The organism is Nitratidesulfovibrio liaohensis, assembly GCF_011682075.1.
GTDB classification, from domain to species: domain Bacteria; phylum Desulfobacterota; class Desulfovibrionia; order Desulfovibrionales; family Desulfovibrionaceae; genus Cupidesulfovibrio; species Cupidesulfovibrio liaohensis.
In genome coordinates this window covers 1-55,820 of sequence record NZ_VSMK01000111.1, presented here as the reverse complement: position 1 = coordinate 55,820, position 55,820 = coordinate 1, and the positions used below count along the sequence as shown (strand labels likewise).

The window sequence follows — 55,820 nt, the reverse complement described above, 5'->3', positions numbered from 1 at the left end:
CCCGCCAATAAGACTCCTTTTTCGACCTTCGCCTGCGATTCGACGGCATACCCGCACCTCCTTGATTGGAGGATGAGCATGCAGGATTTCAAACGAGGGCGGTAGAAGGAGGTGATGTGACGCTTACGTTGGGGGTGTGCCTGCCGAAGTGCCCGGAACTCAGACTGGCGGATATGACCGGGCGTGGCATTCTGTTCGCATCCATGGTGGGCGTGGCGGTATTTGCGGCGTGGCTGGCCCTTGATGTGCCGTGGGGCCGTGTGGGAACGCCCGTTGCCTTTCCGCATCGGGCCTGGGGAGATGCGGCACGTCCCCTGCTGCTCGCCATCCGGTTCATTGGGGCAGCGGTACTGGTTCCCCTGGCAGAGGAACTGTTCTGGCGTTCTTTCCTGATGCGCCATCTTCAGGGCGGGGATTTTCGCCGGGTGCCGTTGTCCCGTTTCCACCCCTTGTCGTTCCTTGCCGTGGCCATACTCTTCGGTCTGGAACATCACCTTGTGGTGGCGGGAATGCTGGCCGGGGCAGCGTACAACATGGTGGCCTTGCGGACAGGAAGCCTCGGGTGCTGCGTTCTGGCGCATGCCGTGACCAATGGGCTGCTCGGCTTGTGGGTGTTGTATGCGGGTGCATGGGAGTTGTGGTAGCTGCACCTTGCGTTGCCAATCGCTCCGTGTGCCAATCGCTTCGTGTGCCAGTCGTTCCGTGTGCTGTTCGCTTCGTATGCCAGTCGCTTCGTGTGACTGGCGATGGGCATGGTGACGTTTGATTCCAGGCGCCCCCGCCTTTTCGTGAAATGAAAAGCGGAGCCCCCATCAGGGGACTCCGCTTTTGTTTGTCGGAGGGGGGAACTAGGCAGTGCGCCTTGCACGCCGCGATAGCAGGGCCAAGCCACCGAGCCCGATGCCCATCAGCAGCGCCGAAGTGGGTTCGGGCGTCGGAAGAGCACGGATGGTCAGCAGCGTTTCGTGGATGGTGGTGGCGCCTTCGGATGTCACCCAACCCACGGCATCCGCGGCAAGGCCAAGGGCGGTGCGGTATGCGACGGGAATGGGGGAGAAGGACTTGGTGAAGTCCATCACGTAATCGATGCCGTAAAAGTGGAAGGCTTCCTGGGTGACTTCGGGATTCAGCAGCACGAAGACGTCATTGGGGGTGCTGCTGTTGTTGGGGGTTTCATAGAAGGCGAAGTCGAGGGACGTGGAGAATACCGGCAGCGCGCTGCCGCCCACGGGCGTAAGCTTCAAGATAGCGCGGACGATGCCGCTCGCCAGATCCAGGTTGCTTGCCGGGATTGCGTTATTGTTGTGCGTGAGAACAAGGCCGACCTTGGCGGCGCCGTTGGTGTCTATTACGCCACTGGTCGCGGCAAGGACGATGGAACTCAGTGGGTTGACGTTCTCTCTTACGTACCGTCTGCCGTTGTAGTAGTAGTCGCCCCAGCTGAGCTTGGAATAGCCTGTGACGCTTTTCGCAGGATCGACAAGGACACCGCCGTCATAGTTGTAGGTCAGGGTCTTTGCGCTGCTGCCGGTTATGCCGTTGGTGCTGTCACCGTATACGTTGCTGTCGTTCAGCGTGTTGGCCCACTCAACGAATACCCCATCGACGGTATAGTTCCACTGGGTGACGATGCTGGCCGATGCTGATGTCTGGAGCAACAGGGGGATAAGCAGTGTCAGGAAGAATGTGGCAAGGCGTTTCATGGCATGAACTCCTGCTGGATATACCGAGCCGTCGTTTGAACAGGAGCCCTCCGTTCGAGGGCTCCTGATTGTGCAAAGGTTGAGGCGATCGACTGTCAGGAATTCCGACAGGTCGTCCGCGGGCGGGTTAGGCTCGGGCGTGCCGCCGGAGGCCGAAGAGGCCCAGGAGGCCGAGCCCCATCAGGATGATGGAGGAGGGCTCCGGAGTGGGCAGCGCCGTGATGCTGACGAACGTGTCGTGCGTGGTGAGTGCGTTTTCGGTGGTGATCCAGCCCACGGACCCGGCAGGCAGGCCGAGCAGGGCAAGGTATGCATCGGGTATCAGGCCGAACGAGCCGCCGAAGCTGAACACGTAGTCGACGCCGTAGTAGTGGAACGTCTCTTCGGTTACTTCCGGGTTCAGCAGGACGAACACGTCGCTTTCGGTGGGCGTGCCGTTCGGGGTTTCAAAGAACAGGAAGTCCAGCGTGGTGGAAAAGACGGGCAGCGGGGGGAAGCCCGAAGGGGTAAGCTGCAGAATGGCCCGAACCATGCCGGATTCAAGCTGGATCGAACCGCCGAGGATCACGTTGTTGTCATGGTACAACTGCATGCCGAGCGAGGCCGGACCGTCGGTGATGAGCGTACCGCTGCTTGCGATGATCCCGATGGAACTCAGTGAGGCGCCCGGTACCTGCGAGTAGACGGGACCCGGACCGCTCCAGATGTAGTCGCCCCAGGAAAGCTTCGAGTATCCTTCAGCATACGTGCCCGGAGGGACGGGGACGCCCGCATCCAGGTCATATGTCAGATACTTGTAGTCGGCCACATTGGTGGTGATGCCCTGCACCGGCGAACTGTAATCGCCGCTGGTGCCCACGGTGGTTGACCAGTTGATGAAAGCACCATCGACCGTGTAGTCCCACGACGCGATGGGGGACGCCCAGGCACTGGACATCATCAGTGTAGAGATGATGATAGTGCTGCAAATCGTTGATACTATGCGCTTCATCTCATTTGCTCCTTGTCTCGAAAATTGAGGACGGCCGCCAAGGTCGATGGCCTGAAATAAGCAAGCGTTGTGCCAATTGGTGTTTAGTTTTTTTGTTATAGCATTTTGCGATAATTTTTGGCCTTGATTCCAGTGTCCGGTTGGAAGGCGGAATGTTAACCTATCCGACAAGCAACGCGGAACGGTGCGCGAGAGGGGGCCGGGATGAGCGTTTCGTGCGGCATGAGGCCGCCGACGGTGTGTTGTCTTTTCCGACATGCGGGGGGGACGGAGGCGGGGTGGCGAAGGCGTGCCTTCGGCCCGGAACCGCAGCACGGTTCCGGGCTTGGGCGGCAGGATCAGGCCAGGTTGTCGGGAATCAGGATTTCCGACAGTGCCAGTCGATAGGTGCCATGCCGAATGGCGGACCCGATGCCCGTCCGGAACAGCATGACCGGCAGTTTGTCCGATGGATGCGGCAATGCCTCGGCAAGCAGGTTCCACGCCTTTTCCAGCAGGGATACATGGAAAGGCGAAAGTGTTTCCGCGTCTCCCAGGCGAATGCGCAGGTGCAGCAGCGGCAGGGCTGCAAGAGGCTGCAATGCGTAGCCCATGTGCTCCAGGGCGCACCATGCGCGTTGCCAGGCCATGCCCGCGCGGACAATGTCCGCCTCGGCCTCTCCGTTGGCCAGCAGCAGCGCCACGCCACCACTTCGCAGAACGCTGAGCGCGCCGTGCAGCGGCATGAGCCTGCCGAGCCCGATCAGGTTCGCCGCATGCATGGCGTGCCATGGCCGTAGGCCGCGCAGGTACATCTCGCCCAGTGGACCCGCCTCCAGGTTGCCCAGGGGCAGCCCGTCGCCGTATGGCCCCTTCTGTGGTTCGAAGCGGATGAAGCGCATCAGGTGCTCGTGCAGGTCGGGCCGCTCCACGCGTACCCTGTCGGCAAGGTAGACGGCCTTGGCCAGAGTCTTGCGCTGCGCCATGGCGGTCGCCCAGACCAGTGCCGCATCCTGCTGTTCGCCGACGATGTGATCAACCCGGTCGCGCACGGCGGGCGGTATGGGGCTGGCCGAATACATGCGCCGGTTGGTGTGCCGCCGCCAGAGGGCCGCCGCCATGATCTCGTGGCTTTGCACTCCAATGGGGGTGCAATGAAGCGACGCCACGCGGTCGTGCTCCTGTTCGTCCGGGAACAGCGAAAGGTCGGCGTCCAGCCCGACACTGCCGGCGGCGAAGACGGCATTCTGCACGGCCGCCCCGCAGGCAAGCAGGGTGGCGACCTGCCGGTAATTGAAGAATGAGTCGTCCGCCTGTCTTGCCGCGTGGATGTGTATGCCGGTCTCGTGCATAGCGATGCGCCATGGCTGCACGTTGTCGCCCGATGGCGCCCGGGTGGCTGCCTGCGCGATGTATTCCAGCGTTGCGGGGGGGATGTCCTGGCGCAGGCCCACCATTTCCGGATCGGGGGGGCGCAGGGCGCCGGTGCGCGGCGTGCCGAGAAAGAACCGTCGGGCGATGGCAAGCTTCAGCCGTTGCAGGGGCGACCGCAGGCCCTGGCGCAGCTTCCCGGTCGTGAATCGCCCCGTGAGTGGGTCGAACTGACGAAAGTACGGCGTCGGCCTGATCCCTTTTTTGCCCAACAGCAGGCGGACCGCCTCCGTGGCGGCCATGCCCGCGCACATGTGGCAGGCGATGTCCAGCGAAGGACCCCGGCGATCGTGCAGGCTGACGAACCGCCTGTCCATGTAGCCAAGGTGAGCCGGGCGGGGCGCCAACCCCATGCCGAAGCGCAGGTAGGCCTCCATTTTTTCGGTGTGTTCCGTGATGTCGAAGTAGTCGTCAAAGTTCATGCCGCCCGGTGTGAATACGAGCAGTGCGCAAGAGAACCCGAGCGGCGCGGCGGTAATGACGGGAATGCCCAGCGCAAGGGCGCGGTTGAACAGCTGGCGGCGCACGTCAAGCGCAAAAAAGTCTATGCCATCCACCACCAGGTCGACATCCTTGAGGAAGTCGTCGAGCGAGGAGGCGGTGACGCCTCCGGGAAAGGCGCGGATGTCCATGAACGGATTCACGCTGAGCGCGCGCTCGGTCATGACGTCGAGCTTGTTTCTCCCGAAGCTGGCGATGCTCGCTCCGTACTGTCTATTGATGTTGACGGGCGAGTACGCGTCGAAGTCGGCCAGGTTGAAATTGCCGATTCCGGTGCGGGCAAGCGTCATCAGGTGCACGCCGCCCACGCCGCCCAGCCCCGCAATGGCCACGCGGGAGCCGAGCAGCTTGCGCTGTCCGGCGTAGTCCACCAGGCCCAGGTTTCTGCAGAAGGCCACATCGGTGTACGCGTCCCGGTTTTCGAGCTTGAGCATGTCCAACGGGACACCGCTGGGCGTTTCGGGGTGGGCGGGGTGTGTCGAGAAGTGGTTGAACAGAGCCCGGTGGTAGATCGTTTCAATGAAGTCGCGTTGCTCTTCGGCCAATTGGTCCAGAAGTTCCGGGCGCTGGCGCAACAGATGATAGGCGGTGTACGGATCAAGGGGCTGGTCCCGCTTGACGGGGTTGTCCTTGGTGTCCGTCTCGCCGCTGTTCATGCGGACGAAGAATGTGAAAAGGTTGGTGTCGAAGTCGTCGGTGTTGTCATACTTTTCCTTGAGTTCATCCACGGTCTCGGAAAGATTTATGCGCAATGCCACCGCAGGGGCATTCACGGAGCCGTAATGGCGAACTTCTCCAAAAGGCTTGAACAGGAATATCTGTGTATAGAAATTTACATGCTTGGGGTTTACGGTAATGACGATGTCATCGACATGGGACATGATGGAATACTGGAACATGGCCTTTGCAAGATAGACCATGAGGTTTGTCCATCTGCGCGTGTATTGCGTCGCAAGAGCACCTACTTCGACAATGCTTCTTCCTTTGTCTCGAAGCTTGTCGACTTCAGGCTTGTACAAGGAGTCCAGAGGGAGCCCGAACATGTCCGAATCTGGTATGTGCGATAGCGTGCATAGCACGTCGTGGTAACTCTTGAAGACGAAGACGGACGTTTGCGGCAGCATGCTCCAGATGGTGTAGTGCATGAGAGAAGGGTGCGGCCTGGTGTAACCAGAGCGCAGGTACTCTTCATACACAAGCCGAAACGCCCGCGTATATTCGTCGGGCGTTTCCGCGATTTTTATGGCTGGCCTGTCCAGGGAGTCCAGTTTGCACTGGAGCAGGGAAGACCGCTTGATGCGAATGGTGCGTCTTTTGTCGGCGATTGCGAGCATGGTGGCCTCTGTGTGGCTGATCTGCGCGGTTGAGCCTTTGGTGAGGCTCAAGCCAGTTTCATGCCAGCGGAGTGCCGGTGCGAGGTTTTTCGACAGAAGTGTGTCGCGCCTGCGTGGCTGTGTTTTTATAATATGCTGTTGTTGTTTGATTTTTGTTTGGCATGAATGTGGCATGGAGTCTGGTGGCAACGCGGTGCGCCAAGGTTCTGTTCGCGGAGTGTAATGATGTACAGTATGATTGGTATGCGAACCACTTAAAGGCGGGAATCCCGCAAGTGAGGGCGCTGTTGTGATGAGTGTTGAAGTAGATATGCAAGCAGGGTCGCGCCTCGCAAATGTTTCTGAATGTCTGAAGTGTTCTCCTGGACAAATTGCTTCCGGAATACTGAACACATTCTTCGAAAGTGGTTATGTTAGCTATATGAATAATGATATTGAAAAAAGGAGGGTTCATCGCAAGTTTGCAAAAATTGATGCCATAGCGCATGTTTCAGAAGGCGAAAATCAGTACAGATGTACTCCGACTGTCATAAGGAATATATCTTTATGTGGTGTCAGGGCTGAGATACATCATGCGTGTGTAGAATACGAAAGGGCCATGAGAGAGGCAGGCATTTTCGAATTGATGTTTACATTTCCTTCGGATGAAGAGGTTGTGACGTTCAATTGCCAGATACGTTACATGGCTGTTGGTGACAGGCTTGTCGTGGGTGGAGCGTTTGTAACGCCTGATATCATTTCACTTCGTGCGTTGGTGAGGTTCCTTTTGTCACAGCAAACAGAAAGTGGACACGACGCCGTGGTGTGTCGAGAGAATTTACAGGTGTCGGATTTTCCGACAAGCGGAACGGCATGAACATTCTACATCGAGCCGGTTCCATATTGTAACCATTGCACGGGGGGAGGGAGGTAGCAGGGGCAGCCCCTCCAGATTCGCAAGATGCATGAGCTGCAGGCGTGTGCGGCATTGCCCAGTGCCCGGTAGCGCGTGGCATGTGGGTGACCGGATGCGTTGCGTGGCGTGCATGGGATGCCCTGCACCCGGTAGGTGGGCTCCGGTGCGTTCGTTATTGATCGGAATGGTCATGGATGTGTTTGTCTTCACCGTGTTGGTTTCACGCGGAATCAACAGGTGCGGGCAGACACTTTTTTTGTCCAAACTATCACGACCAGTGTCCAGTTTATCATGCGGGTCTTGGTTATCAATACGTATTGCCCGAAGGGTTCGCGTGTATTTTTTTATAATATTGTAAAATACATAATGTTTTTTTGCTCAGATTCGGCGCGGCCCGCTGGCATGGTATTGGCTCTTATGGGGGGCACATCCGTTTTTCGAGAAATCGGAGGCCCCCGTGTGGAACAATCTTCGCTGGCTCGTTTGCTTGGTCATGATCCTGCTGCCCATCTCTGGCTGCGGAACCGACAAGGCAGGGGACTTCCTGTCCGAAGGGCGCAAGCTGATGGGGCAAGGCAACCCGGCTGGCGCCGTGGTGCTTTTCAAAAATGCGCTGGAAAAGAACCCCGGTGATTACACGCTGCATCTTGAACTGGGCCGCGCCTACTATGCCCTTGGCAAGATTGATCTGGCCGAGAACGAGCTTCAGAAGTGCTACCGGCAGCAGCCAAATGACCCGACGCTGAACCTTGCCTTGGGTGAAGTGTACGTTGCGCGCAACCTGCCGGAGCAGGCGCTTGTTCATGTCCAGAAGTTCGAGGAGCATGCGGGTGCCACCGCTGCCTCGCGCGAGCTGGCCGGACTTGCGTATGGCCAGGCCAGGCGCCCGGACGAAGCGCGCAAGGCCCTGGAACAGTCCTTCGGCCTTGATCCCAAACGCATATCTGCTCGTTTGGCGCTGGGGCGCCTTTTCCTGTATCGGGGCGATCTGCGCGCGGCTTCATCCGTGCTGCAAGAGGCCCTTTCCGTCGCCCCCGATGATACGGCGGCCCTCGCGCTTCAGGGCGACATCCTGTTGCGGCAGGGAGAGGCGGACAAGGCGCTTTCCGCGTTTCGCAAGATCACCCAGTTGACCCCCCGTGATGAAAACGCCCGGTACATGATGGGCGTGCTCCAACTGCAGCTTGGCAACGAGGCCGAGGCCGCGCAGACGGCCGCCGCCATGCGCGCGGACTTCAAGGACAGCGCCCTGGTGTTCCTGTTGGAGGGCGCCCTGGCCGCCACCAGGAAGAACTACGCCGAAGCGGCGACCCTTCTGCAGCGCAGCGTCGCGCTGCGCCCCAGCGTCGAGGGCTACTACAAGCTGGGGATGGCGCTTTATGCCAAGGGCGACCTGGAAATGGCCCTGAGCCAGTTCAATACGGTGCTGGCGTCCACCCCGGACCATGACGCGGCCCGGCGGATGGTGTGCACCATCCTGCTGGCCCAGCGCCGCCTGGATGAGGCGATGCAGGAGGCCCGGAAGCTTCTCGACAGGAATCCGGGAGACGCCAATGCGCATTTCCTGATGGCCGGGGTGCTCCTGGCCGGAAAGGACAAGAGAGGCGCCGAGAAGGAGTTGGAGGCCGGTCTGGCCCAGGAGCCGGCGCATGTCGGCGCCCTGTTGCAGCTCAGCACGCTGAAGCAGTCCGAAGGAAGGATGGACGAGGCCCTGGCCGACCTGCGCACCGCCGTGGTCGCGGCCCCGGACAACGTCATCGCCCGCAATGCGCTGTATGCCTTTCATTTGGGGCGCGGAGAGATGGACAAGGCGGAGAAGGCCGTCCTCGAAGGGATGAACAACACCCCGCAGGACGCCGTGCTGTATACGATGCTGGTTCCTCTCTATGCCAATGCGGGCAAGGAGGCCAAGGCGCTTGACGCGGTGGCGAAAGCCCACCGGGCCGATCCGGCATTTGCCGATGCATATCTTGCCGGGCTGCGCGTCCATGCCGGGGCAGGCAGGGTGGAGCAGGCGCTGGCCGAGAGTGAGGCGTATCTTGCCGTTTCACCCGACTCCCCGGGCTTCCTTGTGGCGTCCGGGGCGCTGCTTGATCTGCTGGGCAGAACGGCCGAGGCGGATGCGCGGTTCGACAAGGCGCTCGCGAGCAAGGACTTCCAGGTTGTGCTCGTGGTGGCCAATCGGGCCGCCGCGACAGGGCGCACGGACAAGGCGAAGCAGATACTGGAGGCGGCGCTGCAGGCCGACAACCAGGAAGCCCTGCGCGAGGCTCTCGCCGTGCTGCTGGTGCGCGAGAACAAGCCGGATGCCGCGCTCGCCCTTTACAGCAGCATCGAGGCGCAACGACCGCGCGAGGCCCTGATTGGCCGCTATCGCCTGCTTACCCACATGCGGCGCAACCAGGAGGCCGCCGAGACGGCGCGCACGCTTGGCCTGCGGGATGGCGGATCGTCGTTGCCGACCATGCTCGAAGCCTATGCGCTTGAACGCATGCAGCAGCGCGAACAGGGAATCCAGCTCCTTGATGCGGCGTATCGCCAGAAGGGAAGCGCGGACCTGCTGCTGGCGATGGGGGGGATGCTTGAGCGGGGCGGGGACCTTGCACGGGCGGAGGCCTGCTACAAGGAAGCCCTGAAGGCCCAGCCCGACGATGTGCCTGCCCTGCTGGCCATGGGCACGCTGCAGATGCGCCGCAAGGCGTACTCCCAGTCCATTCCCGTCTACGAAAAGGCATTGCGCCTGGCTCCGGCCAATGTCGTGGCCATGAACAACCTGGCCATGGCCTATTTGCACCAGAACGGGCGGGCGCAGATGGCCTTGCGGTTGGCCCTCCAGGCGTACACGCATTCTCCCGAGAATCCCGATGTGCTTGATACCCTTGGCGCCTGCATGATGGCCAACGGCAGGGCCGACGAGGCCTCGCGGGCATACGGTCGCGCGGTGGCTGCGGCACCTGACAATCCCACGTTGCGCTACCACCATGCGGAGGCGCACTTCAAGGCCGGGCGCAAGGACAAGGCCGCGGAAGAACTGCGCGTGGCTCTTCAGACCCCCGACTTCCCCGAGGCGGCCCAAGCCAGGGAACTGCTGCGCAAGGCTGGCAACTAGCGAGGTTGGGAATGAGCCGCCTGTCCATCATCCATCTGTTGCGTGATTCCGCCTGGGTGGCGCTGGCGCTGCTTTTTGCCGTGCTGTCGTCGTCACCGCACGGTGTGGCGGCGCCGCCGTTGCGCGACCTGCTGGCGTTGGCTGTCGTCCTGCTGCTGTGCGCGGCCACGGTGGAAGCGCTGGAGGCCAGAGGGGACGAAGTCTCCCCGGGTGTGGGCGGAACCGTCCTTGCCGTGTTTGCGGCAGCGGTGGTGCTGGTGCCGCTGCATTTCGGCACCGGCCTATTGCTGCAACGCGAAAGCCTGGCTCTGTGGGCGCTCCTCTGGTTTGCCCTGCTGCGGGGGGGGTGCGTTCTTGCATCCTCTTACTGGCACGTATTTCCCGCGCTGGTGCGGGGTGTTCTCGTGCTTGGCAATGCCGAGGGCATCCGCAGGGTGACGGCTCTGGTGGCCGATGCCGACGGGCGGTACCGGGTGAAAGCAGTCGTCCAGTGCCCTGATCCGGGGGCGGAGGCGGCGGAGCGCGATGCGGACTGGCTGGCGGATCTCGCCCACCGGGAAGGCGTGCGGATCATCGTGGTCAGCCTGTCGGAACGGCGTGGCACGTTCCCCCTCGATGCCGTGCTGAGGTGCCGGTTGCGCGGGGTGCGGGTGCTTGATGCGCCCACCTTCTACGAGCTTGTCACGCGCAAGCTGAACATCGAGGGCATCACCCCCGGCTGGTTCATTTTCGCGCCGGGCTTCGGTGGGGCGCGTTGGGAAGAATGCGCCAGGCGGCTTGCGGATATCGTGCTGGCGCTCCTGGCGCTTTTCCTGGTGGCCCCGTTTCTGCCCGTCGTGGCGCTTGCCATATCCCTCGATTCACTCGGGCCCATACTGTTCCGGCAGGTTCGGGTGGGGCGGGGAGGCAAGCCGTTTGCGCTCTACAAGTTCAGAACCATGCGCGATGGCGCGGAAAGGGACACCGGGCCGGTATGGGCCCGTGTCAATGACAGCCGGGTGACCCGCCTTGGCGGTTTTCTGCGCCGCTGCCGCATCGATGAACTTCCGCAGCTTTTCAACGTGCTGCGCGGGGACATGGGGTTCATCGGGCCCCGCCCGGAACGCCCCGAATTCGTTTCCGAACTGGTGCGCGAAGTGCCTTTCTATGATCAGCGCCACGCCGTGAAGCCCGGGCTTACCGGCTGGGCGCAAGTGTGCTTCCCCTATGGGGCCAGCAAGTCTGATGCGCTCGAAAAGCTGCGCTATGACCTCTATTACATCAAGAACCGTACGCTGATGCTGGATATGGAGATTCTTGCGAGAACATTCTCCGTTGTACTTTTAGGAGCAGGAGCACGATAGTGAAATATTTTGCTGGAGTCGTAGCTGTTGTTGCTGTGCTTGTGTGCGCGTCTGTCGGTTACTCGTTCGAGTATGTAGTCGGATACGGAGACGTGATCAACGTCAATGTGTGGGGTGAAAAGGAACTGTCTGTCAAGGTGACGGTCAGGCCGGACGGCAAGGTGACGCTGCCGGGTGTTGGCGATGTGGATGCCGCCGGGCAAACCCCGGAGCAATTGCAGACGAAGATAGCCGGGAAATACGGCGAAATCGTGCGCAATCCGGTTGTTACCGTGAGTGTGGATACGTCGCAGAACAACAGCGTGATCGTGCATGGGCCTGGCGTGAAGCCGGGCATGGTTCCCCTTGTGGGGCGGACTACGCTTTTGCAAGTGCTCACCCGCGTGGCTCCCGAAGCCACGGCGGATCTTGATGGCGCAACACTGTCGCGTGGAGAGGACGTGCTGAGGACCGGTTTTCGCGATCTCTACGAACGGGGTGTTGCCTCGGACGATGTGGAGCTCAAGCCGGGCGACAGGGTGTTCATTCCTTTCCGTGCGAAATGGGCGGTGTACGTCGTTGGTGCCGTGAACACCCCGAAGACCGTAGCCCACCACGACGGCATGACGCTGCTTGAGGCGCTGCTGGCCGCCGAAGGGTTTACGCGGTTTGCCGACCGGAATCGGACGGAAATCGTGCGCGAGCATGACGGGCGTCCGGAAGTCATCGTCGTGCGCGCGGGCGACCTGGTCGACAAGGGTGACCTTAGCCAGAACGTGCAGCTGCAGGCGGGCGATTACGTGATCGCCAAAAAGGGGATGTTCTAGATGGCGCAGGGGGGACATCGGCCGGTGAAGTCAGGCGGGCAGTCGTCTGAGGGGCCGGATATGAAGCGTTACCTCGTGCTGCTGGACGAGAGCGTCGTGTCGTTCTGCGTGGTGGCGGTGCTCGTGGCGGTGCTCGGGGTCGCGGTAAGCTACGTGCTCCCCAAGCGGTATCAGGCTCAGTCGTCCGTCTCCATCGAGGAGAACGTGGTCAACGAGCTGGTAAAGGGCATTGCCATTACGCCCTCGTTGGAGGCAAAGCTGCGGATTCTCAAGGTCTCCATACTCAGCCGCAAGATGTTGCTGAGGGTGATCAAGGACCTGGACATGGATTTGGGGCTGCAAGGTGAGGGGCTTGAGCGTTTGATAGAAACAACGCGATCAAATGTTGAAATAACGCATGAAGAAAGAAAAGGTCTATTCTACATTCGATACGCGAATTCGTCTCCGGAAAAAGCGCGCGACTTCGTCAATGCATTGACGAGGAGATACATCGAAGAAAGTACGTCATCGAAGCGAGAGGAGTCGTACGAAGCGACAAGGTTCCTCTCAGACCAGATATCCGTATTCCAGAAGCGCATCGACTCTGCACAGCAGGCGATTGATGCGTACAAGTCTGAGAAGGGTATGATCCTCAGTCTGAATGAGAACATACTCCGCGAGGAAATCAAGGAAACGGAACATCGGCTGGAGGAGACGCGCATTCGCAAGAACGAACGTCTTGCCCAGCTCAATATTCTCGAAAAAGGAAGCGGTGGGGGGCGGCTTGCGGAGAAGGAAGCATCCTACAAGACGTTGCTGCGCACCTACACCGACCAGCATCCGGACGTCGTCAGGGCCCGGGAGGAGCTTGAAGCCCTGCGCTCTGGCGGGAGCGGGACGGAACGCCGCAAGAGCAGCATGGAGTATCAGCGCCTCAAGGTGGAGCTGGAGTCGCTGAACGAGATAGAGCAGGTCCAGCAGGCGCTCATAGAGAAGGACAAGCGGCTGTTGCAAGAACTTCCCGCCGTGCAGACAGAGCTTCAGGCTCTGCAGCAGGCGCGCAAGAACGAGACGTTGATCTACGAGCAGCTCGTGTCGCGCTACGGGCAGTCGGAGGTCTCGAAGCAGATGGAATTGCAGGACAAGGCAGTGAGCTTTCGTATCATCGACCCCGCAATCCTTCCCCTGCGGCCCAGCAGCCCCAACAGACCGCTGATCATGCTGGGTTCGATGGTGGTGGGCATAATCGTGGCCGCTGGGGGGATCATCCTGTCCGATCAGTTTTTCCGCCGGGTTCGCTCGTTGGAGGACCTGACATCCAGGGGATTTCTGGTGCTTGGCGCGCTGCCGCGCATAGCCACCGCCGCGGACGCGCGCGTCGCGAGACGCAGGCGGACCGCCATCGCCCTGGCCCTGCTGGCGATGCTGTGCATCGCGGGGCTTGCCGGGGTGGAGTACAGTGGTTTCGAAGGGTTGGATATGTTGTTTGCCAGGGTTCGCAACATTCTTTCCACGTGGTTGTGAGGATATGGCCATGAGCAGGATCGAGGAGGCGCTCGCACGAGCGAACAGGGAGCGGAAGGCCGATGGTGCACCTGCGGAGGCGGGGGGGGCTTTCGGCTCTTCTCTCGCCGTGTCCGTGCCGCCAGGGGATACTCCCCGGCCCGCATCGGTCACACGCTCGGTGACGCTTGATCCCAAGCTCATCGCGGCATCGGGTTTCGATAACCCCGTGAGCGAGGAATACCGCAAGGTCAAGGAGAAGCTCGTCTCCCTGGCCCGCCAGAAGGGAATGAACCTGTTCATGGTCACCAGTTCGGTGATGGGCGAGGGGAAGACGCTGGTTTCGGCGAACCTGGCCTTAAGCCTCGCGCAGGAATACGACAACACGGTTCTGTACATCGACGCCGATCTGCGCGCCCCGTGCGGGCACGAACTGTTCGGCGTCGATGCCTCGCCGGGGCTGTCGGACTGCCTGATGGACGGGGTTCCCCTGCACGAGGCCCTTGTGCCCACCGGGGTGGGGCGTTTGTCGTTTCTTCCCGCGGGGCGGCAGCTTGCCAACCCCGGGGAACTGTTTGCCTCCTCGATGATGCGCGACATGCTGTTGGAAATGAAGCGCCGCTACGCAGACCGGTACATCATCGTGGACACCGCGCCGGTGCTGCCGTTTGCCGAAACCCGGGTGCTCAGCCGCATGGTGGATGGCGTGCTGTTGGTGGCGCGGGAAAATCTGGCGACGATCAGCGGGCTGGGCAAGACGCAGGAGGCCATAGAGGGCGCCAACGTGTTGGGCGTCATCTACAACGACGCAAGCCACCCCGCGTGGCCGAGCTTTCCCGGTTACGGCAACAGGTATGGCAGCAATCGCTACGGGTATGGCAACCACCGCTCCGGACGGAACGGGGTCGAGTGATGGTGATATAGGTGTACGCCGAATTCTTCCGCTTCAGGGTCAAGCCGTTCGACCTGCTGCCCAACCCCGACTTTCTCTATCCGAGCCGGGCGTATCGCAAGGCGTCCGCCTACCTGGAATACGGGGTGCGTGAACGGGCCGGCTTCATCCTGATCACGGGCGAGGTGGGCGCGGGCAAAACCACGCTTATCCGGGATCTGCTGAAGCGCAATCTCGGCGACGTGCTCATCTCGAAGGTGTTCAACACCAGCGTGGATGCCGAGCAGCTGGTGGCAATGATCAACGACGATTTCGGACTGGAGACGGAGGGCAAGGACAAGGTCACGATGCTGCGCGAGCTGAACGAGTTCCTCATCGACCAATATGCGGAACGCCGCCGCCCGGTGCTCATCATCGACGAGGCCCAGAACCTTGCCCCGGAGGTGCTCGAAGAAATCCGCATGCTTTCCAATCTTGAAACGGACAACGCCAAGTTGCTCCAGATCATCCTGGTGGGTCAGCCGGAACTGCGGGAGCGCATCCGGTCGCCGCAACTGCTTCAACTGCGGCAGCGCATACTGGTGCAATGCCATCTGGAACCGCTGACGGTTCAGGAAACTGCGGAATACATCGCATGCAGAATGGAACGTGCCGGAAACAGGGACGCATTGCAGTTCGAGGAAGGAGTGCTGGATGAAATACACCGGGAAACGAGAGGGATTCCTCGCCTGGTGAACGTCCTGTGCGGCTATGCGTTGCTGGATGCCTACGCTGCAGACAGGAGAAGCGTTTCCCTGACGCAGATGCAGGATCTTTTGCGGTCGATGGATTTCGAACGGCAATTCTGGCCCGAGTCCCCCGCCGTGGAGCCCGCTGGCGAGGATGTGCGGGCACAGCCGCTCCCGGATGCATCGAAGAAGGCCGATGCCCGTTCGTCCGGTACGGCACAGGGGTTGGCCTCGCTGCTGCTCGGGTTGTCACGCCGGGTAGGCGAACTTGAGGAAATGCAGTCGCGTATGGGCGAGAACGCCTATCTCGACATGCTGGAACGGCAGAAGGCGATGGAGCGGACCCTGTCGCAACTTTCGGAAAGGGTGGACCGGCTGGGTTTCGCGCAGGCGCAGTGGCTGGTGCAGGTGCGGCAGGAACAGCCGCAGGGGACGGACACGGATATCCGCCCCCGGCATGGCTGGCTGTGGCGGTGGTTTGCCGGCGACTAGGCAGAACGTCGCGCCAACGGTGCGGAGACACGGGGAGTGACAGATGGCTTCCGGGAAACCCGTTTCTGAACGTAGCTTCATAAGATTTGTCGCGGTGTTGGGCGCCGTGGGGCTCTTGGCCGTCTCCGCAGGCGGCGCCCTTGCGGACCAGACCGTGGAGGCAACGTTCGGCCTTGGCGGCGAATACAACGACAACGTCAGGGAAACCCGCAACGGTAAAGGAGATTTCGTTTCGCACGTCAAGCCTGGCCTCCGATACCAGTACGAGGCCGAGCGGGTGACGGCGAAGGTCGATTACAAGGGCGACTACTCCTACTACATGCAGGGCGAGGCGCCGGACAACTACAGCCACACGCTGGATGCACGGGTGCTGCTGGAACTGGCCGAGGACAGGTTCTTTCTGGACATCGCCGAGAATCTGCGTCCGGTCTACCGGCAGGCGGCCCGTGGCGACCTGGTCGAGGGCGATACCACGCGAGACCAGACGGACCAGAACACGTTCACGGTCTCACCGTATTTTTCCTTCAAGCCGGGCGAACGCACCAGCCTGAAGACCGGCTACCGCTTTTCGGACATCCGCTACGCCGAGGAAGAAGAACCCGGCAGCGGCTCGCGCAAGTTGGTTCCGGGGTGGAGCAGCGGGGAAGCATCCCTGAACAGGAACGTGCGGCAACAGCACGAACTGTTTGGAGACCTGGAACATGAAGCGAGCGAAACTATCACGATGCTCACCGGCTATGACCTGATGCGCCAGGAAGCGGAGGAACAGCAGGACTTCTACCGGCACCGCCCCTATGTGGGCGTCCGCTACGAGTATGCGGAAAAGAGCATGGTGCGCGTCAAGGCGGGGCCCATGCTCACGGAAACGGACGCCGGGGACCAGTCCGTACGGTTGTATTATTCCGCCGACCTGTCGCATGCCCTGGACCGGAAAACACTGACCCTTTCCAGCGAGCGCGACTATACCAACGACCCCGAAACAGGCCAGAGCATTCTGCGCGACCTGAACACGGCGGGCATATCCTTTCAGTTCGACCGCTCCACGCTGAGCGCCACGCTGGGATACGCCGAATATGAAAGCTCGTTGCAGGGGGGTGGCAACAAGTTCTGGAGGCCGGGCATCAACTACACTTACGAACTCACGGATCGCCTGAAAGCCAGCGCAGGCATCAACGCGGAACTGGATGCAGGATCAACGTCCAGCATAACCTCAGACCGCTACTACGCAAGTGCGGGGCTCAACTATGAGCTCACGGAGTCTTCGTGGCTTGCACTGACATACAGATACAAGTCCGTGGACTCCAGTGATGACGCATCGTCGTTTACCGTGAACAGAATCATGATCGAATGGGGAATGACATTTTGATATCGTAAGACGCCAGGAAAGCTGATGCGGCACGGTGCCGCAGGGGAGGGAGCCATGCGGAACGCCCTTACCGTCGATGTGGAAGACTATTTCCACGTGAGCGCCTTTGAAAAGGCCGTCGATCCCGGTCAGTGGGATTCGTTGCCCCAACGTGCGTTGCGCAATACCAACCACGTTCTCGACCTGCTGGACAAGTGGGGGTTGCGCGCGACCTTCTTCACGCTGGGCTGGGTGGCCAAGCGTCACCCCGAACTGGTGCGGCGCATGGCCTCGGCGGGGCACGAGGTGGCCTGCCACGGATACTCGCACCGCCGCATCACGACCATGAACCCCAAGACGTTCCGCGATGACATACATCGTTCGCGCCTGCTGTTGCAGGACCTTTCAGGGCAGCCCGTGAACGGTTACCGCGCGCCCAGCTACACCATCACCCAGGACACCATCTGGGCTCTCGATGTGCTTATCGAAGAGGGATTCACCTACGATTCCAGCATATTTCCGATCAATCACGATATCTACGGCATGCCCGGAAGCCAACGCTTTCCGCATGCCATCACGCGGGACAGCGGCATCATAGAGGAGTTCCCGCCCACGACCTACCAGGTGGAAATGCTGGGCCGCCGCGTGAACCTGCCGGTGGCCGGCGGCGGATACCTGCGGCTGTTGCCGGCATCGTGGATAAGTGGGGCCTTCAGGCGGCTGAACGCCCTGGGCAAGCCTTGCGTCCTGTACTTCCATCCGTGGGAGATCGACCCCGCGCAGCCACGCATCCGGGCGGCCCTGCGGTCCCGGTTCCGCCACTACCTGAATCTTGCCACCACGGAATCGAAGCTGCGCCATCTCTTTTCCACGCTGCGGTTTTCCACCATGAGTTCCGTGCTGTTCGGGACGGTGGCCAATGTCTGAAATCGATGTCGTGCGCTTGTCACCCCACGCGCCGGGTGACGCAGCCGGGTGGGACGCCTACGTGGCGTCACGGGGGGACGCCTCGGGGTACCACCACATGGGATGGCTGCGTGTGGCCGAGCGTGCCTTCAACCATGCGGTCTACCCGCTTGCCGCCTTCGCGGATGGTGAACTGACGGGGATTCTGCCGCTGGTCCACATCCGCAGCCGGTTGTTCGGCCGTTTTCTCGTGTCCCTGCCCTTCGTCAACTACGGCGGCATGTTGTCGGATACGCAAGAGGCCTCGCAAGCCCTCATCGAAGAAGCCGATGCGTTGATGCGCAGCCTTGGCGCGTGCAGTATCGAACTGCGCCACGTCGGCCAACCCCGGCTTGGGCTTTCCGCCAAGTGCCACAAGGTGACGATGCTGCTCGACCTGCCGCGCGACCCGGACGAGCTGTGGCGCAGCCTGCGCGACAAGGTGCGCAACCAGGTCCGCAAGGCCGAAAAATGCGGCCTCGTGGCGGAACGGGGGGGAAGGGAACTGCTGCCCGCCTTCTACGACGTGTTCGCAGTGAACATGCGCGACCTTGGCACCCCCGTGTACTCACGGCGCTTTTTCGAGACCATCATGGACGAGTTCCCCGACGAAACGCACATCGCCGTCGTCCGGGACGGTGCCCGCGCCGTGGCCGCGGCATTCTGCTATGCCCACGGTTCCGTCTTCGAGGTGCCGTGGGCCTCGTCGCTGCGCTCGCACCGGCAGTGCTGCCCCAACAATCTGCTCTACTGGGAGTGTCTGCGCACGGCATGCCGCGAGGGGTTCCCCGTGTTCGACTTCGGTCGCTCATCGCGCGACAGCGGCCCCTGGCGCTTCAAGGTGCAGTGGGGCGCGCGCGAAGTTCCCCTGAGTTGGGAATACCTGTTGGCCGACGGCGCGCCGCTGCCGGACCTGAACCCGTCCAATTCCCGGTTCGGCCTTGCGATACGGGTGTGGCAGCATCTGCCCGTGGGATTGACCCGCCTCATCGGTCCCCACATCGTCAGGAGCATCCCATGACCTCGTTGGCGCAGGCGTTCTCGGCACCGTTCCGCCATCTGCCGCCTGGTGGGGTGCCCCTGTCGCCGGGCGACATGCTGGCCGCCTGCGGAACAGTCTGGGCAACATGGCGCCAGGGCGCCCTGGCCGGTCAGGAAGAGCTTGAGCATCTGGGAACCGCAGTGGGCCGCATGACCGGTTGCCGCCATGCCTTCGCCTTCGGGTCGGGTCGGGCCGGGATGTCGGTGGCGTTACGCGCCATGCGCGCACTGTCGCCGGACCGCGACGTGGTACTGCTGCCCGCCTTCACCTCCTATTCCGTGGCGGCGGCGGCGGTGCACGCGGGCCTGCGGATACGCCTGTACGATCTCGACGCGGAGACGCTGGCGCCAAACACCGGGGATGTGGCGGCGCAGCTCGACGATGCCGTGCTGTGCGTGGTGGTCTGCCACCTGTACGGATATCCGGTGCGCACCGCCGAACTGCGAACGCTGTGCCGCGCGGCGGGGGCCATGCTGCTGGACGACGCCGCGCAGGCCATGGGGGCGCGGTCCGAGGACGGACAGGCCGGGACCACCGGGGATGTCGGACTGTTCAGCCTTGCCCGGGGCAAGAACATCACATCCGTGAACGGGGGGCTCATCGTCACGGACGATGCCGCCCTTGCCGCGAACATCGCATCGCTGGCCCCGTGGGCTGCAATTTCCGGCAGCGTTGCCCCGGCACACGCGGATATCGTCAACGACGTGCGGTTGCTTGCGAAGTGCGTCGCGCTCTGGCTGTTCCTGAATCCACGCCTTTACTGGCTGCCCGCGTCGCTGCCCTTTCTCGGAATCGGCACGTCACGTTTCGCCCCCGACTTCGACATCGAGGCGTTGCGGCCGTTGCAGGCGACCATGGCCTCACGCGGCGTCTCCCGGCTGCCCTCCATAAATGCCGGGCGCGGCCAGGTGGCCGGGGAACTCGAACAGCGTGCCCGGCATGTGGGCGGCCTTCGCACGGTGCGTGTGCAGCCCGGCGCAAACCCCGTGTATCTGCGGTTTCCCGTACTGCCGGAAGGGGGGGACTGGCCGGGGGACGCCGTGCCGGAGGTGCCCCGCCTTGGCATGGTCCGCTCCTACCCGGAGTCCTTGCAGGACCTCCCGCCGCTGGCGCCATACCTGCTGCCGGGCCCCGATTGCCCCACCGCGCGCTGGCTTGCGGCGACGCTGCTGACCCTTCCCACCCACACCCGGGTCACGGAAAGCGACATGGACGCCATGATGGACGCGCTGGCCAGCGGGGCGGGCCGCAACAGGCCGGACGCCATGGACGCGGCGCCACAGAAGGGAGGCGCCCGATGACCATGCTGTTCTGGGGTTCGGCCCTTCTGCTGGCCTACGCGTTCGCGGGGTATCCGCTGCTGCTGGTGGCGCAGGTGCGGTTGGCGCGGCGGCGCGGCCGTGCGTCGGTTCAGGCGGCGGACAATGCATGGACGCCAAAGGTCAGCGTGCTGCTCGCGGTTCACAACGAAGAAGCGGTCATCGAACGCAAGATACGGAATTTCCTTCAGATGGAGTACCCGGAGGACCGGATCGACCTGTACGTGGTCTCCGACGGTTGTACCGACGCCACCGAAACCCTGACGGAACGGTGCGGCTCGCCGCGCGTGCGGTTGCTGCGGCAAACGGAGCGGGGCGGCAAGACCAGGGCGCTGAACCGCGCGGCGGCCGAGGCCGATGGCGACATCTTCGTCTTCACCGACGCCAACGCCATGTTCCGGCCCGACTGCATACGGCGGCTGGTCGAGAGGCTGGCGGATCCGGCCATCGGCCTTGTGAGCGGCGTGAGCGTGTACGTGGATGCCTCCGGTGCGCCTTCGACTGGCGGCGTCTACCGGCGTTACGAGGAGTGGATCAAGGCGCGCGAGAGCGACCTCTTTTCCATCGTGGGGGCCGATGGAGCGGCCTACGCCATGCGCCGGGAGTTCTACGTTCCGCTGGAGCCGGAATACATCAACGACCTCCTGCATCCCATGCAAGTGCTTCTGGTGGGCGGGCGCGCCGTCAGCGAGCCGCGCGCCGTGGTGGAGGAAGAGGCGGATGACGCCGACGCCTCCGTCGAGATGTGCCGCCAGACCAGGATCATGGCCCAATCCTGGCTCATCTGCCTTCGGATGCTGCCGGTGCTGGTGCGCGAGGGACATTGGGGATTTGCCTGGCAGATGCTGTCGCACAAGATGTTGCGCTGGGCCACGCTGCCCCTGCTTGCGGTGTGCGCGGCAAGCGCCCTCTTTCTGTCATCCCGGGGGGGGGCGTATGTGGCCGCGGCCCTGGCGATGGGGGCGGGAGGACTGGTGGCGCTGGCTGGCGCGTTGGGCCGGGGCGGGCTTGCCCGCACGGCGTGGCTGTTCGTCGTGCTGCATCTTGCGGCGGTCAACGGGTTGGTCCGGCTGCTGCGCGGCCATGTCTTCGTGACGTGGACCCCGCGGGGCAGCTAGGACCACGGGGAGGTATGCCATGACGAAGGCCAGGACCGTGATGTCCTTGATCGGGCGGGGAACCCGCCTTGCCTGGAGGATGGGGCGCAAGGTGGTACGCGCCATGCGCGCCGAACATTGCCCGCTGCCGCTTCCCGCGTTCGCGTTCGTCAGGGGCGAGGGGGACATGGCCCGGTTACACCGCGCCTGCCAGCGTTTCGGCATGGCCCGTTGCGTCACTGCGGCCTCGTGGGTGCGCGTGATGATCAGCACGTTGTCATGGCCGTGCAGTTCGCTGGCGTCCAGCATGTTCCACGCCGTGAGCCAGGGAGGCGATGTGGCGCGGCGGTACCGCGTGCCCCGCTGGAAGCAGGTGTGCATGAGCTACGCGGCCGCGATGCGGCACAACATGAACGCCAGGCTGTTCTACGGGTTCGACCTGTTCAGGGCGGATGCTCCTAGCCCCGGCAGCTTCATCATGCCGCATGAACTCAAGATCATAGCCGAAGTGCTGTCCTCGACCAGCATGGCGCCCGACATTTCCACGCGTATCGCCTTTCTCCAGCGTTGCGAGGAACTGGGCCTGCCGTGCGTTCCCGTCCTTGCCCGGTTCGGCACCGACGGCAAGGCCGCGTGGACCGATGGAGCCGCGCAGGCCGCCTGCGGCCGCGATCTCTATCTCAAGCCCGCCGACTGGAGCGACGGACCCTGCGGCGAACTGTGGCAGTGGCACGGAGGACAGGGCTGCTGGCAGCGGCACGGCAACAAGGCCACGCTGGACGACATCGCTGAACGCGGGGTGGAACTGGCAGCCGGAAGGACCATGCTGTTGCAGCCGTTCGAGCCCGCGCATCCGACATTGCGCCCGCTCGGGCTGCTTGGTTCCTGCTCGGTGCGTTGCTTTACCCTTGCGGCCCTCGGGGGCGAGCCGCACTTCATCGCCGCGGCCATGCGGATCCCCGGCGGCTGGTGGAGGGCGGAGTGCGGCCCCGAGTTCGGGCTTACCGCGCGCGTCGTGAACCTTGAGACCGGGGAACTCGGCGATGCCGTGAAGCCACGTTCTCCGCACCGTTGGCGGCGGCACCCGGAAACGGGCGAAGTGATCGCCGGACTGTGCCTGCCGCTGTGGGACAGGGCCAAAAGCCTGGCCGCCGAAGCTCACCGCAGGATGCCCGACTACCCGGTCATGGCCTGGGACATCGTCATCGGCACCAGCGAGCTGCGCCTGCTTGGCGGCAGCCCGGCCCCCGCCATCGACATAGCGCGTTTTCCGGCTGGCGAGGGGATGGACGACGAACGGTTCGCCAATTTCATCCTTGCCCATTGCGAAAGGCTGGGGGCGGTCGCCGCCGTTCACTAACCGCCGCGCTCCTTCCCGCGCCCGGTGTGCGGGGGCGGGAGACGGCCCAGAAGGCATCATCCTGTGGAACTGGTCGCCATACATCTCCTGACGCTGGTGGGGTTCACGCGGATAGCGGAACTGTTCCCCGTGCTGGCGCCGTTGCAACTGGGCAAGATCGCCTTCGCGCTCGGCGCCGTGGTTCTGGCCGCCTGCCTGAGCCGCCACAGGGGGCCAGGGAGCCTTTTCGATCTGCCGCTCCTGAAGCCCGTGCTGCTGCTGTTTCTGCTCGCGGCATTGAGCGTGCCCCTCAGCGTATGGCGTTCGGGTGCGCTCGAAAGCTTCGAGGGGGTGACCAAGACGATATTCATTTTCGCCGTGCTCTCCTTTGCCGGGGCTCGCACGGGGGGGAATTCCGTCCGGCTCGCGCTGCTGATCGGGGTGGTGGTGCTGGGCGGGATGATGGTCGTGGAAAAGGGCTCGGGCCGCGCCTTCGTGAGTTCCACGTACGATGCCAATGACATAGCGCTGTTGTTCGCCATGTTCCTGCCCGTGCTTGCCGCGGAGGGAATGGCCCAGCGGGGCATCATGCGACTCGTCGCGTGGGGCGGGGCGTGCATAGCCCTGCTGGGCATGGCCATGACCCAGTCCCGCGGCGGGGTCATCGCATTGGCCGTGGTTGCCCTGCAGATGGTGTTGTCATCGCGGCGCAGGGGGCTGCTGTTGCTGGCCCTGGGCGTGGCGGGCGCCATCTTCTACCTGAGCGCGGACACGGCCTACTGGGACCGCTTCGCCCTCGTCGGCGATGCCAGCGACGACTACAACATGACAGCCGACACCGGGCGCCTGCAACTGTGGAAAAGCGGTCTTTCGATGCTGCTGCGCAACCCGGTGCTCGGCGTTGGCGTGGGACAGTTCGCGGCGGCCAACTACACGTTCGGCAACGGCGCATACCTGACGGCGCACAACACGTACATTCAGGTGGCGACGGAAATGGGCGTGTTCGCCCTGTGGGTCTATGTTTGCCTGTTGCGGAACATCATCGCGTTCGCAAGGGAAGGCGCCGCATCTCCAAGCCTCGACGAGGCGGCGCGCATGCGCTGGCTGGGCGTGCGCTACGGCATTACCGCGTTCATGGTGGGGATTTTCTTCGTTTCCCAGGCGTTCGCCATATCGTTCTACGGCTTCATGGCCATGGTATCGGCCATGCGGTCCGGGCAACAGGCACTTGACGTCCCGGTGGCCGTGCAGGCCGAGCCGGCATCGGCCGGAAGCCGACGGCGGGACCGGAAGGGACGCGACACACGCACCCGGTCGCGCCGGTCGCCGCTGGCGGACACCCGCTGGAACGGTTTGCCGCCGCTGCGCAGGGCAGGCAAGGCGGGGCAGGACGTATGAGCACGCTCGGCTATTTTGCCCGCAATTCCGTGATCCGCATCCTGTCCTTCGCGGTGGGGGTGGCGTTCGCCCTGCTTGTCACTCCGACCGTCGTGGGGGCCATGGGCAAGGCCCAGTACGGGGTGTGGGTGCTGGTAAGTTCCATTGTCTGCTATTTCCTGCTGCTGGAAGGCGGGGTGATGCAGGCGGTTTCAAAGTACGCTGCGGCGGCGCACGGCCGGAACGACCAGCAGGAGGTGGACCGGGTCTTCACGGTGGGCGTGGCCCTGCACGGGCTTTCCTGCTGCGTGTCGCTGCTGGTTACCGCCGCCCTCGTCTACGGCGCCGATTTCTTCGATGCCCGGCATGTTTCCCCCGGACGCCTGCGCCTGTGCCTGTTGATCTACAGCAGTTGCCTCGCGGCGATGTTCCTGTTCCGGAGCCACATGGGCATCATCATGGCCGAGATGCGCTGGACGCTTATCGCCATGCTGGCCATGCTCCGCAGCACGATCACCAGCCTGGTGGTGCTGTTCTCGATCAACGAGTCGAACGGTCTGGTGCTGCTTTCCGCCGTGAACGGCGGCGGCTTTCTGCTGGAATCGCTGCTGTGCGTCCTGATCGTCAAAAGGTGCGGGAGCGCCCGGTTCCGTCCGCGTCTGTTCAACCGTGCCCTGGCCTGGGAGATGCTCGGCTACGGATGGGCCTTCACCGTGACCCAGATCGGCGAGTCCATGCGCTACCGGTCGCAGAACTACATCATCGCGTGGTTCATGGGCGTGCGCGAGGTGGCGGTGTTTTCCATCGCCATGCAGTTCGTGGGGTATTTCCTGAGCCTGATGCAGAGCGCGTTCGGGATCATGGTGCCGTACTTCAGCCGTCTTCAGGCCGATGGCGACGGCGAGGGAACCCGCGCGACCCTGTTGTTCTCCCTGCGGCTCAGCTACATGGCGTCCTCCCTGATCGCGGCCTGTCTCATCTTCTACGGCAGGCCCTTCATCCTGCTCTGGCTCGGCGAGGGGTTTTCCCCTTCGTATGACGCACTGGTGCCGTTGAGCCTGGGCGCGGCGCTTTCCCTGGGCATGCTGCCCGCCGACGGGTACCTGCTGGGAACAGCCACCCACCGGACCCTGGCGCGTTGCGCCATGGCCGAAGGCGTGCTGATCGTCCTGCTTTCGCTGCTGCTGGTCACCCCGTACGGCATAGTGGGCGTGGCCTGGGCCTATCTGCTCGCGTCGGCCCTGTTCCGCGCGGGAATCGTGCCGTGGCTGGTCTTTACCCATGCGGGCATGTCGCTGCTCGTCTACCTGCGGCTGCTGGCGGAGTTGGGCGTCACCCATGTCCTGCCGCAGGTGCTGTGTTTCCTGCTCATCCACGATGCATTGGGGCAGGGGTACTGGCAACTGCTGTTCTACTGCTGCGTCCAGGCGGGCATTGCGGTGGCCATTCAGGTGGCGCTGCTGCGCTGGGGCGGCAAGAGCCCGCTGGTCGCGACGGCCCAGGGGAGGGCGGCATGATCAAGGGCCGCGACTTCATCGTCTTTTCCGACGACTGGGGGAGGCATCCTTTCAGTTGCCAGCATATCATGCGCCACTTTCTGCCCGGCAACCGCATCCTGTGGGTCAACACCATAGGCATGCGCCTGCCCCGCCTGTGTCTTTACGACGTGAAGCGGGCCTTCGAGAAGGTGCGCTCCTGGGCGGATCCCGCACCTCCGGTGGCGTTGCCGCTGGGGCTGCGCGTCATCTCGCCGGTAATGGTCCCCCTGTCCCCGCTGGCGTCGGTGCGGGCCTTCAACCGGCGCAGCGTGCTGGGCGCGGTGGCGCGGGCATCGCGCGATCTCGACCTGCGCGATCCCATCCTGCTGGCCACCGTGCCCAACGCGGCGGACTACGCGGGCCTGTGTGGAGAGTCGCTGGTGGTCTACTATTGCGTGGACGAGTTCAGCGTGTGGCCGGGCATGAACCTGCCGGAGATGGTGCGCGAACTGGAAGCCGACCTGCTGCGCAAGGCCGACCTGGTCATGGCGGTTTCGGACGAACTGGTCGCCCGCAAATCCAACGGGCGCGGACCCACGCACCTTCTGACCCACGGCGTGGATTTCGAGCACTTCAGCGCGGCCATCGGTCCGGTTTCCGCGGCGGGCCTGCCCGAAGCACTGCGTTGGCTGGAAGGGCCTGTCATCGGTTTCTACGGGCTCATCGACAGTCATCTGGACATCGATCTTCTTGCGGATCTGCTTGCGGCCCGTCCGCACTGGAACGTTGTGCTCATCGGAACCCGGCGCATTCCGCTGGACGCTCTGGAGCGGTTCCCCAACTTTCTCTGGTTGCCGGCAGTGCCGTACGGCGAATTGCCCAGGTATGCCGCACGGTTCGACGTGGCCGTGATTCCGTATGTGGTGAACGAGCACACCTGCACGGCGAACCCCTTGAAGTTGCGCGAGTACCTGGCCACCGGCAAGCCTGTGGTGGCAACGCCCATGACGGAGGTGCTGCGCTTTGACGGCGTGGTGCGCATCGCGGCTTCCAGCGATGCCTTCGTGGCCGCCATCGAGGACGAATTGCGCAGCCCCACTCCGGCGGCCTCCCGGTGGGAGGTGCTTGAGGGAGAAACCTGGAAGGACAAGGCGGAACTTGTTTCCTGCTGGATCGAAGAGGCGTTGGCCGCGAGCGGGGCGCCACGGCCGTTGGAGGGGACGACATGAGCCGGCCGAAGGTGTGCGTGTTTCTGGCCACCGCCACTCTGGGCGGCATGGGAAAGGCCCTGGTGCAGTTTCTGCGCACCGGGGGGCTGGCCATGTGCGATCCCGTGGTGGTGGCCTACTCCTTCGGCGAACCGTGCGAGACGGAGTTCACGTCGGCCGTCCGGGAGTCGGGCGCGCCCATGGCCTGCCTGCACCAGCGCTGGCGCTACGATCCGACGCTGGTGGCGCAGGCGTTGCGGATCGTGCGCGAGAGCGGGTGCGCCATGCTTGAGTCGCACGGCTACAAGAGCCACGTGGTGTGCGCCTGTCTGCACCTGCTGACCGGTTTGCCGTGGGTGGCCTTCGTGCATGGCTGGACCGCGGAAAGCTGGAAGATCCGGGCATACCGTGTGCTGGACCAGCTGGTGCTGCCACTGGCCACGCGGGTGGTGGCGGTTTCGGAATCGCTGGGCAACCAGCTGTGGGCAGGGGCGCGGCGCCGGATGGTGGTCATCCCCAACGCGGCGGATCCGGAAGAATTCGATGGCACGCCCGGGCGAAACATCCGGAAGGAATGCGGCATTCCGGAAGATGCCGTCGTGGCCGGGGTGGTGGGGCGCCTGAGCCCGGAAAAGGGGCAACTGCACTTCCTTCGTGCGCTGGCCCTTGCGCGGGGGAGGCAGCCTGCCTTGCAGGGCATTCTGGCGGGAGACGGCCCGGACGCGATGTCGCTGCGCGAAGAGGCGCGGCGGCTGGGGCTGAACGGTTCCGTTCATTTCCTCGGTCACGTGGGGGAGCCATTGAGCGTGTACAGGGCGCTGGACATGGTCGTGCTGCCGTCGCTCAGCGAGGGGATGCCGCTTGCCGCGCTGGAGGCCATGATGTGCTCCCTGCCCGTGGTGGCCACAAGGGTCGGCGGCGTGCCGGAGGTCGTGCAGGACGGGCGTACGGGTGCCCTCGTGCCCGCCGCCGATGCGGAACGCCTGGCCGAAGCCGTTACGGGCCTGGCGGACGACCCCGCCTTGCGCGCCCGCTACGGAGAGGCGGGCCGGGAACGGGTGATGGCATGCTTCACGCCGGGGCGGCGGGCGGAGCGCATCGTGCATCTCTATCAACATCTGACGTCGGCGGTTCGGGCATAAGGAGTCGGAAATGGGAGGCTGGGCGGCATTCAAGGTAGCCATCAGAAAACGCGAAACGCCCTTTCATGCGCGATTGTACGACATGGCGAAGTTCATCTTCGGCATTTCCATGCCTGTGGTGCCGGGGCTGCATTCCTTTCTCTACAACGAATGGGCAACCAGGACGTCCATCTGGCACAATTTCTGGCGCGTCGTGTACTATGAGCCGATGTTCAAGTCGCAGTGCAGGCGCGTGGGTAAGAATTTCAGAATGTGGTATTCCGGAAACGGGACAACGCGTATTCTTGGAAATCTTGGAATATACATAGGTGACAACGTTGCAATGTTCGATAAGGTGTCTCTTGTTGGACTTACAGTTTATGATGACCCTGAATTGCATATCGGAAACAATGTGTACATAGCGCCATTCGTGCGCTTCATGGTGGCAAAGCGTATAGATGTTGGGGATTACAGCATGGTCGGCTGCCACATCATCATGGACAACTCCGGACACCCCGTGGCGGATGCGCGCGCCCGCATGATGCCGGGGGGCGGGCATCCCTCGAAGAACGGGGTGCGGCCGGTGCGCATAGGCGCCCTGTGCTTTCTCGGGGAGGCCAGCGTCATCTATCCCGGCACCACGGTGGGTGACGGGGTGGTGGCGAAGGTAGGCACGCACATCATGGGCGAGATTCCTCCATTCTGCCTCATCGAAGGCAACCCGTGCCGCATCGTGGGCAAGCTCCCCATCAACGACGATCTGACGGAAGTGTTCGGGGAAGAGCGTGTGCAGGCTTGGCGCAAGGCTCAGGATGCCGTGGTGCTGGATGCGTAACGGCGGGAAACCGCTCCGACGGCGGAAACGCGACCCTGTGGCGGGATGGTGTGACGATGGTCAGAAACATGCTGAAAGCATTCGTGCTCGTATGTGCCGTGCCATTCTACGTGCTGCACCGGCTTGAGGCGCTCGCGCTGGGGCGCGAACGATCCTTCGCGGGCATGACGCAACTGCTGGCCCTGCTTCCAGGCGTGTACGGCGTGCTGTTGCGCGTGGCGTTCCTGCGTCTGGCGCTGCACGGATGCACGCCGGCATGTGTGGTGGAGTTCATGACCACCTTCGTGACGCCGCAAACGGTCATTGGCCGCAACGTGTACATCGGGGCTTACTGCAACATCGGGCATGCCGACATTGGCGACGACAGCCTTCTGGGCACCCACGTCATGGTCACCAGCGGCAAGCAGACCCACTTTTTCGACGATCCCGACGTGCCCATCAGGCTTCAGGGCGGGCGGGACGAGTGCGTGCGCATCGGCAGGGACTGCTGGATAGGAAATGGCGCCATCGTCATGGCCGATGTCGGTGACGGGTGCGTGGTGGCGGCGGGCAGCGTGGTGGCGGAGGCGTTGCCGCCGTACAGCATCGCGGCGGGCATTCCGGCGAGGGTGCTGGGCAGGCGCGGTGAGCGCCGGGAACGGGAGGCGGCATGAAACCCCATGTGATGCAGCTCATCTTCCGGATGTTCCCGGGGGGCGCGGAGCGGCTTGCCCTGACCACGCTGGAGAAGGCGAGTCCCCATGTGCGGGGGACGGTCTGCGGCCTGTTCGGCGGGGAGGGGCCGCTTGTGCCCGAAATAGAGGCCCGGGGCCTTGCCTGGCGCACGCTGGACGTCATCGGAAGGCCGAGGCTGACGGGCATCGCGCGGCTTGCCGCCCTGCTGCGCCGCGAAAAGGTGGACATTCTGCACGCGCAGGACTCCTATCTGTTGCAATGGGCGGTCCCGGCGGCGTGGCTCACCGGTGTGCGGCTGGTCTACACCGAGCATGCGACGCACGGTTTCGAGACGCAGCCTCGCGCCCGGCTGCTGGTGCGGCTGCTGGCGCCGTTTCTGGGGGGCATTTCGTGCGTCACGGAAACATTGCGCAACTATATGGTCGATGTGCTGGGTGTTGCCCCTCATCGGCTGCGGGTGATCCGCAACGGGGTGGATACCGTGCGTTTCTCGCCCGCCGGGCCAGGGGAACAGGTGGCGGAACTGCCCCCGGGCTGGGCGGAAGGTGGCCTGGTCTACGGAAACGTGGCCCGGTTCTGTGATGCCAAGGACCATCCGGGCCTGTTGCGGGCCTTTGCCGCCGTTCGGGCCACCCATCCGGACGCACGCCTGCTGCTCGTGGGCGACGGTGAGCGGCGCGACGAGGCGGAACGCCTGTGTGGTGAACTCGGGCTTGAAGGGGCCGTGCATTTCACCGGCACGCGGCGTGACATTCCCGAATTGCTGCGCGCGATGGATGTCTTCGTCCTGTCGTCCCGGTACGAGGGCATGCCGGTGGCCGTACTGGAGGCGATGGCCTGCGGCATTCCCGTGGTGACGACCGAAGTGGGCGGCATCGGGGAATTGGTGACGGATGGCGAGACGGCCCGCGTGGTGCCCCCGCATGACGTGCAGGCCCTGGCCTCGGCCATGCGCTGGATGGCCGACAATCCGGCGCACAGGCAGGCCATGCGCGAGAAGGCCATGGAAATGGTCCGCTCGCGTTGCAGCGACGAAGCCATGTTGCGCGGCTATCTGACTCTGTACGGCGTCGGGGAGGCGCACACATGACAACGCACAGCAGGAGAGTGGCGCGTGGGCAGCATGCGCAGGCCGCACCGACAGGGAGCCGCCCATGACGCTTGCCGCCGCGTTCCGCCAGCACCCGCTGCATTTCGTGCCGGTTCTCGCCATGTTCGTCGTGGTCTACCACGCCATCGTCATGCGCATGGTGGGCGACTGGAGCTTTGACCCCAACTATTCGCACGGGTTCCTGGTGCCGTGCCTGTCAGCGTGGTTTGCATGGCGCAGGTGGCCGCAACTGCGCGAAGCCGGGGTCACCCCGTCCCTTTGGGGACTCCCGCTGCTGGGGCTTGGACTTGTGCTGCTGCTGTTCGGCTCGGTGACGCTGGAACTGTTCACGTCGCGGGCCTCGCTGGTGGTGCTGCTGGCCGGAACGATACTCTATCTTTACGGGACCGAGGTGTTCCGCCTCTTGCGTTTTCCGGTGGCGTACCTGCTGTTCATGGTGCCCCTGCCGTACACCGTTTACGACGCCCTGGCCCTGCCGTTGAAGGGCTTGGTGTCCGCCGTCGCAACGGGCGGCATCCGCCTCATGGGGCTTCCGGTGCTGCGGGAGGGCAACGTGATCATTTTTCCCAACATAACGCTCGAGGTGGTGGACGCCTGCAGTGGCCTGCGTTCCCTCATGAGCCTGGCTGCGCTGGGGACGGCCTTCGCCTTCCTGTTCCTTCCGGCCGGGTGGCGGCGCTGGGTGCTGGTGCTGGCCACCGTGCCCATTGCCGTTGCCGCCAACACCCTTCGTGTTTTCGTCACGGGTGTGCTGTCCTGGTACATGGGGGCTGGCGCGGCAAGCGGCTTCTTTCATGAATTCGAAGGGATGGTCGTTTTCGCCGTGGCCATGGCCTTCACCGGGGGTCTGGGCATTGCCTTGGGGCGCTTCCATCAGGACCAGGTCGGAAAGGAGTGAATGCAGATGCGCATCAGGGTGTTGGTGGTGCTCCTGTTTCTTGCCGCTGGCGCTTACGTCAGTCATGCCCGTGTCGAATCTGCCGTGCTGCCGCAACGGGCCCTGAGTGATTTTCCGCTCGCGCTGGGCGAGTGGCGCAGTACGGGGCAGGTGTTCTTCGACAGCGAGACGATGGCCGTGCTGCGTCCCACGGATTATCTGGTGCGCCTGTATACGAACGGCGCCGGGCGCAGGATCGGCCTTTACGTGGGGTTTCATGGCGGGGGCAAGGGCGCGGGCGCCATACATTCGCCGCGCAACTGCCTGCCCGGTGCCGGTTGGTTGCAGGTCGATTCGGCCCGTATGGACGTGCCGACCCCGGCGGGTGCCGTGCAACTCGTCAGGGCCACGTACGCCAAGGAGGCCGAGGGGTCTGTCTACTATTACTGGTACGAGGTGCGGGGCGAGACGATGACCGACGACATGGACCTGAAGCTCGCCGAATTGCGCAACGCCGTTCTGTATGGCCGCAGGGATGCCGCGTTCATCCGGCTGGATGTTCCGGTGCACCAGGCCGAAGGAGCCGACGCGGACGTGGCTGCCTTCATTGCCCAGTTATACCCGCAGTTGCGCCTGTTCCTGCCGCGATGACTGTTGGGAAAAAGGGAAATACCGGGGCCGCCGGGTTCACGGAAAACCGGCGCCGCGGCCTTCGGGTGAAAGGAAAGCGACATGCCTGGCCTGCTTATCATCGATGACAACGAAGACGTGCGCAAGCAGTTGCGCTGGGGCCTGTCCAAGGAGCCGTACCCGCTCTATCTGGCCGGCTCCACGGAAGAGGCGCTTGCCCTGCAGCGCGGGCATTCGCCAGCCGTGGTGACGCTGGACCTTGGCCTGCCGCCGGACGCCGAGGGCACGTCCGAAGGCTTTCGGGCGCTGGACGCGCTGCTGAAGCAGGATCCGCGCGTGCAGGTCATCGTCGTGACCGGGCACCACGATGTGGAGAACGCCCTGCGGGCCATACAGGGGGGGGCCTATGACTTCTGCCACAAGCCCGCCGACCTGGAAGTGCTGAAGATCGTCATCAGCAGGGCGTTCTTCCTGCATGGCCTGCGCGACAATGTCGGCGCGCCCGTGAAGCGGCAGGGGGAATGCCAGGGCATAGTGGGACAATGCCCCGCCATGCTCGCGGTATTCGAGACCATCAACAAGGTGGCGGCCTCGGACGTGCCGGTGCTGGTCACCGGCGAATCCGGCACTGGCAAGGAACTGGTGGCCCGGGCCATACACGCCTTCAGCCGCCGCACGTCCATGCCGTTCGTGGCCATCAACTGCGGCGCCATTCCGGACAACCTGCTGGAGGCGGAATTCTTCGGGTACGAGAAGGGCGCGTTCACCGGTGCCACGCAACGTGTGCAGGGCAAGGTGGAATACGCGGACAATGGCACCCTGTTCCTGGACGAAATAGGGGAACTGCCCCCCAACCTTCAGGTCAAGCTGCTGCGGTTTCTGCAGGAAATGGTGATCCAGCGGGTAGGCGGGCGCAAGGACATCCGGGTGGACGCACGCATAGTGGCCGCGACCAACCGCGACATCCAGTCCGAAATCGCCTCCGGGAGGTTCCGTGAAGACCTGTACTACCGCATAGGCGTCGTACCCGTCGTGTTGCCGCCTCTGCGCACGCGTGGCGACGATATCCTGCTGCTTGCCCAGCATTTCCTGGAGCGTTTCGCAAGGGAGGGCAACCACCAGGTCAAGACGCTTTCGCCAGCGGCCACACAGACCATGCTGCGCCACAACTGGCCGGGCAACGTGCGCGAGCTGGAAAACAAGGTGCGGCGGGCGGTCATTTTCGCCAGCGGCCAGCACATTTCACCGGCCGATCTGGGGTTTGACGACGCCATGCCCGCAGAGGCACCCGCCCAGCCGCGTCCGGAAGGCACCCTGAAGGAGGCGCGCAACGCCCTGGAGCGGGACATCGTGCTGGCCGCGCTGGAAAAATGCTCCGGCAACATCGTGCAGGCATCACAGACCATCGGGGTCAGCCGTCCTACTTTTTACGACCTGCTGCGCAAGCACGGCATAGAGATATGACGTCCCGTCCGGTCAACGGAGAAAACGAGGGATACGGACAGCCGGTCCCGGCAAGGCCGCCCAGGAGGCACACCATGTCGTTCGCCAACGCCAGCACCCACGTCGCGACGGGTCCCGACACGTCCGGGTGGCACGGGGCGCGCCGGGCAATTCGCGCCTTGTCGGGGCTGTTTTTTGCGCTGCTTCTTGCGCTGGCGCCCGCCATGCCTTCGGCGGCTGCCGAGGAGGATGTCCGGAGCGGCTTCCAGCCCCGGGGGCCGGGGGGAGGCGGGGGCATGTATGTGCCGTCGATTTCTCCGTACGACGCCAGGTTGGTGTTCGTGGCGTCGGACATGGGTGGGGTGTACCGGTCCGAGGACGGTGGTGGAAGCTGGCGGCTGATTCCGTACCGCCAGGGGCTGCAGTTCACGCAGGTTTCTCCGCCCATGGCGCATTTTCCTGGCCGCATTGCCTGGATCACGCAGCGGAACCGGGTCACCGTGAGCGATGACGGCGGAAAGACCTGGCGGACGCAGCCCGAAGGCCCATGGAAAAATGCGCCTGTCACGCGTCTTGCCGCTGTGCCGGGATCGCCCGATGCGCTGCTTGCCAGCACGCAGGATGCCGTGTGGCGTGGCGAATTTTCCGCCAGCGGCCAGCCGGGTGCCTGGCGTCAGGTGATCGATGGCGGCAGCAGCGAGATCGTGGCGCTGGGTGGTTGGCTGTACACCTTCGTCAGGAACGGCGAGTTCCTGGCCAGTCCGGACGGGGGGCGAACCTGGAAGACCGCCGCGCCGGGCGGACAGCCGTCGGTGGGGGGGCGGGTCGCGTCGCTTGCTGGCGGCATGGACGCGAAGGGAATGGTCCTGCTGGCCTCCGTGGAGGGGGTCGGCATCATGCGGTCCACGGACGGGGGGCAAAGCTGGAGCAGGGGCAAGGCCGGGTTCGAGAACGAACGGCATCTGGCCATGGCTCCCGGCCAGACCGACGTGGCCTACGCGGCACAGACCAATGGCGTGGCGCACAAGCAGCTCTTGCGCACCACCGACGGCGGCAGGACCTGGGACAAGTGCTTCCGCATGGCGATGCCGTGGGACAAGGTGAGCTTCGGCACCAACGTCGAGCGTTCCTGGGTGCAGACGCAACTGGGATGGGGCTACTATTTCACCTCCAACCCGCTGGCCGTGAATCCGGCGGGCGATGGCCTGCTGCTGCTGGCGACGCAGGGCGACCTGTACGTCAGCCGCGATGGCGGAGAATCATGGCAGCAGGCCATGTCGGCCGTGCAGCATGCCGCGGATGGCGGCGCGGCGCCGGTGCTGAGTTCCATCGGGCTGGAGGTGACCAGCGCCTGGGCATACCTGCACGACCCCCACGACCCGCAACGCCAGTACATTGCCTATACGGACATAGGTTTCGCGCGCTCGGTGAACCAGGGACGTTCCTGGACGTGGTCGGCCAAGGGGTCGCCGTGGACCAACACCTTCTACGACGTGGTGTTCGACCCGGCCACGCCCGGCCGCATGTACGCCGCCGCCAGCATGCGGCATGACATTCCCCATGCTCAGGAACTGTTCCCCACCAACATGAAGTTCGCCATTCACGCCATGGGCGGCGTGGTGGCAAGCGACGACCACGGGGCCACGTGGCGGGTGCCTTACGACCCCAAGGGCGGGGAGGCACTGCCCAGCCAGACCTGCACCACCGTGGCGCTGGACGATCGGTCCCCGCCCGCGGCCCGGGTGTTGTACGCCGGGCTTTACGGCGAAGGGGATGACGACAGGGCCGGTGTCTACAAGTCGGTGGACGGCGGCAGAAGCTGGCGCACCGCGAGCCGGGGCCTCGGCACGTCGGGCAACCTGCATGTGTACAGACTGCGCATCCATCCGGCAACGCGCGAGCTGTATTGCCTGATCACCGGCATCAGCGGCAAGGGCACCAACTTCACCATCCCCGGAGGGCTGTGGAAGTCGCCCGATGGCGGTGACACCTGGCAGAACCTCACGGCGGGCAGCCCGCTGGCCTGGTGGGCCACCAACCTGGCGTTCGATCCCGTCGATGCCCGCGTCATCTACGTTTCCGCGGCCACGGCGCCGGGCCACTGGCTGGAGGGCGGCGTGTACAAGACTGCCGACGGCGGCAGAAGCTGGAAGCAGGTGCTCAGCGACAAGGGCATCATGCAGGCGGCGGGCGGCGACAGCTTCGACCACACCATGGCGGTGGTGGTGCACCCGGACAACCCCCGGCTGATCTATGCGGGAACAACCCTGCACGGGCTGCTCTACAGTAGGGACGGCGGGGAATCCTGGCGGCATTTCGCCGGTTTTCCCTTCGCCGCCATCACCGGAGTCACGTTCGATCCGGCGGACCGCAAGCGCATGATCGTCACGACGTTCGGCGGGGGCGTGTGGTCCGGGCCGATCCTTCCGGAGGAATAGTCATGGGACGGGCGCTGGTCACATCCGCAAGAACGCGCGTTGCCTACAACATCTGCAAGAGCCTGGCCCGTCGCGGGGTGGAGGTGGTGGTGGCGGATGCCCAGCCGCATGCCATGTCCTTCCATTCGCGGCATGCGGTGGGGACGGCCCGGTATGTTTCGCCCTTCGTCGACGAACATGGTTTCATCGACGATCTGGTGCGGCTTGTCGAGCAGGAGCGCATCGACGTGCTGGTCCCGGTGCTGGAGGAAACGTACATGGTTGCCCGCCACCGTGACCGCCTGCCCTCCCGCGTGGGATTGTGCCTGGCAGGATATCGCGCCCTGGTGGAACTGCACGACAAGGAGTCGCTGCGGACGCTGGCGAACCGCCTGGGGGTGCCCATGCCGGAAACCGTGTCCCTGGCCGCCGTGCTGGCATCACCCGGCATGGCCGACGGGATGGCGTATCCGCAGGTGGTCAAGCCCCGGCAGGGCGGCGGTGGGTGGGCCGTGGAAGAGGCGACGACGCCGGACCGCCTGCGGGCGCTTGCCCATGAACGGGCCGCCAGCGGCGGGCTGGCCCAGCGGAAGGTGGACGGTGATACCGTGTGCGTCGCCATGCTGTACGACACCGGGAAAATGGTGGCCTGCGACACCTACCGCGTGATCGAGGCCTACCCGTGGCCCTACGGCCAGGGCACGTTGCGGGAATCGTTTTCGTGCCCGGCAGCGGAGCAAGGCCTGCGGACCCTGCTCGACGCCATGGCCTGGACCGGCGTGTGCGAGGCGGATTTCATTGTCGAGCCAGGCAGTGGAAAGGCCTTTCTCATCGACGTCAACCCCAGGTTCTGGGGGTCGCTGGCACACAGCCAGACACGCGGCATCGATTTTTCCTACTACTATTACAAGTTGGCGAAGAACGAGCGGGACTTCCGGGTGCCGGAATCCGCGCCCGGCGTGGTCACGCGCTGGCTGGGCGGAGATGTCATGCGCCTTGGTGCGCAGTTCGTGAACGCGCGCGGCAAGGCGGCCTTTCTCGCCAAGGCGTTGCGTGGCCACAGGCGAGCGGCTGCCTATGACGATTTCGATCTTTCGGACCCGCTGCCCATGCTGGCGTGGTGTTGCGGGCAGGCGTTGAAGGCGGTGCGGCGGGCCTGGGGAATGCCCATGCCGGGCGAGGGGCTGTGCGGCCAGTGGGAATGAGCGGGGGAACGACCGCGTTGGATCGATCATAGAGGGGGTTGCCGGAAGGAGTCGTTATGACACGTGCGACGCAAGACAGAAATGCCACGGTGCAGGCGCTGAAGCTGCTGTTTCTGCTGTGCATCTGCTACGGGCACATTTTTGCGGAAGGTCCGGGCGCTTCCCTCATGCACACGCTGCCCATGCGTTTGTGGTGGGTGCCGGGAGATGTGGGCCTGTTCTTCTTTACCGCCACGTCCGGCTATTTCACCACGTTGCGCTATCCCTCGCCGGACAGGATGGAAGGGTACTGGACGCGCAAGGTGTCGCGCCTGTTCGGGTTGTTCCTGTTCCTGAACGCGGTGCTGGGGTGCGTTTTCCTGGTCACGGGGCGCAGCGGACTGTTCACTCTGGATACGTTGCTCAACCTTGCCGGGCTCAACGGATTTCTGAACTGGTTCCACCTCGGCAATGAAAGTCCCTTCGGCGCGGGCCAGTGGTTCATGACGCTGCTGTTGTTGTTCTACCTCGTCTATCCGTGGCTCGGCAGGGTGGTGACGAGCCCGGCGCGCGGGCGGTTGCTGCTGGGGGGCGGCATCGCGCTGGCCGCCGTGATGCAGGTGGCCGCGCCGTATGGCCACTCGTTATGGTCCACCTCCGTGGGGTTCCTGGCGGGCTTCTGGCTGGCGCGTTTCGGGGGCGGCAATGCCGGGCGCGCCGCCCTGTTCGCGGCCGCCGCATGCGCTGCCGGTGCGGTGGGTTACAGCCTGAGCGGGCACCAGCCGGTGGTGGCATACGCCATCATCGGGCTGGCGGGGTATGCGGCCACGGGGTTCGCCCTGACCGGCATCCACCCCCTGTTGCCTACCCGGCTGGTGGCGGCGTGCGGCGATCTGCTGCTGCCCCTGTACATCATCCACACGTATTTTCGTCTGCCCCTGGCGGACAATCCGTATCTGGACTCCCTGCTGGTGCTGGGCATGAACGTGGGCATCGCGTGGGTGCTGCAAAGGGCGTACGCCGGGCTGGTGCGGCTGACGGCGCTGGTGGCCGGACAGCCGGACACCGCGCGGGGGAGGGCGGCATGATGGCGGACACTGCTGCGTCACCGCGCCGGTCTGGAGGGCGGCTCGCCTCCATCGACGCCATGCGGGGGCTGGTCATGCTGCTCATGACGCTCGACCATGTGCGGGGAGACTTTACCGCCGTGGCGCAGAGGCTGTGGCGTGACGCTTCCGTCCTTCCCGCAAATCCGCTGGAACTCGAAACGACCACCCCGACGTTCTTCCTGATGCGCTGGGTGACCCACCTGTGCGCTCCGACCTTCGTTTTCCTTGCCGGGACATCCGTGAACTTCTGGATGCTGCGCCATGGCCGAGAGCGTTCCGTCGGGCGTTACCTGCTGACGCGGGGCGCCATGATCCTCGGAATCAACATGGCACTCGGGCTGCACGCGCCATTTTCATCCGCCAGGCTGCTGGTGCTCGGCGTGCTGTGGGCCATCGGTTGCTCCATGCTGCTGCTGGCCCTCGTCGTGCGGCTGCCCCGGGCGTTGTCATGGTGCCTGGCGTTGCTGCTGGTGGCCGGACACGACGCGTTGCGGGGGTACATTCCCGAAGGGGAGATGGCCTCGGTGTTGTGGCGGCTTGCGTTCGTGCGGACATACTTCGAAGTGCCCGGCGTCGGCGCGGTATACGCTTTGTACACCGTACTGCCCTGGTTCGGGCTGATGTGGCTGGGCTACCTGTGCGGCGGGGTGTTCCGGATGGAGGTGGAGCGGCGGCGCCGCCTGCTTTCGGCCCTGGGCGCGGGATGTCTTGCGCTGTTCGCGCTGCTGCGGCTTTCGGGCGGGTATGGCGACCCCACATCCTTCATGGCCCAATCCACGGGGTGGCGAACGATGGCGTCTTTCGTGAATGTAGGAAAGTATCCGCCAACATTGCAGTTTACTCTTCTCACGCTGGGCGTCATGTGGCTGTTGCTGGCCTGGTTCGAACGCGGGCGGCGTTTGGAGTTGCTCTGCGTGCCAGGCAGGGCTCCGCTTGCCTATTACGTGCTGCACATCATCTGCATCAGGGGGCTGGCGGCGGTGCTGGCGCTCATGCCCGAGCCGATCCGGGGTGCATCGTTCAGCGCTATGGGCGTGGTCGCGTTTTCCGTCCTGGTGTTCGTGGCCCTCTATCCCGTGTGCTCACGGATCGGTCTTTGGCGGGCCGGTGGGTACCGGATGAGCGGAGGAGCACCGGCATGAACGTCATCCTTGTCCTTGCCGCGGACACGATGCTTGCCCGCGTCATCTGCCGGGCCCTGCACCGCCGGGGATTCGAGGTGCTGGTGGCCGCCGCCGCGGAGTGGCCCATCTGCGCCTATTCCAGGTACGTGCGCCGTACTTTTGTTCATGCGGACCCCACCCGGGACGAAGACGGGTTCATCGACGACCTGCGGCGCATTTGCGAGGAAAACCGGGTTTCCGTGCTGCTTCCGGTACTGGGCGAGGCGGCGGTCATTGCGCGGCACCGCCATCGCCTGGGTTCCGATGTGCGGCTGCTGCTGGGCGCCGCCGATACGCTGGCCATCTTTGCGGACAAGTATCGCACCTACGGGGTGGCGCGCGAGGCGGGCGTGCTGGTGCCCGAATACCGGGCGGTGGCGGACCTTGCGGACGACCCGGCGGCGCTGGCTGCCTTTCCCTGCCCGTGCCTTGCCAAGCCGGTATGGGGGTGGGGCGGGTATGGCATGCACGAGTGCGACGACGCGCAGGCCTTGGCAGCGCTGATCGCGGACATGCCGGAACAGACGCGCGCGGACTATTTCGTGCAACGCAGGATGGCGGGCGACGTCGTGTGCGTGGCCATGCTGTGCGATGCCGGCAGGGTGTACGCCAGCGACACCTTCCGCATCGTCACGTCGTATCCGAGCAGGCATGGGCAATCCACGGTACGGGAGACGGTTCGGTGCGACGCCGCCGTAGAGTCCCTGCGCGGGCTGCTGGAGCATGTGCGGTGGTCGGGGCCGTGCCAGGCGGATTTCATCGTCGATCCCGCAACGGGCGCGCCCTACCTGATAGACATCAATGCGCGCTACTGGAATTCGCTGATCCAGAGCACGGCGCGGGGCATAGATTTCCCCTCCCTGCATTGCATGCTGGCGCTCGGAGAGGAATGCGCGGACGTGGAACCCACTGCCGTCGGGGTGACCACCGCATGGCTCAGCCGGGCGTTGCGGGGCGATCCTGCCCTGGTGCTGCGGCGGATGTTCGCCCGTGGCGGCGGGCTGGCGGGGAGGGGCATCGCCGCCTGCGACGACTGGGATGCGCATGATCCGTTGCCGTTTTTCGTGTGGCCCGTGCGCCACGTGTTGCGCAACATCATGGTGCGACTGACCGCGTGGCGCGGGAATGCCGCCTGAAGCAAGGGGGGAGATGGATATGTCGGTTCTTGGTGGCATCGGCGGCGTGCTGCGGCATTTTTCCTGCTTGCGGCAGAAACGTCAGGGCAAGCCCCCGTTGTCCTTGTGGGGTGTCACGGACGAGGGAGGTGTGCTGGCCGTCGGCGGCATGCCGTGCACGCAGCTTGCGCGTGATTACGGCACTCCTCTTCTTGTGGTCGATGCGGCGGCCCTGCTGCGGCGGGTGCAGGACGTGCAGGCCGTGCTGAACGAGGTGCTGCCCGGTGCCATGCTGACCTATTCGTACAAGACCAACTGCATTCCCGGCATCCTGCGCATGCTCCACGACGCCGGGGTTGGGGCCGAGGTCATTTCTCCCTACGAGTACTGGCTGTCCGAAAGTCTGGGCGTGGACGGCGGGCAGGTGGTCTACAACGGCGTGGACAAGTCGCGCGAAAGCATTGCCAGGGCCGTGGCGCGGGGGACGCTCGTCAACATAGACAGCCGGGACGAGATCGACGTGGTGCTTGCCGAAGCCCGCGAACAGCGCCGCACTGCGCGGGTGGGGCTGCGCCTTGCCCTTAACCGCAGCGCCCAGTTCGGCCTTGATCCCGAAGGAGGCGACCTTGCCCACGTGGTGCGCAACTGCCTTGATGCGCCCGACCATGCGGACCTGATGGCCCTGCATTTCAACGTCACCAGCAACGCCAGGCACAGCGGCTATCACACCCGCTGCCTGTCTCGTGCGCTGGACGTGATGTCGTGGCTGGCCAGGGAGCACGGGGTGCGGATCCGCCTGCTTGACGTGGGCGGGGGCTTCGGCGTGGAGACGAGCAAGAACATGTCTGGAGTGGAATACGGCCTGTATCGCCTGTTTGGCGTGCAGCCGGGGGCGGCGTGGATTGACCCGTTCCAGGATTTTCGCCTTTACCTGCGCGACCTGGCGGACACGTTGCGGGCCTTCTGCACCCAAAATGACCTGCCGGTGCCCGGCGTCTGCATCGAACCGGGCAGGCTGCTTACCAGCAAGGCCGAATTGCTGCTGACGCAGGTCAAGGCCGTGAAGGAACGACCGGGGGCGGAGCCCTTTGCCATAACCGACGCTGGCAGGCTGTCACAGGCATTTCCCTGCGACTTCGAATGGCACGAGGCGTTTCTGGCCAGCGACCTGCGCAGGCCGCCGTCACGCCCGTATACGGTCACCGGCAGGGTCTGCACGAGATCGGACTGGCTCTACAGGGGCAAGTTGCTGCCCGAACTGGCCTCCGGCGACGTGCTGGCGGTGATGGATGCGGGGGCCTACTTTTCGTCCTACGCCATGAATTTCGCCTTTCCCCGGGCTGCGGTGGTTGCCGTGGAGGAAGGAACGGCACGGGTGCTGCGCCGGCGCGAGGACTTCCGGCATCTCGTCGGGATGGACGATGTCGCTCTGGCGGACGTGACCTGGGACGGAGGCGAGCGATGAGCCTGCGCATGGTGCCATGCGGACCGGAGCGTTACGGGGAATGGGATCGCTTCCGCGAGGAACATCCCGCCTGCCCCCTGTTTCATTCACGGCCATGGCTGAACCTGCTGGCCCGGCATCAGGCCGCCCGGCTGGACATGTACCTGATCGAGGACACGCGGGGAGTTGCGGGCATCTTTCCGGTTTTCAGCCGCAATTACGTGGTGGCCAGGGTATTCTCGTCGCCCTACGTGGTCACCGATACGCCGTATCTCGGGCCGCTGGTCCGCGCGGACGTGCCCGACAGGGAGCTGTGGTCGACACTGCTCTCCCATGCCCGCAACGGGGGCATGGACTTTTTGCGCATGTTCACCCGGGTGGGGGTTCCCTTGCCCGATATCGATCCGGCCCTGGCCAGCGTGCAGCGGAAAACCACCCATGTCCTCGATTTGACCCTGGGTGAGGACGCCCTCTGGGAAGGCATGGAAGGACGTTGCCGGACGGCGGTGCGCAAGGCCCTGAAGGATGGCGTCACCGTGGGCGAGGCTGCCGACGACGGGTTCATCGACAGGTACGTGGACATGCTGGAGGGCGTCTACGCAAGGCAGGGCCTTGCCTCGCCCAATGCCCGGCCATTCTACCGCGAAATGTGGAGCATGTTCGGGGGGCGCGAAATCATCGGGCTGATGGCGGTTCACGAAGGAAGGGACATAGCCGGGGCGCTGTTCGTCATGGACCCGCACGACGCGTACTACATAAGCGGCGCTTCGGTGTCCGACGCAGGGCGGGTTTCGCCCAACAACATCCTGCAATGGGAGGCCATCCGGCTTGCCATGGCGAGGGGCGTGAACAGGTACGACTTCGTGGGGTCGGACATTCCGAGAATCGCGAAGTTCAAGCAGAGTTTCGGCGGCATGCTGCATGAGTACTGGTGCATCGAGGCGGCTCCTTCCCGTTTGGCCAGGCTCATGCGGGGGGCCTATCCGTGGCTCAAGCGGCGGCTTGGCAGGGTATGAGGCCGCGATAATGGACGGCAGGGCCAGCGAGCGGGGCGCATGCCCGCGACTGGAGGCGGCGGCATGATCGGCTATGCGCGCATGATGCTTCACAAGTTGAGCAACAACGGGTGCCACGCGCGGATGCGCGAACATCTGGCGCTGGAACGCCTGCCGCACGATGAACTGCGGCACAGGCAGTTCTGGCTTGCGGCAACCTTTCTGAAGCACGCGTATGAAACGGTTCCCTATTACAGGAACGCCATGGACGAATTGGGCCTGCGGCCGGAACACGTGCGCAGCTTTGCGGAATACGGCAAGCTGCCCGTGCTGACGCGGGAAGTGATACGGGAACGCAAGGCAGACCTTGTTTCCTCGGCCATGCCGCGCAAGGTGGTTGCCGCACTGCGTGGCATGGCCGAGGGATGTGTTCCGACGCAGGTGCCGCGCGACAAGGCGGCCCGCGATGAAACACAAGCCAACTGGCTGCTTTGCCTTACGTTCGCGGGGTGGACCCTGGCTGACATGGTGGTCAGACTGTACACTGCTTCGGGCGCGGAGGCGGGCAACCTGGTGCAGCCAGGGGTGCGTGAATGGTTGGCCGGTACCCTTTCGGTAGACGTGCGCACGCACAGGCCGGAAGATATGGCCAAGTGGGTGCGCGCCATACGCCGTTGCGGCAAGTCCTATCTGCTCGGCAATGCGTGGGTGATGTCCGACATGGCCGACTACCTGGACAAGGCCGGAATCCGCCTGGGCAACGTGCGCGGAGCGGTCACCCCGGGAGGAAGGGCAAGCGCGGAGCAGCGCCAACGCATCGAGGCATCCTTCGGCTGCGTCGTGCACGACCTGTACGGGTGTTCCGAAGTTCCATGCATCGCCATGGAGTGCATGGAGGGCAACCTGCATCTGCTGGCGCATTCCGCGTACGTGGAATTCGATCCGGACCCGTGGTGCGGTGCTCCTTGCGTGCTTGTCACGGACATCAATAACAAGGCGATGCCGGTGATCCGTTTCGCCACGGGAGACCGCGCCGTGCCGGTCGACGGGGATTGCGGGTGTGGGCGGGGCTTCCCGCTGATGCGCATGGTGTGCGCGGCGGAAACATGGTTCCTGACGGCGGAGGGGCGGTATCTGCCTGGCGGCGATTTTGTTTCGCAGGTCGCCAGGTTGTGCGGCGGAGCGGACGTACGGCTGCGGCAATGGGCACCCGGCGAGGTCCGGGTTCTTGTGACAACCGGAGACGCTGCGGCCCTGGAACGGGTGGAGGGATTCTGCAGGCAAGCCGGAGGAACGGCGTATCCCGGACTCTCGTTCAGCGTTGCACGTGGCGATGACCGGATGGCCGCGCCAGTGGCCGGTGGGCGCGCGTCGGACTGAAATGGTGCCCGGCGGAGATTTCACGGCGTCGGTGCAGGCCCCGGGCTTGCGGTACTGCGGTGCGGCGGAGAGCGGAACGTGCTCCGGAAGTGGGGCTGCTGTCCGGATGGTGCTTCGGCCAGGATAAAGAGGGCGAGCATGGTAATTGCTCTGGCGGGAATCGCGCTGGTGCTGGCGGTGGTGATCACGGGCCGCGCTGTTTGCGAGGCGGGCCGGGTGGCCTTTTGTCGGGTTGCGGCACCGGTGGTCACTGCGGCGCTGGTGGTGTGTGAAAGCCACCTTGCCGTGGCGAGCGACGTGCCGGACTGGCTCCTGACGCTGGTGCTGCTGTTGCAGGCCCTGCTTGCGCCGGCGTGGACCGTCTTCGCATTGTGCTACGGACGGGAATGCTCGTGGCGCATGCTGCCCCGCAGCGGCAAGTTCTTGCTTGCCCTGGCTCTTTCCCCCCTGTTCATGGCCCTGTTCATGAGCCCGGGGGATTTGTTCTATCTTGCCGACTTCACGGCGGACCGGGTGTTCTATCTCGAACCGCACGCTTTCTTCTTCTATCTGCAACTCCTGCTTTGCCTGTTGCTGTCCGCAGGCATTCTGGAAAGCACCTTGCGCAGCAGCCGGCACAGCGAACGCTGGCGCATCAAGCTCGCGCTGGTTGGTGCGGGTGTCGTATTGGCCGCCTTGTGCCTGCAATACGGACAGGGGCTGGTCGTGCGCACCCTGGATTTCGGCTACACGGGGTTGCGCAACAGTGCCGTTGTGCTCGGGTTCGGGCTTTTCCTGTATTCCGAGGCGCGCCGCGGAAGCGACAGGGTATACATCGCCCGCAGGTTGGCATTCCGATCGGTTGTCGCCGTCATCGCTGGCGGTTACCTTTTGGGGCTGGGGGTGCTGCGCGAAGGAATGCGGCTGATGGGACCGGATTTCGAGCGGCATTTCGCTCTTGCCATCGCCTTCGTCATCAGCCTGGCTGTCCTGCTCACCCTGCTGTCCGACCACCTGCGCAGGCGCTTCAGCATCTGGATGCACCGGACGTTCTACAACGAAAAGTACGACTACCGAACGCAGTGGATCAATTTCACGGACATGCTGTCGCATGCACGGGGCACGAAAGAGTTCGTCAACGTACTGCTCATAGGCCTGTGCGACGCCTTCGGCTTCGTTGGCGGGGCATTCATTCCGGCCGACCTTGAACACCCCGGTGGCATGAGGGAAGGCGTGTTCTACGAGATGGAGCCGTTGCCCGTGCTGCCCGCCACCGGCTTTGCCGCGCTGTTCGAGCGGGAGGGAGGCCCGTGTCCGGTTGCCGACATTGCGGAAAGCGTGCCCACCGAATCCTTCGAGGCGCTGTGCAATGCCGGGGTAAGTGTCGTGCTGCCGGTCCGTACCGTGGAGGGCAGCGAGGGGATCGTGCTGTTGGCCCGCCCCATCGACACGCATGAGGCACACGACATCGAGGACTTCGAGCTGCTGGAGGCCATGGGGCGGCAGATAGCCTTGTGCGTCCGCAGTTTTCGACTTGGCGACGAACTGGCCGTGGCGCGGGAAATGGAGGTGCTCGGCCGGTTCGCGGCGCTGGTCATGCACGACCTCAAGAACCAGGTCTACGCGTTGTCGCTTTTGGTCGACAATGCGCGGGAATACATCAGCGAACCGGACTTCCAGCGTGATCTTGTGGAAACGTTGACCAACAGCGTTGCCAACATGCGCAATCTCATCTCCCAACTGACGCGGCTGCCGGGGCGCGAGAATCTGCAGATGGAGGACGTGGACCTGATGGAACTGGCCCGGACTGCATGCGGTCAACTGCCCAATGCGGACATACAGTTCATAGGCACCGGAGTGAAGGTGCGGGTCGATGCCGAGCAGGTGGCCAAAGTCTTCGTCAATCTGTGCCTCAACGCCATCGAGGCGGGCGGAAACAAACGGGTGGCCGTGCACGTGGGTGATGACGGCAGGCCTTTCTTCCATGTGGTGGACTCTGCTGGCGGCATTGACCCGGCCCTGCTTCGCGATGGCCTGTTCAAGCCGTTTCGCACCACCAAGGCGCGGGGCATGGGCATCGGTCTGTATCATTGCCGGAAGATCATCGAGGCGCATGGCGGTACGATCAGTGCGGAGTCGCATCCCGGCAAGGGCACCACGTTTACCGTCCGGTTCGAGGCGGCTGCGGCGGGGGATGCGGCTACGGACGTCAGGACGTGATGCGGGCCTGTGGTGATGCCGCTGTCGGGCAAGACGCGGGAGGTGGAAAGGCGATGTCCCTGTACTGCAATGTCGTATTCAAGGGGGGAGGCATAAAGGGGGTGGCCTACGCAGGGGCATTGCGGGCTCTTGCCAGGCATGGTTTGCTGCGGGGAGTGCGCCGGGTGGCCGGGACATCGTCGGGAGCCATGGCTGCCGTCTTTCTCGCCCTTGGGGCTTCCCCCGATGAAATGGTGGACATCCTGCTGCGGACCCCGTTCCACAAGTTCATGGACGCCTCGCGCTGGGTGGGGGGCGACCTGCAACGGCTGGTGCGCGATTTTGGATGGTTCAAGGGCGAGATGCTGGAACGTTGGGCCCGCGCGAACATCGCGGCATTGACCGGCAACCCGCACATGACGTTCGCCGAGCACCAGCGCATGGTCGAGGCGAATCCGGGCAGGTACCTGGAACTCACCATCATCGGGGCCAATCTGTCGATTCAGACGCCCGAATTGTTCAACGCGGAACGGACACCCGAAGTTCCCATCCATGAGGCGCTGCGCGTCTCCATGAGCATTCCCCTGTTTTTCAAGGCTGTTCGCAATCACAAGGGGGAGTTGCTCGTGGACGGCAGCGTTGTCTGGAATTACCCGATCTCGTTGTATGACAAGGCCAGATATGTAGCGCCTGATGTCGCGCGCGAGGTGCATCCGGAAATCCGGGATGAAGACGCCGTTGTGCTGAACCGTAAAACGCTTGGCTTGATGGTGGAAACGCGAAGCGGCAGTGAACGGGTTGTTCGGGACAGTGGTCAGATAACGGATTTTCGCACGTATTTGCGATCCATACTGGGTTTTATAACGGACAGCATGCACAGCGCATATCTGTCAGAGGCGGATTGGAAACGTACGGCCTTGATCGATGCGCTTGGCGTTCGCTCGACAGATTTCCATATAGGCAGGGATGTTGTGGGGAGTCTTATCGCCAGCGGCGATCGCTGTATCGAGGCCTTCATTGCAAGCGGCAAGCATTGCTGAAGGTTGTGGTAATGCGCTATCTGGTTGTAGCCAGGCAATGTCAGCGCGAGGAAACCGGCCGATAAATTATTGTATATATTGTATGCGCGTGAGGTATTTGGCATGCGCATGTTCTTCGATGTTTTCTGATTTTGCCGTGACAGGATTGATTCGTTCTGCTTCGTAACGCAAAGAGTCTTGTAAAGGTGGTGCTGCGAGATGTGGAAAGGAAAGCTGAGCGGCGTTAAGAAAGTCATGCGCTCAAGAGATGAAAGGCGAAATTCTGATAGAATAGAGCTCATGAGCCCCTTTATCTGTACGACATGCTTCAACGGAGGAGAAGGAATAATCGGCGTTGTGCGCAATATCGGCATCGGGGGGGTTCTCGTGGAGTTTCAGACAGAGCTTGGACTTTCCGAAATTTCTGAAGGGTGCCCATGCGTACTTACAGACATGATGCCGGAAGGCTTTCACGCACTGCATGAAGTTACCGGGCGCGTCGAGTGGGTGTACAGAAAGTTTGTGGGGATTGCCTTGGAGCCAGAGCTTTTTTTGGATTTGGCATCCGTCTTCGCCTTTTTGAAGCGCCTCCGCATTTCATACAGGGAAATGCCCCCGGCAGAATTGTTCTAAGGCCATACCTACCCCGGTGGCGTCGGTTCAAACCCGCGCCCCCCTCGGAACAACGAAACCCACAAGCGCAAACCTGCGAGTTTCGTTGTTCCGAGGAGGGATTCCAGACGAAGGAGGCCGGGCCCCTACCTCGCTTGCTCAAGTCTTTCCATCAGCCGTGCCATGGCCAGTTCCCTGCCCATGTCCTGCAGCAGCCCATCGACGTGCTCGAAGCTGAAGCGCGAGCCAAGGTACAGGTGCATGTACCTGGCGGGCACACCGCAGTGCGGTGCCATGGCCTCGGCCAGTTCGCGGGTGCGCTGCTGGGCGCGTCCGCTCCAGGGCCAGTCGGAATCGGCCAGGAAGCCGATGGTGTGCTCCGCCCGCACGTGCTCGGGCCGCATGGTCAGGCCGGTCAGGCCGATGTCCAGGTAGTGGTTGACCACGGCCAGCGGCTTCACCCCTTCGGCCAGGCTCACGTCGTCCAGCCCGTGCATGGCGGCGGTGGCCAGGATGATCTCTTCGTCCGCCCCGCGCGCGGTCAGTTCGCGCAGCACCCATGAGTGGTGGTCTTCGTTGCGGGCGATGAACGGATCCTCGGACTTGTGCAGGGTGTAGTCCGCGTCAAAGGCGTACACGAAGCGTTTCAGGCAGTCGTGCAGCAGGATGGCGGCGTACAGCAGGCCCCGGTCCAGCGGCAGGCCGCGCGCCTCGTGCGCATCGCCCAGGGCGCGGGCGTTGCGCAGGTCCTGCAGCACGTGCAGGGCCAGCCCGCCGATGTGACCGTGGTGCGCTCCGGATCCTGGCGAGGCGGCAAAGCTCCATGCGGGGTAGCGGGGGTGGGCATAGGGCGTCAGCGGTTCGTCCAGTTCCATGAATTCTTCCACCAGCCCGCGCCACACCGGGTTGGTCACGGCGGGCACGAATTCACGGCGGATGGCGGCCAGTGCGGGTTCGCCCTGAAAACGGGCCAGCCGCCAAAGCTCGTGCGGCGGAATGATGTCGAGTTGCGGCATGGCTGTGTCCTGCTTGGCGGCTCCCGGTTGCATGCTCTCTGCGCCGCCGTGTCTGCATTTGCTGGCGGCTTCTCGCCCGCCGGTCCCCCGGTCCCTACTTGATCCCCGCCCGCATGAACGACTGCACGAACTGCCGCTGGAACAGCAGGAACCCGATCAGCAGCGGGCCGGAGGTCATCAGCGTGGCCGCCGTGATGATCGACCAGTCCACCCCCTGCTCGGTGGACGAGAACACCTGCAAGCCCACGGTGAGCGGGCGCGAATTGGTGGTGTTGGTGACGATGAGCGGCCACAGGAAGTTGTTCCAGTGATAGCTGACCGAAACCAGCGCGTAGGCCAGGTACACCGGCTTGCCCAGCGGTACGTAAACCTTCCAGAGAATTTGCAGGGTGCTGGCGCCTTCCACGGCGGCGGCCTCGTCCAGTTCCTTGGGTATGCTCTTGAAGGTCTGGCGCAGCAGAAAGATGCCGAAGGCCGACGCCATGTACGGCAGGCCGATGGCCAGCGTGGAATCCAGCACGCCGATGGCCGACATGGTGCGGTAGTTTTCCACCACCAGCACGTCGGGCATGATCATCAGTTGCATCAGCACCAGCGCGAACAATATGCCCTTGCCGGGAAAGTCGTACTTGGCGAAGGCATAGGCCGCCAGCGTGCACAGCACCAGTTGTCCGGACAGCACCAGGGTGACCAGCAGCACGGTGTTGACCAGATAGCGGGCAAAGGGGGCCGCGTCCCACGCCGCGCGGAAGTTGTCCAGCGTCAGCGGCGCGGCCAGCGTGAACCGGGTGGAAAATTCAGAGGGGTGAAAGGCCGTCCACACGGCGTACAGCAGCGGCAGCGCCCACAGCACGGCCAGGGTCCACGCGGCGGCGGTGTCCAGCACGCGGGCAAGGCCCCGGCTGTCGTAAATATTGGTCTGGCTCATCTGTAGTGCACCTTGCGATCGAGAAAGCCGAACTGGCCGATGGAGGCCAGCGCCAGAAAGCCCAGCAACACCATGGTCAGCGCCGCGCCGTAGCCGGTATCCCAGTATTTGAAGCTGACTTCGTAGATGTAGTAGAGCAGCAGCGAGCTTGCGTTGTTGGGGCCGCCCTGGGTGAGCACGAACAGGTGGTCCACCATGCGGAAGGCGTTGATGGTGGCGTTCACCAGCACGAACAGGGTGGTGGGCATCAGCAATGGTATGACCACCCGGCGGTAGTAGTACAGGCGCGATGCACCCTCCAGCATGGCCGCTTCGCCCAGCGAAGGCGGTATCTGCTGCAATGCCGCAAGGTAGAAGATCATGAAGAAGCCCGCATCCTTCCACACCGCAACGGCGATGACGCACGGCAGCGCCGTGGATTCGCTGCCCAGCCAGTTCACCCCGGCAAGGCCCAGCGCCCCGCGAATCTGTTCCAGCAAGCCGTATTCCGGCGTGTAGAAGAACAGCCAGATGTTGGCCACGGCGATCATGGGCAGCACCGTGGGCACGAAGTAGCACAGCCGCAGCACCGACTGCCCGGCCAGCCCCGCGTTGACCAGAAAGGCCATGGTCATGGCCAGCCCGATGGACAGCGGAATGGTGCCGCTGGCGAACAACAGGTTGTTCACCAGCGCCTTGCGGAACACCTCGTCTTCCAGCAGGTACTGGTAGTGTTCCAATCCCACGAACTGCGCGGGCGCGCCGCCCCGTCCATCCAGAAAGAAGCTGTGGATGAAGGTGTTCACCGCCGGATAGTGGGTGAATGCGGCGATGAACGCCAGGGCGGGCAGCAGCAGGAGCCAGGCGTGGATGGTGCGCATTGTGGCGGGATTGCGAAAGGCTGGGGGCACGGATGGACCTCCGGGTGAACAATGAGGGCGGGTGAACAGCGAGGGCGGGTGAACAGTGAGGGCGGCCGGACCGTGACGGCGCACAAGCTGTCACGGCGAGGCAGTGAACGGCGATGCCGTGCGCCGCCCATGGTGCATGCCGCCGTTGCGCCATGCGTTTTTTCCTGCCGGGACGGAGCACACGGCCCCGCCCCGGCAGGGGCATTCATTCGTCAATGGGCAACGCAGCCTTTCAGTCGCCCGGCCCGGTGCCCAGCCAGCGAACGGGCAGTCCTACTTGCCGTAACGGCGCAGGATGCGTTCCGCTTCCTTCTGGGCGTCCTTCAGGGCGTCGGCTGGCTTCTTGGAGCCGGTCACGGCGGCCTGGATGGCGTCGTCCAGCGCCTTGGTCACGCGCTGGTTGTCGTGGGTGGACAGTTCCGGCACGGCGTGGGCCAGCTGGTCGCGGGCCACGGCCGCCACGGGGAACTTGGCCACATAGTCCTTCATGGCCGGGGTTTCCCAGGCGTCGGGGCGCACGGCCACGTAGCCGGTGTCGATGCCCCACTGGGCGGCGCGGTCCGCGCTGGTCATCCACTGCACGAAGGTGACGGCAGCCTTGCGCTCGGCGGGGGTGGCCTTCTTGAAGATGTAGAAGTTGCCGCCGCCCGTGGGCGAGCCGGGGCGCGCGCTGGCGGGCAGCATGCCCACGCCGAAGGGGAAGGGCGCGTTGGTGCGCACGTTGGTCAGGTTGCCGGTGGTGGTCCACATGATGGCGGATTTGCGCTCGAAGAAATCGCGCGGGGTGGTGGCCCAGTCGATGGTGCCCTTGGGCGACACCTCGTGCTTGTAGGCCAGGTCCACCAGAAATTGCAGGGCCTCGACGGCCTTGGGCGCGTCGAAGTAGGTCTTGGTGCCTTCGGCGTTCATCAGTTCAACACCGTTCTGGATGGCCAGGGCCTGGAACATCCAGTAGGCGTACCCGGTGGAGGGAATGGCCACGCCCCACTGGGTGACCTTGCCGGAGGCGTCGCGGACGGTCAGCTTCTTGCCCATTTCCACCAGTTCGTTCCAGTTGGCGGGGCCTTTTTCGGGGTCCAGCCCGGCGGCCTTGAAGGCCTCCTTGTTCCAGTACATCACGATGGTGGAGCGCTGGAAGGGAATGCCCCAGGTCTTGCCGCCGGTCTGGCTGTTGCGCATGAAACCGGGAAAATACGCCTTGGTGAAGCCCATTTCCTCCGGCTTCAGGATGTCGTCGTAGGCCACCACCGCGTCTTCGTCGATGAGGGTGTACATGTCGGTGGACAGCAGCACCGCCACATGCGGCGGCTCGCCCCCGCGCAGGGCGGTAAGGGCCTTGGTGAGGGTTTCGCGGTAGATGCCCGCGTACACCGGGGTGACCTGGATGTCCGGGTGTTCCTTCATGAACTGCTCGGTCATGCCTTCCACGATCTTGGTGATGGGGCCGCCGACGGAAACGGGGAAGTAGAAGGTGAGATTCACCTTTTCCGCCAGAGCGGTGCCCGCAAGCAGCGTCAGCGACAGCAGGGCCGCCGCCGCCAGAGTGCACGTTTTCCTGAAACCGGTCATTGTGATGCCTCCTGCGATGTTGCGTTGGGATGTGGGGCGTAACCCGCCGAAATCACCAATACGGGGCGAATGTGTCCGTTGCGCCGCGAGGGTGTGTCAGCGGCAGGTGCCGCGCCGCTCACCGGTTTGTGCGTCAAAGATGTGGATGTGCTCGTCCGGGCAGTGCAGATATATCTCGGCTCCCACGGCAATGTCCGACACGCCGTCCACCACGACGGAAAGCTCTTCGCCCCCCACGCGGCAGCCAAGAACGGAACTGGACCCCAGGTATTCCACGCTTTCCACCACGGCGCGCCAGCCGTCGGGCACGATGCGGACGTGCTCCGGGCGGATGCCCAGCACATAGTTCGCGCTGTCCACCACGCCCACCTTGCCGGACCGGCTGCCCGCCACGCACACGCTGCCGCGCGCATCGTCCAGCCGCACCAGGTTCATGGGCGGCGTGCCGATGAAGTTGCCCGCAAAGGTGGTGGCCGGGCGGGAATACAGTTCGGACGGCGTGGCATTCTGCACGATCCGCCCGCCCTGCATCAGGATGATGCGGTCGGCCATGCTCATGGCCTCGGTCTGGTCGTGGGTGACGTACACCATGGTCATGCCCAGGGTCTGCTGCAAGGCGCGGATTTCACGCCGCATCTCGTGGCGCAGCTTGGCGTCCAGATTGGAGAGCGGCTCGTCCATCAGGCACACGGCTGCCTCTGCCACCAGGGCGCGGCCCAGGGCCACGCGCTGCTGCTGCCCGCCGGAAAGTTCGCCCGGCTTGCGTTGCAGCAGGGCGGAAAGCCCCAGGATGTCCACGGCGCGGGTCAGGCGTTTTTCGCGCTCCGCCTCCGGCACCTTGCGCACGGTGAGCCCGAACAGGATGTTCTCGCGCACCGTCAGGTGCGGGAACAGCGCGTACGACTGGAAGACCATGGCCAACTGGCGCTGGGCAGGGGGCAGGTGGGTGACGTCGCGCTCGCCGATCATGATGCGGCCCGAGGTGACGGATTCCAGGCCCGCGATGAGCCGCAGGGTGGTGGACTTGCCGCAGCCCGAAGGCCCCAGCAGCACCAGCATGGTGCCCTGTTCCACTTCAAAGGAGACGTCGTCCACGGCGCGGACGTCGCCCCAGTGCCTGCTGACGTTCAGAAGTTGAATGGCGGACAATGCGACCCCCTGTCGCTTGGGGTTGGGTGGGGCACGGTGCGGACCGGCGCGGTGGCTGCCGGGAATATGCTCACTGTTACATGCAGCCACATGGGCTGCCGGAAAAATGGCACTGTTATGGACAAGATATGTTTCACATAGTTGCGGTTTCACGTCAACATTCCGAAATTGTATGATTAACCAGTCATGCAGTCCGATATGGTGACAATGGTGTGGCGTATCGGTGGCGTGAGCCGTGGCGGGCAGGGGGTTCTGCATCGCGGATGGAGCGGACTTGGCCGGGCGTGGCACCGTGAAGCAACGGTGCCGTCCTCGGATGCGTGGATTCCGGGGGGTGTGTCTTCGGGGCACGGGCCGTCGTCCGTTGCGGCAGGACATGCCGTCGGAATCTGTACACTCGGCGCATGGGGCCGTGGCGGCAGGGAACACGTGGATTTGCAGGCACGATGGCCTGAGGGGGGAGCGTTGGTGCGGGCCGTGTGCGGTTTCGTGCCCGATGGCTGATGCACGGCAGCGCATGCGCCCATGGGTGATGGGCAGCCGCCCCGTCGTCCCGTCGCTCCGTCGTGGGCAGCCCGTGTTATGGTTCCGGAGTTACCGGCTGGCCGTCCACCCAGGTGCCCAGCACGGGGATGTCGGCAACGGAAGCCATGCCCGTCGGGCCATCCCGACCATCCAGCGGATCACGCCCCAGCATCACGAGGTCGGCCAGCATGCCGGGCAGCAGGCGCCCCTTGTCCGCCTCTTCGAAGGCCGAGAACGCCGCCTCGGTGGTGAACATGCGCAGGGCTTCGGCCATGCTCACCGACTGCTCGGCAAAGGGATGGTGCACGGCGGCGGCCATCCCGCGTAGCGGAGTGTAGTTGGTCACCGGGCTGTCCGAGCCGCCGCACACGCGTACCCCGGCGTCGAGGATGGCGCGGTAGGGGTGCAGGCGGCGCATGCGGTGTGGCCCGAACAGCGATGCGAGATGGGCCATGCGGTCATCGCCGAAATAGGACTCCACGAAGGCGGGCTGCATGGAGGCCACCACCCCGGCGCGGGCCATGCGGTCGATCTGGTCCCAGGTGGGCAGTTCGAAGTGCTCGATGCGGTGGCGGCTGTCACTGCGCGGCTCCAGCCGCTGGGCGCGTTCCATGGCCCGCAGCACCTGGTCGATGGCCCGTTCCGACTCGCAGTGCACCGCAACCTGCAACCCGCGCGCATGGGCGGTCAGCACGAAGTCGTCCATCTCCTGCTGGGAGTACAGCAGGGTACCGTCGTTGCCCGGGTCGTCGCTGTAGGGTTCGAACAGCGCGGCGGTGCGGGCGTCCAGTTCGCCGTCGGCGCAGATGCACCCGCCCACGCGGGGCAGGGCCAGTTGTTCCACTTCGGCCAGATCCATGCTCTGGTTCCAGCACACCACGCGCAGCGGCAGACGCGTGGCGTTGTCCAGCAGCACGGGTGAGCCGCCGGGGGTCAGTTCGCCACCTTCCATGGAATGCACGGTGGTGATGCCCACCCGCAGGGCCGACCGGGCGGCCACCAGGGCGGCAGCGTCCAGATGGGCCCGGTCCATGGAGCGCAGGATGGCCGGAAAGACCCAGGTGAGAATGCCGGGGTCGCGCACCACGCCGGTGAAGGGCGCGTTGCCGCGTCCGCCCTCGGTATCCGCGCCGGGCAGCCCGCGCGGCACCGCCAGTTGGCGGAGTGCCGGAGTATTCATGATGCAGCGGTGGCAGGTGGCGTGCATCAGCAGCACCGCCCGGCCCGGCGCTACGGCATCCAGTTCCGCCTTGGTGGGCATGCGCCGTTCCGCAAGGTCCAGTTCCTCCAGCCGGAAGCCGTAGACCATGGCGCCGAAGGGCGCGTTGCGAACGGCGTCGGCCACCATGTCCAGCACGTCGCCCAGGGTTTCCGCCACGGAAAGGTCCATGCCCAGGTCCATGATGCCGGTAAGCAGCAGGTGCGAATGGCAGTCGATGAAGCCGGGCAGCACCGTGGCCCCGCCCATGTCGGTGCGGACGAAGCCCCGGTCGGCAAAGGGGGCCAGTTCCGCCGCGCGGCCCACGGCCACGATGCGCCCGCCTTCCACGGCCATGGCGTCGGGCAGGGCCTCGCCATGGATTTCGGCGGGCGCCATGG

44 protein-coding genes are annotated in these 55,820 nt (G+C 64.1%); 35 read left to right on the top strand and 9 right to left on the bottom strand.

Annotated elements, in window-relative coordinates; all coding sequences use genetic code 11:
• Nucleotides 1-116: 116 nt before the first annotated feature.
• A complete protein-coding gene (locus FVW27_RS05065; RefSeq protein WP_341806090.1) occupies nt 117-644 on the top strand; it encodes a CAAX prenyl protease-related protein in 528 nt (175 codons plus the stop codon).
• Nucleotides 645-848: 204 nt separating this feature from the next.
• On the opposite strand, the gene FVW27_RS05060 is transcribed toward FVW27_RS05065, so the two are convergent.
• From FVW27_RS05060 to FVW27_RS05050, 3 genes are all read right to left on the bottom strand, one after another.
• Nucleotides 849-1,703: a THxN family PEP-CTERM protein gene (locus FVW27_RS05060; RefSeq protein ID WP_167123299.1), complete on the bottom strand. Its 855-nt coding sequence runs from the start codon at nt 1,701-1,703 to the stop codon at nt 849-851.
• Nucleotides 1,704-1,830: 127 nt separating this feature from the next.
• Entirely contained in the window at nt 1,831-2,694 is an 864-nt protein-coding gene (locus FVW27_RS05055; protein ID WP_167123297.1) for a THxN family PEP-CTERM protein, read from the bottom strand.
• A 338-nt stretch (nt 2,695-3,032) separates the two neighbouring features.
• The gene (locus tag FVW27_RS05050; protein ID WP_243838221.1) at nt 3,033-6,113 is read right to left on the bottom strand and encodes a ThiF family adenylyltransferase; all 3,081 of its coding nucleotides are present in this window, start codon (nt 6,111-6,113) and stop codon (nt 3,033-3,035) included.
• Between the two features lie 118 nt (nt 6,114-6,231).
• On the opposite strand from FVW27_RS05050, the gene FVW27_RS05045 reads away from it, so the two are divergent.
• The 34 genes from FVW27_RS05045 (at nt 6,232) to FVW27_RS04880 (ending at nt 48,165) form a co-directional block, all read left to right on the top strand.
• Nucleotides 6,232-6,795, top strand: coding sequence for a hypothetical protein (locus tag FVW27_RS05045; RefSeq protein ID WP_208294639.1), 564 nt, complete (start codon nt 6,232-6,234; stop codon nt 6,793-6,795).
• A 532-nt stretch (nt 6,796-7,327) separates the two neighbouring features.
• Complete coding sequence (locus FVW27_RS05040; RefSeq protein WP_208294638.1) at nt 7,328-9,943, top strand: tetratricopeptide repeat protein; 2,616 nt, start codon at nt 7,328-7,330, stop codon at nt 9,941-9,943.
• An 11-nt stretch (nt 9,944-9,954) separates the two neighbouring features.
• Nucleotides 9,955-11,286: a TIGR03013 family XrtA/PEP-CTERM system glycosyltransferase gene (locus tag FVW27_RS05035; RefSeq protein WP_167123291.1), complete on the top strand. Its 1,332-nt coding sequence runs from the start codon at nt 9,955-9,957 to the stop codon at nt 11,284-11,286.
• Nucleotides 11,286-12,092, top strand: coding sequence for a polysaccharide biosynthesis/export family protein (locus FVW27_RS21170; RefSeq protein ID WP_167123289.1), 807 nt, complete (start codon nt 11,286-11,288; stop codon nt 12,090-12,092). Before FVW27_RS05035 ends, FVW27_RS21170 begins: the two co-directional genes overlap by 1 nt.
• 60 nt (nt 12,093-12,152) lie before the next feature.
• Nucleotides 12,153-13,595 carry an XrtA system polysaccharide chain length determinant gene (locus FVW27_RS05025; RefSeq protein WP_167123287.1) on the top strand — a complete coding sequence of 481 codons (1,443 nt, stop codon included), beginning with the start codon at nt 12,153-12,155 and terminating at the stop codon, nt 13,593-13,595.
• Between the two features lie 10 nt (nt 13,596-13,605).
• Complete coding sequence (locus FVW27_RS05020) at nt 13,606-14,487, top strand: XrtA-associated tyrosine autokinase (RefSeq protein ID WP_167123285.1); 882 nt, start codon at nt 13,606-13,608, stop codon at nt 14,485-14,487.
• Between the two features lie 11 nt (nt 14,488-14,498).
• Entirely contained in the window at nt 14,499-15,686 is a 1,188-nt protein-coding gene (locus FVW27_RS05015) for an XrtA/PEP-CTERM system-associated ATPase (RefSeq protein WP_167123283.1), read from the top strand.
• Nucleotides 15,687-15,792: 106 nt separating this feature from the next.
• Nucleotides 15,793-17,052, top strand: coding sequence for a TIGR03016 family PEP-CTERM system-associated outer membrane protein (locus FVW27_RS05010; RefSeq protein WP_341806089.1), 1,260 nt, complete (start codon nt 15,793-15,795; stop codon nt 17,050-17,052).
• A gap of 54 nt (nt 17,053-17,106) precedes the next feature.
• Complete coding sequence (locus FVW27_RS05005; RefSeq protein WP_167123279.1) at nt 17,107-17,958, top strand: XrtA system polysaccharide deacetylase; 852 nt, start codon at nt 17,107-17,109, stop codon at nt 17,956-17,958.
• The gene (locus FVW27_RS05000; RefSeq protein ID WP_167123277.1) at nt 17,951-18,997 is read left to right on the top strand and encodes a FemAB family XrtA/PEP-CTERM system-associated protein; all 1,047 of its coding nucleotides are present in this window, start codon (nt 17,951-17,953) and stop codon (nt 18,995-18,997) included. Before FVW27_RS05005 ends, FVW27_RS05000 begins: the two co-directional genes overlap by 8 nt.
• Nucleotides 18,994-20,319 carry a DegT/DnrJ/EryC1/StrS family aminotransferase gene (locus FVW27_RS04995; RefSeq protein ID WP_167123275.1) on the top strand — a complete coding sequence of 442 codons (1,326 nt, stop codon included), beginning with the start codon at nt 18,994-18,996 and terminating at the stop codon, nt 20,317-20,319. Before FVW27_RS05000 ends, FVW27_RS04995 begins: the two co-directional genes overlap by 4 nt.
• Nucleotides 20,316-21,455 (top strand): glycosyltransferase family 2 protein, encoded by a 1,140-nt coding sequence (locus FVW27_RS04990; protein WP_167123273.1) that lies wholly within the window; start codon nt 20,316-20,318, stop codon nt 21,453-21,455. The genes FVW27_RS04995 and FVW27_RS04990 overlap by 4 nt, the downstream gene beginning before the upstream one ends.
• A gap of 166 nt (nt 21,456-21,621) precedes the next feature.
• Nucleotides 21,622-22,794, top strand: coding sequence for a sugar-transfer associated ATP-grasp domain-containing protein (locus FVW27_RS04985; RefSeq protein ID WP_243838219.1), 1,173 nt, complete (start codon nt 21,622-21,624; stop codon nt 22,792-22,794).
• 63 nt (nt 22,795-22,857) lie between these two features.
• Nucleotides 22,858-24,171, top strand: a complete 1,314-nt coding sequence (locus FVW27_RS04980; protein WP_167123269.1) for an O-antigen ligase family protein — start codon at nt 22,858-22,860, stop codon at nt 24,169-24,171.
• Nucleotides 24,168-25,667: a lipopolysaccharide biosynthesis protein gene (locus tag FVW27_RS04975; protein WP_167123267.1), complete on the top strand. Its 1,500-nt coding sequence runs from the start codon at nt 24,168-24,170 to the stop codon at nt 25,665-25,667. The genes FVW27_RS04980 and FVW27_RS04975 overlap by 4 nt, the downstream gene beginning before the upstream one ends.
• Nucleotides 25,664-26,857 (top strand): glycosyltransferase, encoded by a 1,194-nt coding sequence (locus FVW27_RS04970; protein ID WP_167123265.1) that lies wholly within the window; start codon nt 25,664-25,666, stop codon nt 26,855-26,857. Before FVW27_RS04975 ends, FVW27_RS04970 begins: the two co-directional genes overlap by 4 nt.
• On the top strand, nt 26,854-27,978 hold the full coding sequence (locus FVW27_RS04965; RefSeq protein ID WP_167123263.1) for a glycosyltransferase family 4 protein: 1,125 nt from the start codon (nt 26,854-26,856) through the stop codon (nt 27,976-27,978). Before FVW27_RS04970 ends, FVW27_RS04965 begins: the two co-directional genes overlap by 4 nt.
• A 10-nt stretch (nt 27,979-27,988) precedes the next feature.
• Nucleotides 27,989-28,792 (top strand): acyltransferase, encoded by an 804-nt coding sequence (locus FVW27_RS04960; protein ID WP_167123261.1) that lies wholly within the window; start codon nt 27,989-27,991, stop codon nt 28,790-28,792.
• A gap of 68 nt (nt 28,793-28,860) precedes the next feature.
• On the top strand, nt 28,861-29,445 hold the full coding sequence (locus FVW27_RS04955) for an acyltransferase (protein WP_167123259.1): 585 nt from the start codon (nt 28,861-28,863) through the stop codon (nt 29,443-29,445).
• Nucleotides 29,442-30,557 (top strand): glycosyltransferase family 4 protein, encoded by a 1,116-nt coding sequence (locus FVW27_RS04950; protein ID WP_167123257.1) that lies wholly within the window; start codon nt 29,442-29,444, stop codon nt 30,555-30,557. The genes FVW27_RS04955 and FVW27_RS04950 overlap by 4 nt, the downstream gene beginning before the upstream one ends.
• 64 nt (nt 30,558-30,621) lie before the next feature.
• Complete coding sequence (gene xrt / locus FVW27_RS04945) at nt 30,622-31,476, top strand: exosortase (protein ID WP_167123255.1); 855 nt, start codon at nt 30,622-30,624, stop codon at nt 31,474-31,476.
• A 6-nt stretch (nt 31,477-31,482) separates the two neighbouring features.
• Entirely contained in the window at nt 31,483-32,106 is a 624-nt protein-coding gene (locus tag FVW27_RS04940; RefSeq protein ID WP_167123253.1) for an exosortase C-terminal domain/associated protein EpsI, read from the top strand.
• An 81-nt stretch (nt 32,107-32,187) separates the two neighbouring features.
• Entirely contained in the window at nt 32,188-33,549 is a 1,362-nt protein-coding gene (prsR, locus tag FVW27_RS04935; protein ID WP_167123251.1) for a PEP-CTERM-box response regulator transcription factor, read from the top strand.
• A 275-nt stretch (nt 33,550-33,824) separates the two neighbouring features.
• Nucleotides 33,825-35,966 (top strand): WD40/YVTN/BNR-like repeat-containing protein, encoded by a 2,142-nt coding sequence (locus FVW27_RS04930; RefSeq protein ID WP_243838218.1) that lies wholly within the window; start codon nt 33,825-33,827, stop codon nt 35,964-35,966.
• A 2-nt stretch (nt 35,967-35,968) separates the two neighbouring features.
• On the top strand, nt 35,969-37,150 hold the full coding sequence (locus FVW27_RS04925) for a carboxylate--amine ligase (protein WP_167123247.1): 1,182 nt from the start codon (nt 35,969-35,971) through the stop codon (nt 37,148-37,150).
• Between the two features lie 56 nt (nt 37,151-37,206).
• Nucleotides 37,207-38,217, top strand: a complete 1,011-nt coding sequence (locus FVW27_RS04920; protein ID WP_167123245.1) for an acyltransferase family protein — start codon at nt 37,207-37,209, stop codon at nt 38,215-38,217.
• Nucleotides 38,214-39,380, top strand: a complete 1,167-nt coding sequence (locus FVW27_RS04915) for an acetyltransferase domain-containing protein (RefSeq protein WP_167123243.1) — start codon at nt 38,214-38,216, stop codon at nt 39,378-39,380. The genes FVW27_RS04920 and FVW27_RS04915 overlap by 4 nt, the downstream gene beginning before the upstream one ends.
• A complete protein-coding gene (locus FVW27_RS04910; protein ID WP_167123242.1) occupies nt 39,377-40,537 on the top strand; it encodes a carboxylate--amine ligase in 1,161 nt (386 codons plus the stop codon). Before FVW27_RS04915 ends, FVW27_RS04910 begins: the two co-directional genes overlap by 4 nt.
• Before the next feature lie 19 nt (nt 40,538-40,556).
• Nucleotides 40,557-41,981: a type III PLP-dependent enzyme domain-containing protein gene (locus FVW27_RS04905; protein WP_167123240.1), complete on the top strand. Its 1,425-nt coding sequence runs from the start codon at nt 40,557-40,559 to the stop codon at nt 41,979-41,981.
• On the top strand, nt 41,978-42,976 hold the full coding sequence (locus FVW27_RS04900; protein WP_167123238.1) for a lipid II:glycine glycyltransferase FemX: 999 nt from the start codon (nt 41,978-41,980) through the stop codon (nt 42,974-42,976). Before FVW27_RS04905 ends, FVW27_RS04900 begins: the two co-directional genes overlap by 4 nt.
• A 63-nt stretch (nt 42,977-43,039) precedes the next feature.
• Entirely contained in the window at nt 43,040-44,335 is a 1,296-nt protein-coding gene (locus FVW27_RS04895; RefSeq protein WP_167123236.1) for a phenylacetate--CoA ligase family protein, read from the top strand.
• Between the two features lie 138 nt (nt 44,336-44,473).
• Nucleotides 44,474-46,534 (top strand): ATP-binding protein, encoded by a 2,061-nt coding sequence (locus FVW27_RS04890; RefSeq protein WP_167123234.1) that lies wholly within the window; start codon nt 44,474-44,476, stop codon nt 46,532-46,534.
• Nucleotides 46,535-46,587: 53 nt separating this feature from the next.
• Nucleotides 46,588-47,553, top strand: coding sequence for a patatin-like phospholipase family protein (locus FVW27_RS04885; protein ID WP_167123232.1), 966 nt, complete (start codon nt 46,588-46,590; stop codon nt 47,551-47,553).
• Between the two features lie 198 nt (nt 47,554-47,751).
• Nucleotides 47,752-48,165: a hypothetical protein gene (locus tag FVW27_RS04880; protein ID WP_167123230.1), complete on the top strand. Its 414-nt coding sequence runs from the start codon at nt 47,752-47,754 to the stop codon at nt 48,163-48,165.
• Nucleotides 48,166-48,290: 125 nt separating this feature from the next.
• On the opposite strand, the gene FVW27_RS04875 is transcribed toward FVW27_RS04880, so the two are convergent.
• The 6 genes from FVW27_RS04875 to FVW27_RS04850 form a co-directional block, all read right to left on the bottom strand.
• Nucleotides 48,291-49,160, bottom strand: coding sequence for a hypothetical protein (locus FVW27_RS04875; protein WP_167123228.1), 870 nt, complete (start codon nt 49,158-49,160; stop codon nt 48,291-48,293).
• Nucleotides 49,161-49,254: 94 nt separating this feature from the next.
• Nucleotides 49,255-50,088, bottom strand: coding sequence for a carbohydrate ABC transporter permease (locus tag FVW27_RS04870; protein WP_167123226.1), 834 nt, complete (start codon nt 50,086-50,088; stop codon nt 49,255-49,257).
• Nucleotides 50,085-50,948 carry a carbohydrate ABC transporter permease gene (locus FVW27_RS04865; protein WP_041727916.1) on the bottom strand — a complete coding sequence of 288 codons (864 nt, stop codon included), beginning with the start codon at nt 50,946-50,948 and terminating at the stop codon, nt 50,085-50,087. The genes FVW27_RS04870 and FVW27_RS04865 overlap by 4 nt, the downstream gene beginning before the upstream one ends.
• Before the next feature lie 303 nt (nt 50,949-51,251).
• Entirely contained in the window at nt 51,252-52,547 is a 1,296-nt protein-coding gene (locus tag FVW27_RS04860) for an ABC transporter substrate-binding protein (RefSeq protein WP_167123225.1), read from the bottom strand.
• A 96-nt stretch (nt 52,548-52,643) separates the two neighbouring features.
• Nucleotides 52,644-53,696 (bottom strand): ABC transporter ATP-binding protein, encoded by a 1,053-nt coding sequence (locus tag FVW27_RS04855; protein ID WP_167123223.1) that lies wholly within the window; start codon nt 53,694-53,696, stop codon nt 52,644-52,646.
• 580 nt (nt 53,697-54,276) lie between these two features.
• Nucleotides 54,277-55,820, bottom strand: a 1,544-nt coding sequence (locus FVW27_RS04850) for an amidohydrolase (protein WP_167123221.1), incomplete at its 5' end; no start/stop codon positions are given.

Coding starts and splice junctions, on each gene's coding strand:
- FVW27_RS04995 (WP_167123275.1), top strand. CDS start 18,994: ATGACCTCGTTGGCGCAGGCGTTCTCGGCACCGTTCCGCCATCTGCCG.
- FVW27_RS04985 (WP_243838219.1), top strand. CDS start 21,622: ATGGCCCGGTTACACCGCGCCTGCCAGCGTTTCGGCATGGCCCGTTGC.
- FVW27_RS04900 (WP_167123238.1), top strand. CDS start 41,978: ATGAGCCTGCGCATGGTGCCATGCGGACCGGAGCGTTACGGGGAATGG.
- FVW27_RS05000 (WP_167123277.1), top strand. CDS start 17,951: ATGTCTGAAATCGATGTCGTGCGCTTGTCACCCCACGCGCCGGGTGAC.
- FVW27_RS05060 (WP_167123299.1), bottom strand. CDS start 1,703: ATGAAACGCCTTGCCACATTCTTCCTGACACTGCTTATCCCCCTGTTG.
- FVW27_RS04920 (WP_167123245.1), top strand. CDS start 37,207: ATGACACGTGCGACGCAAGACAGAAATGCCACGGTGCAGGCGCTGAAG.
- FVW27_RS05045 (WP_208294639.1), top strand. CDS start 6,232: ATGAGTGTTGAAGTAGATATGCAAGCAGGGTCGCGCCTCGCAAATGTT.
- FVW27_RS04915 (WP_167123243.1), top strand. CDS start 38,214: ATGATGGCGGACACTGCTGCGTCACCGCGCCGGTCTGGAGGGCGGCTC.
- FVW27_RS05025 (WP_167123287.1), top strand. CDS start 12,153: ATGAAGCGTTACCTCGTGCTGCTGGACGAGAGCGTCGTGTCGTTCTGC.
- FVW27_RS05040 (WP_208294638.1), top strand. CDS start 7,328: ATGATCCTGCTGCCCATCTCTGGCTGCGGAACCGACAAGGCAGGGGAC.
- prsR (WP_167123251.1), top strand. CDS start 32,188: ATGCCTGGCCTGCTTATCATCGATGACAACGAAGACGTGCGCAAGCAG.
- FVW27_RS04885 (WP_167123232.1), top strand. CDS start 46,588: ATGTCCCTGTACTGCAATGTCGTATTCAAGGGGGGAGGCATAAAGGGG.
- FVW27_RS04875 (WP_167123228.1), bottom strand. CDS start 49,160: ATGCCGCAACTCGACATCATTCCGCCGCACGAGCTTTGGCGGCTGGCC.
- FVW27_RS04895 (WP_167123236.1), top strand. CDS start 43,040: ATGATCGGCTATGCGCGCATGATGCTTCACAAGTTGAGCAACAACGGG.
- FVW27_RS04965 (WP_167123263.1), top strand. CDS start 26,854: ATGAGCCGGCCGAAGGTGTGCGTGTTTCTGGCCACCGCCACTCTGGGC.
- FVW27_RS04950 (WP_167123257.1), top strand. CDS start 29,442: ATGAAACCCCATGTGATGCAGCTCATCTTCCGGATGTTCCCGGGGGGC.
- FVW27_RS04970 (WP_167123265.1), top strand. CDS start 25,664: ATGATCAAGGGCCGCGACTTCATCGTCTTTTCCGACGACTGGGGGAGG.
- FVW27_RS05035 (WP_167123291.1), top strand. CDS start 9,955: ATGAGCCGCCTGTCCATCATCCATCTGTTGCGTGATTCCGCCTGGGTG.
- FVW27_RS04870 (WP_167123226.1), bottom strand. CDS start 50,088: ATGAGCCAGACCAATATTTACGACAGCCGGGGCCTTGCCCGCGTGCTG.
- FVW27_RS04905 (WP_167123240.1), top strand. CDS start 40,557: ATGTCGGTTCTTGGTGGCATCGGCGGCGTGCTGCGGCATTTTTCCTGC.
- FVW27_RS04960 (WP_167123261.1), top strand. CDS start 27,989: ATGGGAGGCTGGGCGGCATTCAAGGTAGCCATCAGAAAACGCGAAACG.
- FVW27_RS05005 (WP_167123279.1), top strand. CDS start 17,107: ATGCGGAACGCCCTTACCGTCGATGTGGAAGACTATTTCCACGTGAGC.
- FVW27_RS04890 (WP_167123234.1), top strand. CDS start 44,474: ATGGTAATTGCTCTGGCGGGAATCGCGCTGGTGCTGGCGGTGGTGATC.
- FVW27_RS04955 (WP_167123259.1), top strand. CDS start 28,861: ATGCTGAAAGCATTCGTGCTCGTATGTGCCGTGCCATTCTACGTGCTG.
- FVW27_RS04975 (WP_167123267.1), top strand. CDS start 24,168: ATGAGCACGCTCGGCTATTTTGCCCGCAATTCCGTGATCCGCATCCTG.
- FVW27_RS05050 (WP_243838221.1), bottom strand. CDS start 6,113: ATGCCACATTCATGCCAAACAAAAATCAAACAACAACAGCATATTATA.
- FVW27_RS04940 (WP_167123253.1), top strand. CDS start 31,483: ATGCGCATCAGGGTGTTGGTGGTGCTCCTGTTTCTTGCCGCTGGCGCT.
- FVW27_RS04865 (WP_041727916.1), bottom strand. CDS start 50,948: ATGCGCACCATCCACGCCTGGCTCCTGCTGCTGCCCGCCCTGGCGTTC.
- FVW27_RS04910 (WP_167123242.1), top strand. CDS start 39,377: ATGAACGTCATCCTTGTCCTTGCCGCGGACACGATGCTTGCCCGCGTC.
- FVW27_RS04925 (WP_167123247.1), top strand. CDS start 35,969: ATGGGACGGGCGCTGGTCACATCCGCAAGAACGCGCGTTGCCTACAAC.
- xrt (WP_167123255.1), top strand. CDS start 30,622: ATGACGCTTGCCGCCGCGTTCCGCCAGCACCCGCTGCATTTCGTGCCG.
- FVW27_RS05020 (WP_167123285.1), top strand. CDS start 13,606: ATGAGCAGGATCGAGGAGGCGCTCGCACGAGCGAACAGGGAGCGGAAG.
- FVW27_RS04990 (WP_167123273.1), top strand. CDS start 20,316: ATGACCATGCTGTTCTGGGGTTCGGCCCTTCTGCTGGCCTACGCGTTC.
- FVW27_RS04860 (WP_167123225.1), bottom strand. CDS start 52,547: ATGACCGGTTTCAGGAAAACGTGCACTCTGGCGGCGGCGGCCCTGCTG.
- FVW27_RS04930 (WP_243838218.1), top strand. CDS start 33,825: ATGTATGTGCCGTCGATTTCTCCGTACGACGCCAGGTTGGTGTTCGTG.
- FVW27_RS04880 (WP_167123230.1), top strand. CDS start 47,752: ATGTGGAAAGGAAAGCTGAGCGGCGTTAAGAAAGTCATGCGCTCAAGA.
- FVW27_RS05055 (WP_167123297.1), bottom strand. CDS start 2,694: ATGAAGCGCATAGTATCAACGATTTGCAGCACTATCATCATCTCTACA.